The sequence below is a fragment of the Alicyclobacillus sacchari genome (assembly GCF_004366795.1).
Classification (GTDB): Bacteria; Bacillota; Bacilli; order Alicyclobacillales; family Alicyclobacillaceae; genus Alicyclobacillus; species Alicyclobacillus sacchari.
In genome coordinates this window covers 1-57,671 of the sequence record NZ_SORF01000012.1, presented here as the reverse complement: position 1 = coordinate 57,671, position 57,671 = coordinate 1, and the positions used below count along the sequence as shown (strand labels likewise).

The window sequence follows — 57,671 nt, the reverse complement described above, 5'->3', positions numbered from 1 at the left end:
TGCACAACAAACGTCGGCGTCGCCACAACCATGCGATTGATCGCACTGAACAGTGCTTTGATAGAAGCGTTCATAATGTCCGTATCAATCCCGCATCCCCAGTGTGTTCGGCCCTCGGCATCATCAATGCTAATATATGCCACGGCCCTGGAGCCAGAGCCCACTTCCAGGGCGTGTTCCTTGTAGGTCAGATTGGTGTACTGTAAGCCGAGACTGGCTTGTAAGGCGTTGCTCACGGCATCCAAGCGCCCGTTCCCGGATCCCTTGATCGTACGCGTCTGCCCATGGGTATGAATGGTCACCGTTGTCGGATGCCCTGCCCCTTCATCAGCTTTGAGTTCCGAAAAGGCGATGGGTTCCGCCAGGTTGACAAACTCCTCTGTGAAAATATCCGCGATCTCGTCAACCGACAGCTCCTTTTGCAGGCGATCCGAGACGCCCTTCACCGCATAACCCAAATCTTCACGCATGCGCGGCGGCAGATCAAAACCATACTTTTGCTCGAGCAAGTAACCGATACCGCCCTTGCCTGACTGGCTGTTGATGCGGATGATGTCCCCCTCGTACTCGCGCCCAATATCCTTCGGATCGATGGGCAAATATGGAACGGTCCAATGCTCGCGCTCCTCCTCCTCACGCCATTTCATCCCTTTCGCGATAGCGTCTTGATGGGAGCCCGAAAAGGCAGTGAACACAAGCTCTCCAGCGTACGGATGGCGCTTGCCCACCTGCATCTTGGTCAAACGCTCGACCACCGATTGAATGTCGGGTAGATTTTCAAAATCGAGTCCCGGCTCGACGCCATGCGAGTACAGATTCAGTGCAAGCGTGACAATATCGACGTTACCTGTGCGCTCGCCGTTGCCAAACAAGGTACCTTCGACCCGATCCGCCCCCGCCAGCATCGCCAGTTCTGCATCAGCCACACCCGTGCCACGATCATTGTGCGGATGTACGGAAACAATGACAGGGTGACGATCGCGAAGATGGTTGCTCATATATTCGATCTGACTTGCGTAGACATGCGGCAGCGAGAGCTGAACGGTCGATGGTAGATTGATGATAACCGGGCGCTCGGCGGTCGGCTTCCAAACATCGAGGACTGCATGACAGACTTCGAGCGCAAAATCGACCTCCGTGCCGGTAAAGCTTTCTGGGGAATATTGGAACATGAAATTTCCAGGCGTCTCTAAGGCTAGCTGCTTGCAAAGTTGCGCACCTGAAACAGCAATCTCAACAATTTCAGACTTTGGTTTGCGAAATACCTGTTCTCGCTGTGCAATTGACGTCGAATTATACAGATGGACAATGGCACGCTTCGCTCCCATCAGGGATTCGAAGGTGCGCCGGATAATGTGATCGCGAGATTGCGTGAGCACCTGAATGGTGACGTCATCCGGAATCAAATCGCGTTCGATCAACGTCCGCAAGAAGACAAATTCGGTATCGGATGCCGCAGGAAAGCCCACCTCGATTTCCTTGAAACCGATGTCCACGAGCAGTTGGAAGTACTCGAGCTTTTCTTCAAGATTCATCGGTACAACAAGCGCCTGGTTTCCATCGCGCAGATCTACGCTACACCAGATCGGGGCCTTATCGACATACTCCTTTTTCACCCAATTCCAACTTGACTCCGGAGGCATGCTGTATTGCCGGGTATACTTGTTTGCATTTTTCATCACAATCCACTCCCTCTTTCGTGTTTTTCGCAACAACAGACCAATAAAAAGCCCCGTCTCCGGTTAGAGACGAGGCAAGGTTAGCTCGCGGTACCACTCTAATTGACTTCCAAAGGCGAAAGTCCTCTCTGCTTGATGGCAAGCACCATCTATCCCTGTAACGTGAGAACCACGGCACACCCTACATGTCGGGCTGCAGTTCATGGGTGAGTTCAAAATGCACCTTCTGCCGATTCGCACCAACCATCGGCTCTCTGTCATCCGGCCACATCTTTACTACTCCCAATCTCCACTTTTCGCACAATTCTGTTGAATCCACTGTAGCGTGATAAAGCTTGGATTGTCAAGGGGCGATTGACCAGTGCTTGCATCCCAACGAGCGAAGTATGTCAAAAAGCGATCCACTGCCGCTTCGCGTTACTTTCCCAAGCGGCTTCCGTAAGCCGTGCAACCTGATAGCCACTTTCCGCTGCCGCAGCGGGCGTATCAATCCGCCCAAGCACGAGATCGACAAAATTCTCATCTGGATTGGTGGTCGCCGGCAATTCCTCCACGGTGACCGGCCGGAGTTCCGAGTGTAACCCCCTTGCGACCCAAAGTTCGCCATTGCGATACAAGGCAGTTCCGTTGGTTCCATGGATTGCGACGTCCTCCCACCACCCGATGGAGGCACTCCCTACCACATTTAGCGTGCAAATCACATCATGCTCAAAGCGGATAGTCAGTGCTGAGTCAATATCCACCTCGGTTCCTCGATTGTCGATATGTCCAAATACAGCTTTTGGTTTGGAGCCAATGAGCCACAACATGACGTCCACAAGATGCGATCCCGAATCATTTAACTGTCCCCCGCAGGAAAGTTCGCGGTTTTGTCGCCAAGTGCCACGTTGCGATTCCAACCAGGACTGCGCCTGATATGCCGTTGCGTAGCGAATCTCGCCAAGCTCTCCGCTCTCGATCAAATCTTTCAGATATACATATGGCCCCTGTAACCGTCGCTGGTAGCTCACCGCCAGGTGGCGCCCCACCTGTTGCGCCAGTTCAATAAGCGCCCGTGCGTTTGATGAACCGGATACAAACGGTTTCTCCATCAACACGTGCAGACCGCGTTGCAAACAGAGTTGACCTTGCTGAAAATGTTGTGCATGGGGCGTAACAATGACGGCCGCATCTGCTTCAATGGTCTCCAATGCGGATTCTAGTGTTGCAAAACCAGGGGTCGACTGCAGTTCCTGTGACAATTGCCTCGTTGCCGCGATGGCCTCCGAAGAAGGATCGACAATGCCTACGATCACTGCGTCTCGAAGGGCCAGCAGATTGCGCAGATGTGCCCTCCCCATCCCGCCAGCTCCAACCAGCAATACCCGGACCGAAACCATGTCCATCTCTCCCTAATTAGGCAAAATAGCTTGCCAGATGTAGATACGCCTGCTGAATACCGAGTAATTCGGCCTCAGCGCTGCCCCAAAAACGTGCGTCCTCCAATTCGATACTGACAGCCGCTTCGTATCCGATGCGACGTAATTTCGACGCAACTTTCCCCCAATTCACTTCACCCGTTCCCGGAATGCAATAACGCCACGAACCTCCAGAAAAGCGCTCTGCAAGGGAAAGTTGCGGTGGTAGAGTTCCGTACACATATTGTCCATCCGTGAGAATTTCGGTGTCTTTCCCATGACAGTGAAAGATCCGATCTTGAAACTCATCGAGCACCCTCAGATAGTCGATGCCTAAACGCACCAGGTGCGATGGGTCGTAGCACAAACCGATATATGGCGAAGGCACCCTGCGGAACATCTCTCTCCACACTTCTGGTGTATAACCTAAGGTCGGGTAATCAGGGGCAGGCCCAGGCCATCCCTCAATGGCCACACGGACGCCGTGTCGTTCACACGCGTTTGCGACATGAGGGAATGTGGCTGTAAAGTATTCGAGAGATTCCGCGATGGGCTGGCGTCCCGCTTGCGGAACAAGACACACAAAGGCCGTCTTTGCACCGAATGCCGCCAGTTCTTCAATCTGCTTGCACACGCTCGCCACAGCCTGTTCCCGCTCCCGCGCATCAGGCGAAAGCAATCCGGACACGCCCGCCAGATCAACAGTTCCTATTTCTAGACCGGAAAGCACTTCTTCCGCGGCTGATTGCGCGTATGGCAATGAAGGGAGATCGATAGCCGTGAGCCCAATCGCGCGAAATCTATCTGCGACGAACTTGATGCCATTTGCCTGTATTTGAGGCGACAACCTCGCACCAATACAATTTCGCATACCTCATGCTCCTCCTTCGTGCATGTGTGATTGTGGGTTCTGCCTGCCCCACGTCAACTCCTCACCTCCTTCAATCTTGAACATTCACCCTTTCGTTGCCCCGCCGAACTGAAATCCTGTGGACATATAACGTTGCCCTAACACGTACAAGACGACAGCCGGTATTGTGTATAGGATGGAGAACGCAGCTAATTTTCCGTATTCCACGCTGCCATACTGGCCGAAGAACTGAAAAATGGTCACCGAGGCAGGTAGCTTCGACGGCGTTTGAATCAGAATGAATGGGACAAAAAAGTTACCCCAGCTTCCTGCGAACGTGAAAATGCCAACCGTCGATATACCGGGCAACATGAGGGGTGCGACAATCTTGCGGAGACTGGAAAACGCGGATGCCCCGTCTGTCCAAGCGGCTTCCTCAAGCTCAATGGGAACGGAATCCATAAAGTTTTTCATAATCCAAATCGCATAGGGCAATCCGGAGGCGGCCAAAAACAGCGTGGTCCAAAAGATTGAGTCGGTTATGTGAAGAAACACGAACAATTCATACACAGGCACCATGACCGCCGTGATCGGCAGACTCGTGGAAAAAAGTATGGTGTACATAAACGGTCGCTTATATTTCAATTGATAGCGAGATAATGGATAAGCTGCGAGTCCGGCCACAATAACTACGAGAACAGACTGACCAAGCGAAATGATAACGCCATTGACAAATGACCGCTGATTCGCGGGGTCCGATAAAATGGCCCAAAAGTTGCCGAGCGTCCAGTGCTGAGGCACCTGTAATGCCAAAGTGGCATTGCCGTCGAAAGCAGCAAAAATCATCCACAAAAGTGGAATGACAAAGACGACGCCGATGAGTACTAGCACCAGATGAACGAGGATCGTATCAGCCTTGGCACGACTCCACTTCATTCTCTCGCCTCCCTCGTAGAGTGGTGTCTGCGGTGAAACCTACAACTTGACTTTCAACATGCGTAGATATACGAAACTTGCCACAATGCCAATAATAAGGAGGATCAGAGAAATCGCGGTGCCGTACCCCAATTGATAGTCACTGAATGCCTGCTGATACATGTAGATAGGCAATGTCATAGTGCGATTGCCCGGACCGCCGCCGGTCAAAGAATAAATGAGTGTGAATACACCGAGCGTCTGCAGCGTGATTAACATCATATTGGTCGCGATCGAACCTTTAATCATGGGCAGTGTCACCCGGACAAAGCGCTGAAATCGTCCGGCACCATCGATGGCTGCGGATTCAAGAATCTCCTTCGGTACGTCACCCAGAGCAGCTTGATAGACCATCATGGAAAACGCAGTACCGTGCCATATGTTCGCGATAATCACGGATACCATGGGAAATGCGTATAGCCACGCGATGGGTTGGACGTGGAACACCGAAAGAAAGGTGTCGAGCGTTCCCCCGTCGCTAAAAAATGCATAGAAAATAAATGCTACCACAATTTCAGGAGTAACCCATCCGGCAATAACCAAGACGCCGATGGCGCTTCGAAACACTCGATGTCGTTCATTCATCAGAACGGCAAGCAACAACCCCAGTACCTGCTGACCAATCACGGCCGAAAATACGAGGAATACAATGGTCTTGATCACGCTGATGCGAAACGTCGGATCCTGAAACATCGAAACGAAATTTTGAAAACCGATGAACTTGGTTGCAAGACTTGACGTACCTGTCAACGACAAATTTGTGAAGGCAAAGTAGAAGGTGAGCAGGATGGGTACAAAGAAAAACACGGCAAGTAAAAGCCAAGATGGAAGTAGGAACATGATAGCTCGCCACCCAGAATGATTGCTTGCACCACCTGGGAGAGGCTTTCGACGTCCCGAAGACTTGGCGAAGGCGTGCACAGCCATGACGCAACCCCCTATGTGACGCAGTCAGGGCGTGGCTTGGGCCGCGCCCCGCTGCCGTCGTGACGTCATTTCGACACGATTTCCGTGTTACTTGCGCCGACAATTCGTTGTACGTTGCTGGCGTATTGTTGCATCGCCTGTTCCGGTGTAAGTGCCCCGGTCGCAACGGCTTCAACTGCCGCTTGAATTTGTGTGGAAACACTGGGATATTGTGCATTGGCTGGCCGGAAGTGCGTGAACTTTTCAAAGCTTGTCGCTACTTTAAAGAACTGCCCAGGGGCGTTTTCGTACGACGGATCGTCAGCAACATCCTTTCTCGGCGCTAGATTACCTTGGTGCACATCGTACCATTCCATGTTGTTCTTATCTGTGGCAATCTTAATGAAATCCCAGGCCAGTTGCTTATTTTGTGAGAGACGCGAGATGGAAAGCGCCCATCCGCCCGACATCGAAGTATACCCGGGTGCCTGCCCGTATTCGGTTGGCATCGCTGTTAACTGATATGCCTTGGTTCCGTCCGGCCAAGGTGCAGGGCCGTTTTTCTGCCAAGAACCGGGTAGCCAATTTCCGTCTAGTGCAATTCCGATTTTTTGCTGAGGCATGAGCTGCTGTGACTCGATATTCCCGGCTTGCGCATTCAAAATTTGGGACAAACTCGGTCCTAGGCCACCCGCATATACCGTTTGAATCCACTTCAACGAGTTCAAAAAGCCTGGGCTTTGAACAATCCACTTATGCTTGGCCGCATCGTACAACGTATCAGGTGTCCCATATAAGAGCATTTCAAACGTCTGCATCGTGGTCGCTTCCCCGGTGGCCTTGCCAACTTGCATCCACAAGGGTACAACACCTGGGACTTTCTCTTTAATTTTCTTCGCTGCATTCAGTACGTCATTCCAGTTTTTAGGGTGCCATGGTACCGGCAGGCCAGCATCCTTGAATATTTTTACATCATAGTATAGCCCACGAGTGTCAGTACTGTATGGAACCCCATAAACCACTCCACCATTTGAGGTCGAGCCAGACTTCATCGCCGCGCTGAACTGTGACCAATCCGGCCAACTTTTCACCTCGGTATTCAGCGGCTGCAAGTAGCCGGCGGATCCATCGGCGTTGATGAGAAACGTGTCTTCCGTCACCACGTCGGGTGCTGTGCTGGCTGATTTCATCATGAGGTCAATCTTCGTGTAGAAGTCATTTTCAGAAGCCTCTATTGGTTCCAACTTCACCGTGACTCCGCGATACTTCTTTTCGAACTGCTGAGCCGCTTGCTGGAGCCATTCCTGATTAAAATACGGGGGATTGCCAAACTGCTGGTACGCCACGGTAATGATCCGCTGTTTTACCGTGCTCGCTTCGCCTTGTTGGTGGGATGACGTTTGGGGAGCAACATGCTGACTGTTTGTGGCACACCCAGAAAGGCCGACACAGGCAAGCGCTATGGACGAACCGATGCAAACTGCACGTCTTTTCATCTTCCATTCCTCCCTTTGTAAAGTGTGCTGTAAATGTTCACTTTGCAGCTTCTACCCACATTGTTCAGTTCACGCGGTCCCTGCAGAACTAACAGAAACCGTTTACATGACCGCAGCCCTAGGTGCCTTCCGCTTCTGTGTTACGAATGTATTACGAAGATTCGGCGTTCATACCAAGTGTATGATGTACTTAGCATCATGGTGTGAGACGAAAGCGATAAACATAAAAATGTATCTGAACGGCATACAAATGTGACAGCCATTGTCACTTCGGCTCCAACAAGACCGTTTGGACACATCGCACCATGATGGAATTGTGTGTTCCGGGTGGCGAATCGTTCTAAGACGAGGTATGTGATGTGAGGATGAATGCAGGTAGCCCACTTCAAGATGAAATCGTTCATTGGTTGCGTGATCGGATTCTGGGTCACGAGTTTACACCCGGCGACCAACTTCCAACTGAAAAACAGTTGTCAGAGCAACTTCATGTCAGCCGAATCACCGTCCACCGAGCATTGAAGCGACTGGCAGATGAGGGCCTTATCCACCGTTACCCTGGAAAGGGAACCTTTGTGGCCCAGTTACCATCAACCTTCAAGGAAGAAATCATCCGGGATGATATTCAATCTTCGAATACGGGTTCGATCGCTTATATTCTGCCTGGTATCTCTGCGGCGTTCGGAACCCAGTTGTTGAAAAGCGTCATGTCCACGCTTGAAGAGGCGGGGTTCAATGTCGTAGTCAGCTTTACCAATAACTCACAGGAGGCGGAACGAGCTGCTATTCAACGAGTGTTGCGATTGGGGGTGAAAGGCATTCTGGTTTCTCCGGTCAACGGGGAATATTATAATGACATCATTTTACGGCTGCACCTGGATCACTTTCCAATAGTTCTCGTCGATAAACGTCTGGATAAGATTCCTGTTCCCTTTGTAACGACGAACAATCGTGCGGCGGCCTATGAATTGACCAAACACCTGCTGTCCCTGGGCCACAAGAACATTGGCTTCCTCTCGCCGCCTGATGAAGTCACCACGTCACTACAGGATCGGTTCGCAGGTTTTTTAGCGGCACTGGCGTCCGAACATGTCTCTTTCGATCCGGACTTACGATTATGCAACCTACCAACTGGAGGGGCCATTGACAAACCGGATGGAAAAGCGGTCTACGAGAACATGGAGCAGTTTGTTCTAGAGCACCCGAGTATGACCGCCGTGATCGCGACAGAGCACGTCTTTGCGACGATGCTGGAGGATATCTGTACAAAGCACGCAATTCGAGTCCCAAAGGAATTGTCCATTGCGTGTTTTGACAGTCCAGCATCGTGGATTGAAAGACCCAGATTCACGCACATCGTTCAACAAGAGGAGCAAATCGGCAGAATCGCAGCCGAACTGTTGCTGCAGTTCATCCAGTGCGGGCCGAGGGATGTTCCTGTCGCCGTTGAACTTCCCGGTCAGCTCTCCCTCGGCCGCTCGTCAGGACCACCATCGATGCGCCCGCATACAAATGCTTGACAAAACATGTGGCCAACCCACAAAGAGCTGGCCACAGTCTGTTACCCGACTATCATCTTCCGAGTTTCTGCCTCCGCATCCGCGTAAAGGTATCAAATGTGACAGCCAACAACAGGATGGCGCCTTCCACAAGATATTTCGTACTCGTACCTGCATCCAACAGCGCCATACCGTTTTCTATGCTGCCGATGACCAAGGCGCCAGCCAGCGCATTCCAAATGCTTCCGCGACCACCAAACAAACTGGTGCCGCCGATGACCGCTGCAGCGATGGAGTCCATCAGCAAATCGCTACCTCCGGCCGCTGTCGATGCGGCCCCCAAGCGCGATGCACCGACGATACCGCCCACTGCTGCCAGCAAACCAGCCAATGTAAAAACGGCGATTTTCACGCCCTTCACGTTAATACCAGCTCGCCGCGCGGCTTCTTCATTGCCACCTAAGGCGTAAATATGCCTGCCAAACGTCGTACTCTGTGACATCCAAGCGAAGCCTGCGACGAAAACGATTAAAATCAAGCCGGCAATGGGGACCCCTTGGTATGCGTTGAGAACCACCGTCACCAAAATCATGACGATCACGCTGGCCATCACGCGAACCCACATCGTCGACGACGACTTTACAGGCAACCCCATACTTCGCCTGGCCGCTTTATTTCGCCAAACGCTCCATGCGACAAGAGCGATCGAAATCACAACGAACAGCCAACTCAACCAAGCGGGCAAGTAGTTGCCTGCAATGGCATTGATGGTGTTGCTCATGATGGGAACCGTGCCTTCCTGTCCAATCAACACAAATAGCAGTCCCAGATAACCAAGTGATCCTGCCAAGGTCACGATAAAAGAAGGCACACGCAAAATCGTCACCCAAAACCCTTGAAAGAGACCGATGATGGCACCGCTCGCAGCCCCGGCGAGAATAGCCAAGTACGGATTGACGTTGTTTGCGGCCAGCTCGGCGAGGATAGCACCACCGACCGCGCTGACCGCCGCGATCGACAAATCGATCTCGCCAAGCAACAAGATCAGTGTTTCACCAATAGCCAATAGTCCGTATTCCGCCATTTGAAGAACAAGGTTGGAAAGGTTACGGCTAGTTATAAACTGAGGATTTAGGATTTCAAAAACAATCCAAATAAGAACTAGCGATAGGAATACAGGCAACTGCTGAAATTCACCGCCGAGCAGGCGGCTCATCAGGGATCGTTCACGCGCAGCTGTTGCCTGTGGATTTCCAGCCTGACCGATGTTTGCCGTCATATCAGGAAGTGACCTCCTCTACTGCCGATGCGCCTGTGATGGCGGCAACCACCTGCTCAGGCGTCACGTTTCCACGCTCAAACGCAGCAACTGTCCGACCCAAGCGCAACACGACGATCCGATCCGCAATTTTAAACACGTCGTTCATGTTGTGGGAGATGACCAGCACAGCCTTTCCACTCTGCGCGAGGCGCTGGATTAACTCCAAAACCGCGCGCTGCTGAACGACGCCAAGAGCAGCCGTCGGTTCGTCTAGCATAACCAGCTTGGAGCCCCAGAGGACGGATCTGGCGACGGCGACCGTCTGCCGCTGCCCGCCTGAGAGCGAAGCCACTTGCGTATCGAGTGGCGGCAGCCGAATGCCCAATTCGTTGAGAACCGGCATGGCTCGACGCTCCATCTCATTCCGATCTAAGACGCGCACCACCCCCGGTATGATCGTGCGGCGCAGTTCCCGGCCGAGAAAGAGATTAGACACAATGTCTAGGTTGTCACAAAGTGCCAAATCCTGGTAAACAGTCTGAATGCCCAGCTTCTCCGCAATAGCCGGGCTGCTCAGGCGCACGGATTCACCCTCAAATACAATATCGCCTTCGTCGGGTTGCTCAACGCCTGCAATCATCTTGATGGTTGTCGACTTTCCGGCCCCGTTGTCACCAACTAGGGCGACGATTTCTCCAGCCGCGACGGAAAACGTCACGCCGTCCAGAGCTTGGACAGCGCCAAATCGCTTGCGCAACCCACGCACCTCGAGAACGTGTTTGCTCGTCTGACCCAGCTCGGTCACAAATCATCCCTCACTTCATCTCACCAGGACGACCGGGGAGCCCTCGCTCCCCAAGTCCCTGCGATTAGACACTATCCTTACTGCTGTGCTGGATTTTTAATATGGGCCCACGTGGTATAGCCATCCTTGATGACCGTGCTCGCCACATTCGCTTTCGTCACCATGATCGGCGTCAACAGAACGGACGGAATCTTCGCAGCCCCATTCGAGGTCGATCCGTTCACGAGGCCAGTTGGCTTCTTGCCCGTAAGGATGTCGTAAGCAAGATCAGCTGCGGCCTGCGCCTCCTCCTTAATCGGTTTGTAAACTGTCATTGACTGGGTACCTTCGTAATAGATGCGATGCAGGCCCGCGTCCGTCGCGTCCTGGCCAGTCACGGGTATCCCCTTAATATGCTGTTGGGTGAGAGCCTGAATCGCCGCGCCCGCGAGGTTGTCGTTCGCCGCCAAGACGCCGTTTACCTTGTTGTTCAACTTGGTCAAAGCTTGTTCCATTTCGGTCTGTGCGGTTGCCGAATCCCAATTTTGGGTGTATTGCTCGTAACCGAGCTTAAGCTTGCCTGACTTAAACAACGGGTCGAGCACTTGGTGAGCTCCCTGTGCAAACTGCTTGGCGTTTGGGTCTGTCGGCGCACCATCCAGCATGACAACCGTGCCGCCCTTCTTCGTGTGCTGCGCGATGTACTCGCCCTGCAGACGTCCAACTTCAACGTTGTTGAACGACACATAATATTGCACATTCGCGTTCATAATCAGGCGATCGTACGAAATGACCGGAATCTTCGCACGACTTGCTTCCGTAACGATGGTCGATGCCGCATAGCCGTTAACCGGCGCTACAACAAGCAATTGCGCACCGTTTGTGATAGCGCTTTCGACTTGTTGCAACTGTGTCGATTCAGACCCTTGGGCATTGTTGTAGATGATCTGTGCGTTTGGGTCTAGCTTTTTCATTTCCGCGATGAAGTCGGGTCTATCGTCGTACTCCCAACGCGGTGAGCTTGCCGTTTCTGGCATCAAAAATGCAATTTTTACTTTCGGTGCAGCACTGCTCGCCGCTTGCGCCGACGTCGACAAAGCGATCCCGACTCCGCAGCTGCTGGCCGCCAAAACGGCGCTGGCAATGCTTGCGCGAATACTCCACGTTTTCTTCCCCATTCTCGATATCCCCCTCATCAGATTCAGAACTGCCCATGAATATTTGAGAAAGCGCTTTCCTGTAGCCCTCGAGAAAACCGCGGCTCACGTCACCATGCGTCGCCGCAACCGACTTCTCCCTCCCGTCCGGAAAATTCACTAAGTTGTCGAATCTATGAGGTCTTGAGATATGCTTACCAAACGCCTGATTGTTTGTCAACAAGAAAAACTAAGAGCATCCATTTGATAAGCAATCATGTTGTATGCTAAAACGGTTCTCCTTTATGCACTTGAATCGCCCCAACCGCTCACACCTCTTGCCACATTCTTTTCCACACACCGAAAAAGCCCGTTCCAAGGCATGGGATCGGGCTTTTCCAAGATGATATAGACAACGTGGTCAACGCTTGACGACCTTGAAGCGGTTGCCCAACAGTGCGGGAACCTGAGGGAAGTCGGTCGGGTACGACCAGAAGCTGATGCCCCTCAAGTTGTATTCACCAACCAAGTCGAGTTTGGCTTGAAAACTGCGTGGGTCCTCAAACCATACGATGTGCTGTGTTTGGTCTGGTGCGGTGTACATATAATAGGGTGCTTGCGCGTTTGCATCGTACAAAATTGAAACGTTGTGGGCAGCCGCCCGTTCGACCGCTTGCATGGGGGTCAACGTCTCCGCGCGCGATCCGCTGACGTAGGGAAGTCTCCAATCATACCCGTACACCGAAACGCCCATCAGAATTTTCGCCGGTGGGATTGCCGTGATCGCGTAATTGAGCACTTGCCGAATTTGATCAATCGGGGATACCGCCATCGGCGGGCCGCCAATCCACCCCCACTCGTATGTCATCAGCACGACGAAGTCACACAGACGTCCATGCACCGGGTAATCATGCGCTTCGTATAATAGCCCCTGTTGTGCAGCGGATGTTTTGGGTGCCAGGGCACTCGACACGAAAAGTCCTTCGCGATGCATTCGGTCAACCACCATCTGCAAAAATTGGTTGTATAACGTCCGATCCTGCGGATACACGTACTCAAAGTCGATATTCAATCCCCGGTAGCCCTTCGTCCCCATGATTTGCAACACGTTCTCAATGAGGGTGTTTTGCAGCACTTCCGAGGTGAGAATGGTGTGTGCGACGTCAGAGCTGAACATGTTGCCGTGCCAGTTCGTCAAGACGAGAAGTGGTGCAACACCTTGCGATCGCGCTGCTTCGATGAGGCTCGTATCGTCTAGTTGCATCGAGATGGAGCCGTCAGTCTGCGCCTGATAACTGAACGGTGACAAATACGTCAGCGCCGGTGCCAAGGTTGATACTTGTTGTACCGCAGCTGCGCCGGACTGAACGAAATACGCATTCGCTTCCAAACTGCGCCTTACTGAAGAAGTACTGCTTCCTGCATTCGTTGGGATGACGAGAGACTGACCGACAACGAGTCGATCAGGATTGGAAATTCCATTGAGTGTAACGATCGTTTGTGGTGCAACGCCATACATGCGCGCGAGCTGCCAAAGGGTGTCACCCCGTTCCACGACGTGAATCAACACGGTACAGGCCTCCTGTTCTCATTCCTCGACATCAGCCTATTCCTTGCAGGCACATGTGGGCTGGGCAGACGCCCATATCTTTTTTGAATCCATCCGTTTCCCATGTATGATGAAGTCTGTCGTGAATATTGAGGTTTACGAGTTGGAGGGGAGTCGCCTAATGCAACCAGAATCAACAGCTGCGCTGAGCAAACCCGTGCTTTCAAAGCGTTTGATCCTTGTCATGTCCATCGCCGCAGGCCTGGCCGTTGCAAATTTATATTACGGTCAGCCCCTTCTCAACGATATGCGCATGTCGTTTCATACCGCGTCGTGGAGAGTGGGAGTTGCCGCCACGCTGACACAGGTGGGTTACGCGTGCGGTTTGTTCCTGTTTGTCCCGCTCGGCGACAGCCACGAGCGACGGCGCCTCATCGTTCGCATGTCGATCGCGGCGGCCTGCGCACTCGTATTCCTCGCTGCAACACAGAATATAGGGTGGCTGTACACAGCGAGTCTCGCGGTAGGCGTTACGACCGTCGTACCCCAGATGATTGTGCCGTTTGCGGCACACCTAGCGGCGCCAGCGGAACGTGGGAAAGTGGTCGGTACCGTCATGAGCGGTCTGCTCATTGGCATCCTGCTGGCACGGACGTTATCTGGTTTCGTCGGATCGCAACTTGGCTGGCGAGCCATGTATTTCATCGCAGCCGCCATCATGATATTGCTCGCGATCATTCTACAATGGCTGCTGCCAGCGTTGCCTTCTGAAGCAGAAACGCCCTATGGTCAACTGTTGCGATCTCTGTTCACGCTCATCCGGCAGCTGCCCGATTTACGCGACGCTTCGCTGCTTGGTGCAATGTCCTTCGCCGCCTTCAGCGTATTCTGGACGGTACTTTCGCTCTATCTAGCTGGTCCACCATTTCACCTGGGGGCCGATGTGGCAGGTTTGCTTGGCCTTGCAGGTGTGGCTGGCGCCATGATTGCCCCCGCCGCCGGATCCATCACGTCACGCATTCCCGCTCCATACGCGTCCCGCTTAGCCACATGCGTGACATTGCTGTCATTCCTCATTCTTTGGCTGTTCCGCCAACATCTCATAGGCCTGATTGTTGGCGCCGTCGTGATGGATCTCGGTGTCCAGGCGACACAGGTCTCGAATCAAGCGCGCATTTACGGTCTATCAGAAGCGGCACGCAGCCGTTTAAATACGGTTTACATGGTTACGTACTTTCTTGGCGGTGCGCTCGGGTCGTTCGTTGGATCGTTTGTCTTTGACCGTTGGCACTGGGCGGGTGTGTGTGCTGCTGCAAGCATCCTGCTTCTCATTGGTATCCTGGGCTTTCTCGCAGTCGCACCCAAGTCCCTCATGCCATCGCAGAATCGCCACAACGCAATCAATTGACATACTGCCACGTATGACCGCCGTCAGCGGTCGCGAGCAACCCGTTCGCTGTGAGCAAGTACCCGTCCGCGGCGTTGACAAACGACAAATCATAAACGGCCCCGGACGGGTACTCATTGAGCGGCTGTGGTACGGATCTATCCCCACTTCGCGTTTGCCAATGGCTCCACGTCCGGCCGCCATTGTCCGTGACAAACATCGCCATCCCCTGATTCACGTCAAATGGCGATCTCGCCGCCAATACCCAGCCGTGCTCCCCCAACCAGTCCATCCCGAGTGCGGCATACCCCTGCGGCAGCAATACACGCCGTTCGATCTGCGATCCCGCCGTCAGAGTAAGTGTCGTCTGATAGATCCCAGGCTGCGATTTGGTCGGCCGCCGCAACTGCCCAACCGAAGAGGTCCATAAATCAAGCGGACTCTCGTAGGCAGCGGCGGCAATCCCAAGCGGGCTGCTCAGCGAACTGACCTGCTTCCACGCGATGCCGTTTGTCGATTGCAGCGACACCGATGGATATGCGGTCACAAGCGTCAACGCAAAGCGGTCTCCTGAGGCAGCAAGGGCCGTTTGCACGTTCGCGACGGTGAGTTGTGCAGAAGCGCTTGGCGGTAATTGTCCACGACCCAAATCTGTCCACGTCTTGCCGCCGTCATGGCTGACCAAGATATGCAATTGCCCTTGCTCGCTCCCATGATTCGGTAGCTCCACCGCGGCCACATAAACAGTGTCGGCATTGGCGTACGCAATCGCAGTCGGAAACATACCGTTCATCATGCGAACGGTATGCCAGGTGTGACCGCCATCAGCGGTCGTATAGATATAACCAGCGAGATCATCCGATCCGATGCCCACACCATCCTTGGGAGTCACAAATTGCACAGCGACGTTGGGCTCGCCGGCTGGATACACCACATGCCACGTCTTACCGCCGTCGGCGCTGCGATACAGATCCATGCCGCCGTTGGTCAAGGATACAGCCGCGAACACGGCATTATCCGGGCCGCTCGTCAGCGTCGCCTCGCGCCAGTCAGGAAGTTGTACCACTTGCGAAATGGCGCCCGTGTGCGTGTTGAACGCTGTTAATCCACCAGGGAACGGCGCTGCTCCTGGCTCCAGGGCCACAAGGGCAACGCCACCAGCAGCCTTTGTAAACGTGGGATCCGATTGCAGGATGCGCCCCATGTACGCATTTGGCTGATCGTCCTTCCACACCTTACCTCCATCCGTCGTCCAATACGCGGTGGTTGTCCACGAGTCGAGATCTTTGACGAGAAACACCCCTTGGGTTGCCGTGCTCGGATTCAATTGCACAACAGCCTCCCAAACGCGCATTGGTGCTGTCCGCACTGCGACAGTCCAGTGCGCCCCGCCATCAATTGAGTGGAGCAGTTCGATCTCGCCTTTGCTGATATCGCCATCTGCCGATGCAGGTTTCGTCGTGATCGACAGCCACAACTGATCCGCACGCGGCGCACTCAAGTCGATCGGCTGACCAGGAACCGTGACTTGCCTCCAGGTCGCTCCGCCGTCCGCCGTGTGCAAGAGCACCCCATCGATCAGGGCATAGCCGTTTTGGTCAAACAGCGCGACTTGGCATCCCTGGGGAAACATAGACTGTACCGTCACCCGTGTGGCCGTCCATGTGCGTATCCACTGCCGACCGCCATCGGTTGTGCGATAGATGGCGTCGATCACACGCTGGCGTCCGTCGTTCGCTGGCGCGATCGGCACCACGGTGCGCGTGAGTGCAACACCGTCGCCAGCATTCGCAAATGCCAAGGACTGCACCTGCCCGTCGACGGTGCCGACCCTTGCCCATGTCGATCCACCGTTTTTCGTCATGATGATTTGCCCATTGACGGCCGCGTAACCGACACCGCCCCCTGTAAACACAGGTACTGCAACGGAAGTTGCAGACGTACTTGTGACATCCGGGCTGCCCGAAAATACAAGATTATCGTGGTCCGTTGTTGAAACCGCTTCCTGTTTTGCGGTTTGCGCGGTATGCTTGGTGGAAACGACGCTCGCCATGGCCGTGGCAGTGCCGTCAGTACGTGTATCACACCCACCAGTCAAGGCGATGGTAGCAGCTACGGCAAGAGCCCACATCCATGTCCGTCTCATCATTTGTCATTCTCCTCACTCTACCGTGTTGTCATTTCAGTGGACGGAGCGAGCAGCCCCCATGTGACAGCGAGGAATGAAAAAACAGCATTTGCCGGAAGGGCGACGCGACCATCCTTCAGGGAGGAACGAGTACATGAACAACAATACCCGCGAACAAACACCTGCCCGGGTTGGCCACCTGATCATCACGTTCGACGACGGGCCGGACGGTGAGTATACACCTCAGATTCTCGAAACACTCCGACATTATGGTGTGCCCGCCGTCTTTTTCTGCATTGGTGAACAAGTGGCGCGCTACCCCGGCGTGCTGCGAGCCATCGACGCCGCTGGGCATACGATTGGCAACCACACCATGACGCATCCACATCTGACCGAGTTGTCAGACGGCGAAATCCGCAAGCAGCTGACCGATGCGGCCAATCAAATCGAAGCCGCAATTGGCAAACGACCACACTTGTTCCGCCCACCATACGGAGATATGGACGATCGCGTCAAGCGGATCGCCCGGGAACTAGGTTATGAACCTGTTCTATGGGACATCGACTCGGTCGACTGGTCTGGCATTCCTGGGCCCACCGTTGCAGCGAATGTGCTTGCGCACCTAAAGCCCGGCGCCATCATCCTCCAACATGCAGGCGGCCACGCACAAGGCACACCTGCCGCCCTGCCGTACATCATCGAAGTGGCGGTAGCCATGGGCTACGATTGGGCACCGCTATCATTCAAATAAATCAAGGCCCTTTCACCGGCCTGGCCAACAAATAGGGGATACGTTTTCACGATGCGTCACAGGGTGGAAGCCGCCGATCCTGTACGCAAAGAAGGGAATCCCTCTATCATCTCGAAACGTTCGGACGGGGCGGCTCTGATCTGGGAATGGCAACCACAAAAAGCCCCGGGGAGCGTCGATCATCCCCAGGGCGTTTGCCTGAACACCGTCCAATTGTCGTGCATCCGCCGCCTGTCTTTCCGTCTTCACGGCAATTGGCGTATCTTAGTCATCTTCTACTTCGGTAAACTCTTTGACAATATGAGTATAATCATAGCCGTGTTCACAGTGTGTGCAATGCACGCGTACCACGTGTTCGCCCTCTGGCACCTGAACGATGTTGACCTTCTCACAGCGCGGGCAAATGGATTCTACTTCCCAATGTTTATGCAAACTCACGAACCTCGCCTCCCTGCCTGATTTTGATACGATACTATGCAGATTAACTCAAAATCAGCTTGAAGCGGTAATACCTCAGCCATTTAGGCCATGAACAAAGTAGTACGCGTCGATAGATCCCCAGCCTGTTGGGTTATCATACCCAACCCCCGCCGTGTATGCGCCATTGTTGCCGGATGTGATATCGTGATAGGCAAGATTTCTGTACGACGCATTACGCGCCATGGCATAGATGCCGACATCCGCAAGACCCACTGGTGATTTGCCTTTGAGAGCACGAGACTGATCGATCAGGGCAAACGTCGCAGCCATTTCTGGAGCGACAAAGCTGGTACCTCCTGCGATTTCCCAGGAGCCTTCATAGTAAAAATCATACCCCGTCGCCGGGTTCGCATTGAGTGCAATATCAGCTGTTTGCCGTGCACCTGTCGATGGTACACCTGGGCCATACTGCCATGAGGGCTGTCCAAACAGGTCACTTTGTCCACCGCCGCCATCCGTCCAGGCGGTCTCACTGACTCGGACACCATTGCTGTTGATATCCAGAGTCGTGCCACCGCACGCCGTCACATATGGATCAGATGATGGATAATCGACATGGGTACCCGCAAGTCCGTCACCGCTTCCGCTGTCTCCCGCCGCCGCAAACACACTCTGTCCTTGTGCAGCCATCTCTTCAAATATATTGTGCTCCGCATCGATGGTGGAACTCGGTGTCTGGGACTCGGGTGCCCCCCAACTCGTCGTCACGACGTGGGCCCCATCGTCGGTTGCAACCTGGTCGAACGCATCGATGAACGCGGCCGCGTCGGGTGTCGCGGCTTCATACACCGCGAGCGAAGCCGTAGGTGCGATCGCATGCGACCACTCGCAATCAAGCGTCGTTTCGTCGTTCGGCGCTGTGCTTGTACCGTCGATCACGCGCTGGCGAATGATTGGGTTTGGCAACCCAAAGGCGCTGTCAAACGCATCGACGTCCGACTCGTTGACAGACCCCGAGGTCACGATGGCAATCGTTTGTCCTCGCCCGGCCCACGACGAATAGAGCCGCTTGTAATCGTACGCGCTTTGAATCTGTGCCGGCGTGTAGCCTCCTGATGCCGCGGCCGACCGCTTGGTCACAGTCAGGTGCCCCGTCATGGGCTCCTCATCAAGTCCGACGACGCCAGACACATATCCGGCAATTGGGGCTGGCAACGTCGCAGCTTGCGAAGATGCAAAAAAGTCGCGGCTTCCCTCCTGATACTTGTGTTCATGCACCGCAAAGGCCCGTTCCATCTGTGTAGCCGTTCCTTTTACGTCTAGCACCATGTTGTTGCCGGCCGCAGGTTGCACCTGCAATCCGTACTGACGCAAGTAGTCGCGAACAGCCTCCACCTCGTACGCGGTGGGTGCGAACTCCTGTTGGAATTGTCCCGGCGTTACGTAATGGCCAAACTGTGAGGATGATGGGTTATATAAATTGGCAATCAACTGCTCTAAAGCCGCTTGGTTTCGCAACTTTAAACCAACCGCGACATGCATTGGCGCATTGGCGGCGAGTTGCCCCACATCCATCGCGCCGCGTGTCGCCTCTGGCTCCGCGCCGGCCACAACAACGCGCTTGCTCATCGGCGAGATCGCTGCCATCGCACCAAGTGGCAGCCCGCTGGTGAGCAAACATGCCGCAACAGCCGAAAGTACCCGCACCGGAATTTGCATACAGCCCCCCGCCCCCAAATCTTATGTTAACTTCTATACAACGAAGTATAGGGGCGAGATTGGACTGTACGATAGGAACAAAATGCGGATACCAAAGCCATCATTGGCGTTGCCGGCCGACTCTGGTGGGGCTGGATTTGGGTTCCGAGTCTATGCTGTAAAGTTGAGACTACACGTTTTGAATCGTGGCTAAATCCATGATCACAAAGGTTCACCTAACGCCTGGGCAAGCCGTTCAGCCACGTTCCGGAAATACGCAAACACGAATCCATGAAAACGTTTGGCTGCTGCTGAGAAGTAGCGTCGCTCTGACCAAGCCATTCCCAACTGTCGCTGACACGCAGGCTCTTTGATGCGCAACCGATGAGAGGAGCGTTGCGGCCGCTCCAGCCAAGTGAGCGCCGGGACGAACGCAATACCGAGCCCCTGTTGGACAAGCCCGGCGATCACGTCCGGTTCGTCGCCAGCAAAATGTATTTTCGGAACAAACCCAGCCTCGCGACACAGCCGGTCCGTTAGGCTGCGAAACTCGTAACCGGCGTTCATGCTGATAAAGGGCTCATCCCTGACTTCCTCAAGATAGATGGAATCACGTGCAGACAATGGATGATTGGGCGGAACAATCAAAAAGATCTCTTCCGTGAATAATGGTTTCCACTCTATGTCGATTCCGTCGATGTATGCGGATGAAATGCAAAAGTCAACTTCACCATGCTCAATCTGCCGCTTCATCTCCGACGCCGATTCAAAAAACTGGCGAAAACGGACGTCTGGATGACTGGCAAGAAATGCACCAAGCAGACCCGGCAGGATTCTTGGCGTCGAGACAGCAAGGGTTACAATGTCTTCGTTGAGCCGAGCGAGATCGCGAATTTCACGTTTGCCCTCGTTCAGTTCCACGAATGCACGTTGCACTCGTGCCAAAAACGCCTCACCATACGCGTTTAAGCGAATTTGCCGGCCGGTTCGATCAAACAATGGAACGCCCAAGTCCTCCTCAAGCCGGGAAATTGTCTTACTGAGAGATGGTTGTGCAATTTGCAGTTCTTCAGCCGCTTTTGTCATGTGCTGTAGGCGAGCGACCGTTTGAAAATACTCCAATTGCAAAAGTTCCATCAAAATCCCTCTGATCCATGTCATGTACTTAAATCTATGAATCAATAGTCCACCATGTATTTTACTCTATATAAGAGAGGGTATACAATAAACTCTGCATCTGACACCTGATCCGCACCGCTATTTCCCACTTTTTCGATGGTAACAATTTGATTTGATCGAGAGGAGGTTTGGCATGAACCATTCCCCAGCAAGCGGTCCCGGCGGCATTCATGGTTGGCGTCTTGTGGCGATTTGTTCACTGACCATGTTCGCCTTCGGCCCGCAGTATGTACTCAACGTATCGTTTATTTTCAACCAAGGTCTCATCCAAAATACATTTGCCTCTGGCACCAATGCGCTGACCATTCCATCGACCTTGTCCAATTTGGCGTTTGCCGCGTGCGTTCCAATCGGTCCCGTGCTGACGAGGAAATTCGGTCTGCGCCATACCTATTTGTCACTGGTGCTCATGTTCTTGCTTGGCAGCATCGTCGCCGCCGTTTCGCCCACGATGCCGGCGCTGGTCATAGGCCGACTGCTGCAGGGATTGAGTGCCGGTTCACTGTTTTTAACCATTTTGCCGGTAAGCCTGACGTCGTTCCCGAACGCCATTCGCAATTGGTTCCTATTGCTCGCCATTGGCGGCCTATTCGGGGCTTCCGCGTTCGGCACATTCTTTGGGGCACTGACCATCAGTTGGGACGCATGGCGCTGGCTGTTCGTGCTGTGCGGTATTGCTCCGATTTTCTGTTTCGTCGTAGGCCTCATTGCCCTGCCGCGCGAACACGTGCATGAACATCATCAACCGTTTGATATCTGGGGGGCCATCGTGCTTGCTGCAACCATCCTAGTGGCCTTGTTCCCGCTCATTCATCTCAAGAGCATGGGCATCGGATCGCTTTGGGTGTGGCCGTTCTTCCTTCTCGCAGCGGTGCTGTTCGCGTTGTTTGTGTTCATCGAGCTGCACACAGCGGCCCCGCTCGTCCACTATCGAGCAGTGCGCATGCCAAAGCAGATTTTTGGCTTCTTGATGGCGGTCATGAGTCATATCGGCCTGATTCTTGCCCTGATCGGCGGCATCGAGTTTTTGCGCGCCATCAAAGGTGCTTCCTTCGCAGACATCGTTCATTTTTCCATCTGGTTTGTCTGCGGCGTCGTGATCGTCGCCTTGCTCGCGGTGTTGTTGTACGATCTCGCCGGCGCTGGCACCCTCGGCATCGCCGGTTCCTTGGTGGTCCTGTTAATCGCCTGGAAATGGCACGCCGCATCGGGTCACGTGTCCTACGGCGTCCTTGGTTTTGAGTTTGCATCTGCGGCGACGTGCATTGGTCTCGTTCTGATCGCTGGGGCACTGGGTACGGCGCTCGCAGGCGATATTCACGAGGCGCGTTGGCGTTCCGGGTTTCTGCACTTTCACCGCAACCTGCTTGGCGCGTTCATCGCCCCGTTTGCCGCGTGGTTCCTGACCAAGGAAAGCACGATCCAATATGAACAACTGCGTTCACACATCAGTCTTGCGGATCCGCTCGTCAATGCGCAGTTGATATCCATCGCGCAACACCTGATGGCAAACGGCACACCTGAAGCGCAGGCACAACAACTTGCGGTTGCTTTCGTGTTGTCCAACGCGCAGCAGGCATCGCTGCTCAGCGCGCTGCACGGTCTTTTCATCATCCTGTTCATCGTCGGCTGCCTGATGCTGCTCTCATCCATCGGGATGGCCATAACAGGTAAAGGCCGTGCACTTGTGCAACGGCAGAAGCCGCTGACCGCACCGCAACACCTAGGAGAATCTCTGCCGGCACCGGTATTGCATCACGCTGCCATTTCAAATGAAGGGAGTACACACGCATGAACATGAGACGAATGGTCGTTCTACAAGTTGTCATCTTACTTGTTCTCGTGATTGCAGGTTTTGTTTGCTACTATTTCTACAACCAGTCCTCAACCTATATCAAAACGGACGACGCCCAAGTGAGTGGGCAACAAATCGTGATCGCCGCGCCTGCTGCAGGACAACTCACCGCATGGCACGGTAGTGTCGGCTCCGCATTCAGCACCGGATCCACTGTCGGCACGTTGGCTGTGCCCTCCGGTAAAGGCGAAGTCGACATGAACATTCCGGATCCAAGTTCGTCGACGATTGTCGATAACTTGGCCGTTCAAAACGAATACGTCTCCGCTGGTGAACCCCTTGCGTATGCTTACAATTTAAACGATTTGTATGTGGTCGCTAACATCAAGGAGACAGACATCCGGCATGTCGAGGTTGGCCAAAATGTCGATGTCTATGTGGACGCATACCCAGGAACGACGTACAACGGCGTCGTGAAACAAATCGGGTACACCACCGCATCCACCCTATCGCCGTTGCCATCTTCGAATACCGACGCGGACTATACGAAAGTAACGCAGGTGATTCCGGTGGAAATACAATTGCAGTCGGGCACGCAAGGCCTCGCACCAGGCATGGACGTGCGTGTACGCATCCACCGCTGATCGGATGTCAACAACCCTATAACCGTTACCGAGGTCGCTTCGCACACAAGGCTGGGCGGCCCTTTTCGCATTGTTTGTGATACGATGCTCATAGTGGAGTCAAGGCCTTTCGGCAAACGCTCCGCCATCACAACCGGACAAGCTGGGTCCAATTAAAGGATGATGAATGTGCAAGGAACGAATCTGCCAGGGCGTGAACGCCCACCTTTCCGCGCCGATCAGGTCGGCAGCCTGTTGCGCCCGGAGCGCGTAAAAGAGGCGCGTCAAAAGCGCTTGCAGGGCGAGATCGACGAAGCGGCGCTGCGCGCGATTGAGGATGAAGAAATCACTCGCCTGGTGGCCAAGCAAAAGGAAGTTGGGCTGGCCGCCGTGACGGATGGCGAGCTGCGCCGTTCCTGGTGGCATTTCGACTTTCTGGAACACCTGGATGGCGTGCAAGGATATGAACCGCAAGCGGGCGGCATTCAGTTTCACCAAGTCACCACTCGCCCGCGCGCCATTCGCGTCGTCGGCAAGCTTGGCTTTAGCCAGCATCCTATGCTGGATCACTTCCGCTTTTTGCGCTCCGTCGCCGGCGACCACCCTGCCAAAATGACGATCCCGAGCCCGAGCATGCTCCATTTTCGCGGCGAGATCGATCCCAACGCATATCCGGACGAAGACCAATTTTTCACGGATCTCGGCCTCGCCTACAAGCAGGCGATCCAAAGCTTCTACGACGCCGGTTGTCGCTATCTACAGCTCGACGACACCGCGTGGGCATATCTGTGTTCCGAGGAGCAACGGGCACAAATCGTCGCCAAGGGCTGGGATCCGAAGCGCCTGGAGGACAAATACGCAGAGACGATCAACGCTGCAGTTCAGGGCCGGCCATCCGACTTGGCGATCACGATGCATATTTGCCGCGGCAATTTCCGCTCCACCTGGATTTCCTCCGGCGGCTATGAACCGGTGGCGGAAACGCTGTTCCAACGTCTCGACATCGACGGCTTCTTCCTTGAGTACGACAGTGATCGCGCCGGTGGTTTCGAACCGCTCCGTTTTGTCAATCGCAAATCGTTGCAAATCGTGCTCGGCCTGATCACGAGCAAAACGGGCCAACTGGAGAACAAAGACGAGGTCAAACGGCGGATCGAAGAAGCGACGAAGTTTGTCCCGCTGGAACAATTGTGCCTGAGCCCACAATGCGGCTTCGCTTCCACAGAGGAGGGCAACTTGCTCACCGAAGACGAGCAGTGGACAAAGCTTGCGCATGTGGTCGAGATTTCGCGCGAAGTTTGGGGTTAAAGACAACGCCAACTACATGGACGCTAGCGCGCAACTGTTCAACTTGTGATGGTTGCGCGTTGTACATAAATTTTCCTCATATGCAGTATCCTGTAGGCATGCTTGCACACGATCTCGGACGCAGACGCATTGCCTTTCTTGGGCCATTACACCTCAACCTCATTCATCGCACCAAACCCTGGGTGGCCATCGCATGGTCTTGGTTCATGCCGGGGTTTGGGCACCTGTTACTCGGCCAATACCTGCTTGGGTGGATCCTGTTTGGCTGGGAAGTGGCTGTGAACGTCGAAACACACTTCAACGTCGCAATTCTCGAGACGTTCACGGGACACTTCACCGCCGCCAAACAGGTGTTAAGTCATGAACAAATCGGCTTTCTGCTGTTCACATATGGCCCCATTTTCGTGTTTGCGATGCATCACAGCTATCTGATTGCCCGGGACGGCAACCTTCTTACGGACATCGGACAAGGTGCCGCCCCCCCGCTTGCCATGTCCATTCGGCAAATCGAGTGGAACTACTTGTCCAAGAAAAATCCGGTCGTCGGCTGGCTGTGGTCACTTTTGGCTCCTGGCGTTGGTGCCATTTACACCCACCGCGTCCTGACAGCGTTTTTTGAGATTAGCTGGTGGACAACCATCATCGTCAAGTCGCACGTTCTGACCAGCATTGCCTATTTGACGAGCGGACAACAACAGATGGCCATGCAAATTCTCAACCCTGAGTGGACACTCTTTATACCCTCGATGTTCAGCTTCCCAGCGTACTATGCATACGTGATCACGGTGGAACGAAACAAGCTTTTTGATCGCGAACAAGCCGTGTTTCTCACTTCGCACTACCAGCGCAATTGGTCGTTTCCACTTCACAGAAAAGGTGATACGAGGCCTATGCGATTTGTCGCTTCGTTTGATCATTCCCTGCAACTTGAAGCGGCTCTGTCCAAGCTGCAACAGCTCAATCTGGGTCCCGAGTCTGTGTTGGCCGTCCCGCTGGTCCGCCGTTCCAATGGACCGAGCGCCGACACGGCAAATCATTCAGACCAACGGGCATATTTTGACTTGGCATCGCTCGCTGCCGCGTTGGGGTGTTTCCTTGGCACCGTCTATGGCTTCATACTGCCGCTCGGACCCGTCGTGTGGGGGCTGGGTGGTTTCGCCGGCGGCTTTGCGATTGGCCTTCTGATCAAGTGGGTACAAAACCGCCGAAAACGCCGTGCACAGACGTTGCCGACCGAAATTGTGGTCGTTGTCGAATGTGAGGACGATATGGCCCGACAAGTGGAACACGTGCTTTGGTCTCACGGCGCCTTTGGTCTGGCGTGCATCGGCAAATTGCCACAAACAAATATGTGAGCGTTTACCTTTACAAACCAACATGCCGACGACGTGCAATCCATATATACTGTACACAGACAGACCGCGAACGTCGCGGATGATAGGGGTCAGAGTCTGTGCACAAACTGCGTGTTCTTCGCCGCTATGTACGGCGCTACTGCAAATTTCTGCTTGTCGGCTTGATGAACGCGGCTGTCGATCTCGGCGCTTTGAACATCCTGCTAATCTTCTTTCCGACGCGCTCTTCATGGTGGCTCACTGTCTACAATACCATTGGCGTTGTGGCCGCGATTGTAAACAGTTATATCTGGAACCGCTTTTGGACGTTCGCCGATGTTGCAAAGGGGACGTTTCGGGAAAAGCTGAAGTTCATCTTACAGTCCTTACTGAATATCGGCATGAATGATGGCATTCTGGTGTTTGCCAACGACTATCTGGTCACGCACCGCAACCTTCCGTATATTGTGAGCAGCAATATGGCAAAGGGAGGCGCGATGTTTATTTCATCGTCTCTTTCCTATTTCCTTATGCACATGTTTGTGTTCCGGCGCCATCGTCCGTTACCTGTGAAATCGACAAGGAATGATTGAACCTTCGGTGCATAAGCTAGTACCACAATACGTTGGTGATGGAGCTCACCAGAACCGTCCACCTGCGTGGACTGATAGCCCCTGCCCCGTGTTTGCGCACGTGGGTAGGGGCTTCTTGCTTGTCAATCAATTGGGACGGGAGAAACATCATGGCGCCTTTGTTCAAAATCTTGCTCGTGGTCATCATGACAGCTGTCGACAACGCCTTACTCGCAGGGATTCTGATGCCAGCCTCCCTGAATCGCGTAAGAAAGCGAGTGATTGTGGCCGTAGGTTGCCTGCTCGCTATGGCCCAAATCATGGCCGCCGCCAGCGTCGATAGGTTGCTGCACCATCTGGGGTTTCAAATTCTCTCATCACTACTTCTCGCATGGATGGCTCTGCGGCTGCTCGCTTCGGATACACATGACGACCCCGGGCGTTCGCCAAGCCTGTACATCTGGCCTATCTGCCGCCTCTTTCTCTTAACGTTTATAGGAAACTTGGATAACATCATTTGGTTGGGATCCACGTTGCAGGGCAATCGCTTGTGGCTGATCGCATGGTCCTTGGCAAGTATCCCCGTGTTCGTCGCCGCGTCGCTTTATCTAGCCAAGCAAGCGGAGCGCCAAGTATGGATCCTTCCCCTTGGCGCCGTCATGATGGCTTGGGCTGCCGCCTCGATCGTCGTCGAATTGCCTACCGTCAAAAGCATGATCGACAGCTTGGACGATATACCGCCAACGACGTTACAGTGTATCGTCACGCTCGTCATTTTTGGAATTGGGTTGTTGTTGCGGGCGATTGCGGGTAAAGGTAAACCGCGAGCGTGATACGATACACATTCCGGATAACGCCGCGAAGACGGTGGTCGCAACGATATGGAGATGGCTCAATCCGGCCCCGAGGCCTATACAAAAACTGGCTAGACATTGCGCCAGCCATAAGGCCATGCGACCGCCAAAGAGGCCATCTTCTTCCGCATGTTGTTCGCGTGATGTCGATGCTAACAAACGATGCCCAATCGTCCAGCCTCCCATGACAAACAACATGCCGATTCCAATCCTATGCGCGAGAGCGGAGGGCAAGGGCTGGCCGGCTCGCAGTGCGCTCACGCCACCAAACCAGAGACAGCCAGCAGACATCACGGCCAACACCATGTCCACCCAGTTGCGCCGTGGCCACCCAAATGCTATCTCCGCGTTGGAGCCTGCTCCAATCAAAGCGCTCGCCAGCCAAATCCCCCATTGCATCGCTGCCCCTCCATTTCTCACATAGTTAAACTATGGTGAGAGTCATGCGATCGCGATGGACAGGCGACCAGGCGGGCTACAGCCAAAGTTGCACAAGCCAGGCTACGACTAGGCCTATCCCGAGCGAACTGACCAGATACGCAAGGGACAGCAGGCGGTTTGCACGAAATAGCGTAGCCGTTTCAAGCGAAAGTGCGGAAAACGTTGTAAAACCTCCACAAAAACCCGCCCCTAACAATAGAAACAAAGAAGGCGCGTTCTGCGCAAATGCGATTGCAAAGATGCCGAATAACGCAGTGCCAAACCCATTGATCAGCCAGGTACCCCATGGAAAGGCGGATCGATTGCAGCGCCCCACGAACCTCCCCACACCGTAACGGGCAAGAGCTCCGATGGCCGAACCTCCGGTGGTCAGCCAAATCGTTGTGCCGATCACGCCGACACCTCCTCGGCCGAACGCTCGAACCGTTGGCTCCATGCGACAATCAACCACTGTCCAGACCAGGCTGCAACCGGGCCGCCGAGTCCACTGGCCAGGATGTAAACGAAACCAAGGATTGGAACATCCACAAACAGGTGCATCGTTCCTTCGACAAAGGTGGAGAATGTCGTGAATCCGCCCATGACACCTGTACCCAGGCCGGCAATCAGCCAGTCCGGCCACGTGCGTCGGAGAGCTGTTTGTTGAATCACACCTAGCAGAAAGGAACCCACGATGTTGATCAGGGAATAGTCGATGGGAAACTTACCCCAGCTCCCAACAGCCAAACTGACAAGCGCACGCAACAGACCGCCGATGGCCCCGCCTAGCGAGATGGCGGCAATTCGCTTCCACTCCTGCATGTGAATCTCCTCCCCATTTTCCCCGCACGCAAAAAAGGCCCCTGCAAACCTGCCAATTGCAGTGCAATCGGCAGGTTGCAGGAGCCATCAGCCCTCGCGGGCGGTTTTGGTGAGCCCCATCACCACTTGACTAGGCTCATTATACTGGGGAACGGTCGAGTTTGCCAGGATTTTAATGGCACCCCGATCTCGCCACACTCGACATGCAGAGACCATTTTGTTTGTGCGGTGTTGATATATCCTATGCAGTTGCGTACATTTTGCGAAGACGATTGTCTTCTTCGTCAGTCATAAACGATATTGAATCGTTCCTCAGGACAATATGGAAAAGCCCGACCGACATGAACACTACGAAAACGGATGGCAATCCGGATTCAAATCGCCTTCTGTCAATATGCGATTCGCATAGCCCAGGCGATAGGGCAACTCGAACAATCTCGACAGCCCCCTGACTCTTTGCAGGCCATATCCCCATGTCACTGGGGTCATGCCTGGAATGAGAACTTTGACAGCACAGAGGCCTGCCGAGGACACTTCCGGACTCGTTTGTTGAACCACAACAACATCAAACCCTCGTGCATGTAAATCGCAAAGAAGAGACTCGAGGATGGATTGCATGTCTCTTGAAGCATGTTGGTCATGGCCGGATGCATGTAGGTACGTTTGTTCGACGGACTGGATACGTCGTTGCTCTTTTCGTTCTAATAGAAACGTCCAACGCGGATATGCTGCGGGCAAAGCTGCCACAGCATTGTGATCAAGGATATCTTTGATCTTGGTCGGATCCTCAAGCATCTTCACGATTTGTTCACGCCTCGCCTCCGGCGATCGCCGGAGATTACATACTTGTACCGTCAGCTCACGAAGCGCATTGTAAACGGCTTCATCTGGATTTAGGTGACACGCCGTTCCGCTCACCACTTTCGGGTAATGATTCAGTCGATGGATAGCGACCGCACAAACGACAGGTATGTCGAGATCGGGTGACAACTGAAACAGGCGCACCTCGTAGTCGATGCCATCCAAGATTCGGAGCAGATTTGCCGTTCTCGTAGGACAACCAGCGACAAGTGTCAGCTCGGGAACCGGCAGTTTCGCGTACCACATGTTCAGGAAGCCGTCCCGCTCAAGGACTTCAAAGATCCCGTACAGGACCGCCTCTTCCAGGGTTCCTCCGATTGCGCAGCCATTCGACGACTCTGTGACGAATCGCTTGTGATCGGCAGTTGGCCCATAATAAGCGATTTGTTCCGGAATGAGGACGGGTTTTGCCTTCTTCGTCGAATATGCCCATACCCACGAATACTTTGTATTCTCGTCGAAAGGCTCTATAAACGAATAAGCTGATGACAGCAATTCGTAACGATGTAGTCCAAAATGCGACGGATGAATGGCGGCTTCAGCAAGCTCCTTGTAGCTGCCAAAGACAACAGGCTTGCGATTGATCGCTTGAAATCCACAACTGCGCTCAAGCGCTTCGAGCATAGCAGATTGCTTTGCGGCGGTGAGTGTTGGACCAGCACCATAACCGGCAATCTCCGCACCGGAAGGCGTATATATGAACGCCGCGGCCTGCGCGAACGCCATGTCGTCCCAATGTTCATTGACAACAGAAATATACCCCACTTCTGGATGGAAGAACATCCGCTTCAGTTGTTCAAAGTCGATCCTCCGAACCCGCAGCGACTCTGCGTCCGCAACCGCACATGGCGTGAAATTCATGTGCGCGAGCGTGGGATCGTCATCTGGCACAAGTCCGCAACGAGAGCAATCGTGGCTCGGAAGAATGGGCACCCACTCGACGTCATCGTCGCTACAGATACCAACCTTGCCTTTCGAGTTGGGTACACTCCGAGGCTGCAGGATGGACTGTATCTCTTTCGCAACCATGTCGCCTACCCGCTCAACCGCGTCCGCGGACATCTCGAAAGGCTCGGCTAGTTGCTCGTGTGTAGTGCTGCCACCTTGTTGGCCAAAGAACTGACGAAGAACACTGCGCTCAAAACTGCTTTCCCAACGCAATTGTAAGCAGGTCGCACATCCTTTGGTCCCAGGGGCTTCGAGAGGACCAACGAAAACCGTCATGCCGCGACCAAGGACAGGCAATACACGGAGTTGTAACAGCCTGCACTTGTCCAACACGGATTGTTCAAATTCCGAGAGCACATCCGACGCAAGGATGACAAGTTGAGCGTCAATCTGCTCCAATTCATCGAGCGAGCAACTGTCAATCATAGGGTTTTCGCTAGCTCGGTCATATTTTTGCTGCCAACTCGCAATCAACTGCCGACCTAATACCGATCTGTTGTGAAATACTACAATAGTCATGCTATTCTCCCTCATACCATCCTGCCATCGACCATCAGAAACCCATCTCGATACGTCAGGATGCACTGTATGCCGTTAAGCATCACAAGGTTCCCATCAGGTCATCTTCTCTGTTTCGTGGAAATGTGCTCCTTACCCCCTTCATCCGCCCTGCTCTGTCACTTGTTCGGCGACATAACCTGCACCATGTCGAGTTCGAGGGGAGGGATTGCGATGTACGGAACGTTTGGCGGATACACACGGTGGGCTGTCGTATTTCTGATTATCTTCGTGCTGTTCTTCCTGCTGGTACCAGGCTATGTGGGCGGCGGTTCCTGCGCTGGCGGTGCAGCAGTCGGCTATTGAGGAAAGGGAGGAAACCTGAGTGTACGATGGGGGCGCCTTTGGGGGATATACCCGTTGGGCTGTTGTGTTCCTGATTATCTTTGTCCTGTTCATTCTGCTGGTACCGGGCTATGCCGGCGGCGGTTCCTGCGCTGGCGGCGCTGCATATTAAGGAATGTCGAGGCGGTAGGAGTCGCTTCCTGCCGCCTTTTGCTGTGCCGATGGGTACATAATGTGAATGATACATCGCAACGCGAGCATCGCGAAAACGGCAGGCCATTTGGTTTGCTTTGCAACTGGCGCTATCATAAATGGGTATGTCACGCTCGAGGAGTGATCACCCATGCGCACTGGCAGTGCTCGAACGGCGTTGATGGTTGCGTTTCTCGTGACCGCGTGGGGCGTTAACTGGCCGTTGTCGAAAATGGCGTTGGCTTTCACGCCGCCCATTCTGTTCTCGGGGATGCGCACGCTTGCTGGAGGCATCATCTTACTCATCGTGGCCAGTATCACCCGTTCTGGTCGGCTAAACTTTCGAAAGACCTGGTCTATCTATCTCATTTCAAGCTTGCTCAACATCGTCCTCTACTACGCACTACAGACGATTGGCCTGGCCTATCTCCCTTCCGGCCTCTTTTCTGCCATTGTTTTCTTGCAGCCGATGCTCGTAGGCATCCTGTCATGGCTATGGCTGGGCGATCCGATGCACTCATGGAAAGTGATTGGTCTCGTGCTCGGATTCGTCGGCGTAGGCGTCATCAGCCTCGGCAGTCTCAATGGTATGCACAGTTCTCCCACCGGCGTGATCTTGGCTTTGGCAACTTCTGTGTCCTGGGCGTTTGGCACCGTCTACGTCAAAAAGACGTCGGGCCTCGTCGACCCGGTATGGCTCGTCGCCATCCAACTCCTTATCGGTGGCGTGTTGATGAGCGCCATCGGCAGTGCCACAGAACCGATGCAATCCATTCACTGGACCGGCGAATTCATCCTGCTGTTCTGCATCATTTCCGTGATCGTCATCGCTATCGGCTGGCTCGTCTACTTCACGCTTATCGGAACCGGTGAGGCCACAAAAATCGCTTCGTACACATTTCTCATCCCACTGATCTCTGCCTTTGCGAGCGCCGCGCTCATGCACGAAGCAATCACATTTTCGCTCATCGCCGGCTTGGTACTCGTGCTCGTCAGCATCTACTTCGTCAACCGCCCCCTGCCCTCCGTGCACGAAAAACCTACGACGCCATAATCCGGCAGGGGCCGCTCTCCGCCTAACCATCGCCCATGCAGGCGCACAAACGCAAAGACCTGGCTCACCGCCAGGTCTCTCGCATCATCCGTTTGATTGCACAAAGCGCTCGCCGCCAATCATGCGTTCTGTCGGGTAGATACGACGCACGCGCTGCACGATGATGGCAGAAATCACTGCCTTGACGAAGTCCCCAGGCAAGAATGGCCACATGCCGCCTGCGAGTGCAGACCCCCAGGGCTTGAGCGACGGTACCGCGTGTCGCAGCCAAAGGACGCCTGGGATGTAACAGATGCAGTCGCCGAGAAAGAATAATACGAGGATCAGCTTCCACCACTCCCCGCGCGATCCGACGGGAATCCGCTGTGCGACCCATCCTGCGAAAAACGCGCAGAACGGCCATCCCCATATGTATCCGGCTGTGGGTCCTAGCAACAGGCTTGGCCCAGCATGTCCCCCAATCAACGGCAGACCCGCGAGATCGAGCAGTATCAGCAAAACGAAGGTGAGACCTCCATACCACGGACCAAGCAAGGCACCACAGACCATGACCACGAGCGTCTCCAAGGTGATAGGAACGGAACCAATCGGAAGCTGGACAAGACTTAGGACGGCAAACAGTGCAACAAACAAGGCACAGAAAATCAATCCACGAAACTTCATGCATCGCTCCCCTTTGCAAAAAATCAATTGTTAACCTAATATATATCACAGGTTAACGATTGGTGCTAGATCCAACATTCCTACACATACGAGGTGCGAACGATGCATCCTGTCTGCATGGCATGGAACCAGGTCTTTGTTCGACGTGTCGGCATCGAAGAACCTGTATTACAAGACGTGTCCTTCACCGTTGAGGAGCCACAGGTGATCGCGATTGTTGGCCACAACGGTGCTGGCAAGACGACATTCGCGAGGGTGATGGTCGGCTTGGTGCCTATTGCCTCAGGTCAAATCACGATTTTGGGTGAGCCTTTCACCGCCGAACGGCGACAGGTACAGATGGGATTCCAGCCGCTGAGCGCACAGATTCTCGGTGGCACCGTGGAAGAAGAACTGGCCATCGCGCTCGCGTCACGCGATTTCCAGGGACTGGCGATGGATTGGATCTCGATGCGCAACGAAATACAATCCCTGTGTCGGCAATTCGGCCTAGCCGTCCGCCTTTCCACGCCAGTACACCATCTCTCGGGCGGTCAGCTGGCTCGCCTTTGCATCGCTAGCGCCATTGCATCCGGGGCTGATTTTCTTGTCATGGATGAAACGCAAGCCGAGCTCGATCCGGTTACCCGCGATACCATGCGCCGTCTGTTTCGCAGGCTTGCTGCCAAAGGCAAGACCATCTTCCTCGTCACGCATGACATGGAAGATGTATTGACGGCAGATCGTGTCCTTGTTCTTGATGCAGGCAAGCTCGTGGCAGACATGCCGGTCACATCCTTCTTCTACGCGGAAAACCATGGAACCACCCCGTGTGAACAATATCGATTCGATCCGCCCGTACTCGTACATGCAGCGCGATCGAGCAACCGACGTCTAGGACTGAACTTGACGCCACTGACGGAAACAGAATGGACGGAGGGACTCTTGCATGCAGTTGCGAGTCGATGGAATTTCGGTTGAACGCGAAAGCGCACGAGTGCTCCACGATATTTCGTTTACAGCAGAAGCTGGGGAGTGGATTGCCATTGTTGGTGCCAATGGCGCTGGCAAATCGACCTTGCTCGATGTGCTAACTGGCATGCTGGTTCCCACGAATGGCCAGGTTTTCTGTAATGGCTTGCCAGTGAGCCAGGCACAGATTCATGCAAGCTATTTGTATCAGTCGCCCGAAACGGGGTTATTCGCGGCAACGGCGGCGGAAGAGTTTGCATTCAACTTGCAGAAGACGCGAGTGGAAGTCGAGCGGTCCTGGCCAGATTTCCAGAGGCAGCACTTGGAGCACCTCGGCCTCGACCGCCTGCGAGCAACGGACGTACCCGTGCGCTTGAGCACAGGAATGCAGCGCAAGTTTGCGTTTGCGCTTGCTATGGCAAACGATACACCCTGGCTTTACGTCGACGAACCGACCGCAGGACTGGATCGCGATGCGCGTAAAGCCCTACTCGAAGCACTCGGCCGACACGTCAAAAACGGTGGCTCCGTCGTCGCCACAACGCACGATCTCGACGATATGCTTACCTTTGCAACGCGCGTGATCGTCCTTGCACATGGCCGCATCCGGTTTGACGGCTGCCCTCGTGATCTCATTCAGCAGCCAGAGATTCTCCTGGAAAACGGCGTTGGTTTGTCTCCGCTGTTGCGTGTCGTATCACACCTGCGCGAGACCGGATTGATTAAGGAAGCAAGCCTCTCTTCCGCGGATGCAATCGCTGAGGAGATCTGCCAAACGGTGCTTTCAGGCGAAGTCAATCCCGTTGATCCTATGCCATCGGGATCTGACTGTTCAGCCAATCTGCATACAGCCACCGCAGCAGTAAGTGACACAGCGCCAGAAGCAGCGCTAGGTACTTGCCACCCGAATCTTTTTGTGCGCTGGATATCGATAAGCAGCATGACGGTTGCCATTGCGTTCGTTCACACATGGCCAGCCAGTCTATCGGGAACCGTCGCAACGATTCTGATGTTGGCACTCCTTGGCGCCAAGTGGCGAACGACACTGCGGCTAAGTTGGGTGTGGCTGAGTTTCGCCATACTCACGAGTACCATCGCAGGCTTGCAGCTTGGCCCACCGTTTCATGCCAATTGGGCATTTCATACGGCGGCTTGTTTGCGAACGATCCGCGAAATCATTCCCTATTGGTGCTTTCTGCAGCTTGGTCAGCTGTTTGTAAGCGACTTTTCGCCGATTCAATTTGGATCAGCCATCCACCGCGGGCTCCGCGCTTTGCGTCTGCCTGATTCCTGGTGTCAGGTGAGTGGTTGGACGGCAGCCCTCGTCTGTCGTTTCATCCCAGCGATTGAGCAAATGTATCGTACACAAATGAGGGCATACAGAGCCCGCACACTCGCCTGGCAGAAGCGACGCCAGACGTTGCGCTTGGAGATCTGGCGAACCGCGAACATTCTAGCGCCGTTCTTCATTCGCTTACTGCGTGTTGGTGATACCACGGCGGACGCGATGACAGCACGTAACGTCTTCCGAACGTCTTTCCCACCAACGTGTGGCGTGCGTGAAAAATTACGCCCAACCGATGTGTTCCTCCTGGGCGGGGTTCTCGTCATATGCATCGTCATCACGACGTTTAACTCCATGTAAATTTCAGATTGACCCGCGAAAAGGAAGCAAGAGCGGTCTGAACACCGCTCATGCTTCCCTCTCTGTGAAATTACCCAGCTTATTTCGACGGTTACATGATATCGAGTGTCGATCCAGCCCATTGGAAAGATACACCCAGGTCCTGAAGCACCTTAGCAACGTCACTCATCGTCATGAATGCGGTCGGTTTATGGGAATACGGGTCGGTGAGAACGACGTCATTCGCCATTCCTACCGTGTGACCATTGACCGAAAGGGCCACGTTCCCTCCAGCGAAACTGGAATTCCAGTTGGTTTTCGCACTGGTCGTTAGCGCCCACGTATGTCCGTTCCAGTGACTTTGAACCCCAATATGACGAAGCACTTGCATCACATACCAAATGGGTACACAGAGCTCACTTTGACCAGTGCTTGGATTGATGCCCCAAACACCCAATGGCATACTCGACGCCATTTGATTCACTTCAAGCGACAAGGCTGACCATGTCCACGTATCCCCCGCACTTTCAAACTTCGTTGGGAACTGCTTAACAATTGCGGCGGCCAAACCGTCTCCCGTCATAAACATGTGGTTGTATGATTCTTGAAACATCGATTCCGAATCGGTGTAGTCCTTGTTCACATAGTCATTGAACGTGCCAAGCAGCTCGTTGACATGCGCCTGCAGTCCATCTGCCAACTGCGTTGCATCCAAATTCGGATTCGCACTGGCAAGAAATTGTGCAAACTGTGTTTTATATTCAGCTAAATTGTCGAGCGCCTGTTGTTTCGCCGCGGAATCACCCTGAACGACCGCATGCACATAGTCGACGAAGAATCCAATATGTGCACTCCACATCTGATTGAACTTCGCCCCCGCTTGGGCACCATACACAGATGCAATCGCGTTTGCGAGATCCGTCGTGTTTTGGTTGAGCACGTTCGCAATGGCATCGAAATCCGGTGAGCCAGTGTACCCTTCTTCCATTGCGAGATTCGCCAAATCTGCATGAAGCGCAAGTAATTGATCAAGTGTCACGCGTAGATTGGCTGCGGCCGTATCCGTTGCCATCTCGCCAAACTTCTGAGGAAACTGTTTGACAATCGCGGCGGATAACGCATCACCAACCATGAACATGTGATTGTAGGCCGTGACCATTTCCTCAGCTGCAGCATTGTAATCCTTATTGACGTAGTCCGTAAACGCCGTCAGTAACTCATTGACATGTTCCTGCAATCCCTCCGCCAACGCCGAGGCGCTCAAGTTCGGATTTGCACTGGCCAAGAAGTGCGCGAATTGCGTTTTATACTGCTCAAGATTGTTCAAGGCCTGCTGTTGTAGAGCGGCATCTCCTTTTGCCGTAGCCTCCACATAGTCAACAAAAAAGCCAATATGTGCACTCCACATTTTGTTAAACTCTGCGCCCGCTGACGTACCGTACACAGATGCAATCGCTTGCGTCAGTCCCTGTGTGTTTTGATCAAGTGCAGCAACCACTGCGTTGTAGTCCGGGGCATTTGCATAACCCTTTTCCATAGCTTCGATGGCAAGCACCGCGTGCTGCGCCAGGAGATTATCCAGGCTGACGCGCAAATCTACCGCTGCGTTCGAAGTTACTGGCGACGGTTTGATAACCGCAGAAGTGTTGGTACTGGCAAACGCCGTACCTGTAACCGTGCCTAACGTTAAAGCAGCAACCGTGGAAGCGGCAATCATCGTGGCTTTTTTCATTGATTCGTCTCCTCCGTATACTCATTTTTTTGATGTTCGCATCGATATACGGATGGATTGGTGTTTTGGATCACTCGACAAGAACGAAATGCGTTCCAGGTGTCCACAGCGAGTACCAACTGTAACAGCAGCATCAGGAGATCCACCGGAATACCCTCGTCGAACGGATCGGACGGATGAAAGAAATACGCCCCTCCTTGCAACAGGAAAAAGTTAGCAACCATGAAACTCGCCACGCCACACGCGACGACCCCAACGAGAGCTACAAGTTGACTTGGCTTGCCATAAAGACAGGCGAACCCGCAGAAAGCGAAAGCCAAGGCGACAGCTAGTTCCCCAACCATCACGCAGTAGGCGCACATATGTGCACACCTAACCAGAACATGCTGTAGAACCCACCCATACCAGTGATATGGAGTCGATTGCACAGCCATCGCCATCTGTTTTTGTAAACCGTCAATAAACTTGCTCCCTAGAGCCTTATTAACACCCGAAACCAGCCACTCGTAACCCAAAACCCACCATGTGGATACCAACAACAGACGGCCAGCAGATCCCATACAAAATCACCCCGCACTCTGGATACAAAGAGATACGGGGTGACGAGTATGTTGAGATCACATTCACGGGTCAGTTGTGATTCACGTGGAGATCTGTGTTTGAAACATCATGGTTCCCAGGGGTTTTTGATCGACAGCTTTTGGCTCCAAGGTCACAGCAATGACGTTTACATTCTGTTTCGGGAACCATGCCGCAAACAACGCATTGCCTGTAGCATCAGGCGTAAAGATACCGGCCGATTGAGGCGCATGGCCCTTTTGAATCGTCCAAACCTGGTACACCTCTGTCCCTACGGTTCGCTTCAGCCCTTTGAAACGAATCAGTAGTTCCTTGCCCTGCGTGGTCGTCGTGATCCACATATGCGCACTACCAACTCCGGACGTCGACTGCATCTGTTTCTCCGACTGGACTCGTCCGACTGGACTCGTGCCCGAACCTAGATTACGCCATGTCAACCCCCCAGCTATGGCAACGAGACTTGCCCACGATACTGCCCACCATATCAAGGATTGTCGCCGACGTCTTGATGACGCATTTGCCGTGGGTGCAAGCTGCTTAGGTGCTGACAATGGCTCCTGGTCTCGAGGAAGTGTAGATACGTCGACGTCGATCCGCTGCGTTTCACCCGTTACTTCCGAGCGGCTCCGGGATTCGGGTTGATGGGCAAAGACAGCCGTTAGTACACGTTCACGCATACCCGGAGGTGGCGAAACGAAATCAAAGTCGAGAGACAAGACATCTGTGACGGCGCGCAGCGAGGCCAACTCCTCTTGACAGTCGGGGCACGTAGCGAGATGTCGCTCAAACGGTATAACTTCTTCTTCGGCCAGACCGCCTAGTGCATACAAAGAGCACAGTTCACAGAACCGATTCGCCATGCTGTTCCACCTCCAATCCCAATGACCTGAGCCGTTCGCGCAGCTTCGCCATGGCCAAACGTGCCCGACTTTTCACAGTGCCCAGCGAAATACCGAGGCGTTCGGAAATTTCCTGTTGCGTATAACCCCGAAAATACATCAGTTCAACAACCTGCCTCTGGTCCAAAGGCAGTTGGTTCAAAGCTTGCCGCAAGCGTTGGCGTATATCGGCCTGTTCTGCGACCCATTCTGGGGTGGGAGCATCATCAGCAACCTCTGGCAGCACCCCGTCCTCCCTTTCAACCAACTGATACCGACGATGGCGACGATGATGATCGATAGCCGCATTCCGTGCAATCGACAGCAACCACGTTGAAACTTTGCCAAGCGACGCGTTGTAGCGATCCGCCATACGCCAGACTTTCACGAACACGTCCTGTACAATCTCCTCTGCAGCAGACGCGTTCCCCACGGCCCGATAGGCGAAACTGTATACAAATCCTGCAAATCGATCGTACAGTTCCTCCATTGCATCGCGCCTGCCCTCAGCGATGGCGGAAAGCAACATGTCGTCCGATAGTTCGCTCATGTCAACTCTCCCTGTAGAGACGATGGCTATATCTCTATTCTCTCATGTATCATAGTTGACATGCATCGTGTGAACAATGGGCCATCCAATCGCAAAAAGCGGCCGGTGCGCCGATACGCCCAGCCGCTTCATGTCTCTGACTCTTGATTGAGGCGATTACGCCCAGGTTTGCACTTTCCTCAACACATCTTCCTGACTATCCAACTCCAAAACCTCAGTGGCCAATACCTGTGCCTCGTCCATCCGTAAGCTGCGAATTCGTTCGCGGACCTTGAGAATGGAACCGGCACTCATGCTGAACTCATCGAGCCCGAGGCCTAAAAGCACGGGTACCGCATTCAGTTCTCCTGCCAATTCACCACACATGCCAACCCACTTGCCATGCCGATGCGCTCCATCAATCACGATCTTCACAAGACGCAAAACGCTCGGATGCAGGGGCTGGTATAAGTGCGAAATGCGTTCGTTCATGCGGTCACAAGCCATCGTATATTGGACGAGATCGTTCGTGCCAATCGAGAAAAAGTCGACCTCCTTCGCCAGCAGATCTGCCGCCACCGCCGCCGCAGGAATCTCAATCATGATCCCGATCTCGATATTCTCATCGAAAGGTGTGCCCGCGGCTCGCAACTCCGCTTTCACCGCTTCAACGCGCGCTTTTGCCTGCCGAATCTCTGAAATGGTCGAAATCATTGGGAACATAATACGCAACTTGCCATAATGCGAAGCCCGTAAAATGGCCCGCAATTGCGTATCAAACAGCTCGGTGCGATCCAGGCACACGCGGATTGCGCGGTAGCCAAGGAACGGATTTGCCTCCTTTGGCAGGTCGAGGTACGGTATCTCTTTGTCCCCGCCGACATCGAGCGTGCGTACAATGACGGGCTTGCCGCCCATCCGCTCGGCAACTTCGCGATACGCCGCAAATTGCTCTTGCTCGGAAGGCGCATCCGGCCGATTCATATACAGGAACTCGGAGCGGAACAGACCGACACCCTCGCCGCCGTTTGCAAGCACTGCGTCGACATCCGCCGGCGTGCCGATGTTTCCAGCCAACTCGACCCGGCGACCGTCAAGCGTCTGCGACGGCTCGTCTTTCAAGGTGAGCAGCCGCGCCTTCGCCTCGGCTTCTCCCGCGGCACGGTTGCTGAACGATGCCTGTTCTTCCGAATCTGGATTGACAACGACAACTCCTGCCGTACCATCGACGGCAATCATCTGCCCGGCCTGCACGTTGGCCGTAATCTCGCCAAGTCCCACCACAGCAGGAATGCCAAGCGATCTCGCCATAATCGCGGAATGCGACGTGCGCCCGCCAATATCGGTGACAAATGCGCGCACCAACGACGCATCCAGCTGAATGGTGTCCGATGGAGCCAAATCGTTGGCGACCAACACGACCGGCTCGCGGATATCGGCCAGCGAGCTTTGCGAACCACCTTGCAGCCTGGCCAGCAGACGCTGGCTGACGTCCTTAATATCGGCAGCGCGCTGACGCATATATTCGTTGTCCATTTGTTCAAACAGCGCAATCAACTGCTTCGCGACCTGATCAAGCGCAAACTCGGCGTTTACCTGCTCCCCTTCGATCACGCCGCGGATGGCACCGGCAAACTCCGGATCCTCGAGGATTTGGATATGCGCCGTGAAAATCTGCGCATGCTCTGCACCAAGCTTCGCATCCGCCGTTTCGCGGAGCGATTCGAGATCCGCTTTGGCAGCCCCGATGGCAACTTCTAAGCGCTCGATTTCCGAAGCGATCTCAACGCCTCGCCGCTCCTCAACCACCTTCACCGATGCCGAGAGCACAAAGGCGGGTGCAATGGCGACGCCGTCTGACGCCGCAATACCGATCAAACGAGTTCCCACGTCCGACACCCGCCTTATTCGCCAAAACCGCTGGCAACCAAGTTGTACAGCGCTTCGACAGCCTGCTCGGCGTCGGACCCTTCAGCGATGATGTTGATGGTCGTGCCCTGGCTGATGGCCAGCGTGAGCAGCCCTAAAATACTTTTTGCGTTTACGCGCTTACCCTTCGCCTCGACGAAAATCTCCGCTGCAAACTTGTTTGCTTCCGCGACGAACAACGATGCAGGCCGAGCGTGCAGCCCCGACGGATTTTTCAGTTCAACTTGCCGTTCCATCCCAAATGCCTCCTTGAATTCGTTCATATTCCCTAACTATCGAGGCTACCACAGTTTTATCCGTGCAACCAGCCACTTGCGCAATCGTCTGACTGAGCCCGTGCTCTTCAATCATTTGCTGTACCTTTTGCGCAGATTCATCCTGCCCGTTGTCGTAGCTGAGTGCAAACGCAATTGCGCTCGTGAGGGCACGGGCCTTGTGCCCCATGGCCAGAGTCTGGCGCAACGGGCCAAACAGCCGATCCGAAGCCGCCAGTTTGCGCAATGGATCGCGCCCGACGCGATCGACGTGATCGACCACATGAGGATTCAAAAAGCGCGTACGCACTGTACTCGCGTACTGACGCAAATCCTCGATCGACAAATCAGCGTGGGCGCTTGCCAGCCCTTGAGCCGCCTCTTCCTGGACGTCCGCGACCAGTTTCGCAATCACAGGATCCTGCATCGCCTCTAGTACGGTCTGATGTCCGCGGCGATAGCCTGCATAGGCCGCCGCCGCGTGTGCGCCGTTGACCAAATACAGCTTGCGTTCCAAATACGGTCCCAAGTCCCGGACAAGTGTCGCCCCTGACAACGTCAGCTCTCCGCGCACCGCCGGCTGCTCAATATCCCACTCGAAATAACGCTCGACAACCGCATCGAGTGGTTCTGCCGCATATCCGTCGCGATTGGGCGCAATTCGGTCAACTGCCGCGTCGGGAAAGCCAACGTGCTCATCCAACCACGACCGCAAACGATCATCCGCGCGCTCGTACACCAGTTCGCGCAACGTCGACGTCGCCCGGATGGCATTTTCACATGCGATCACGTTGAGCAACGCGTCGGGATTTCGCTCCATCCTGCGCTGCAAACCGTCCGCGAGCACACCAGCCACGTGCACCAAGTTGCCAAGACCGACCGCCGTCGTGACAAGATCGGCGTCAACCAACTCTTCCCGGCATGCTTCTGAGCCTAATAGAACGGCACGTACACCTGTGACTTCCTTCGTTTCAACATCTGTATCTAATGTGATCACGCGGTACGAACCTTTAGCCGCCAGTTGTTCGACAAGCGACGGCACGACGTCCGCAAAGACCACTTGGTATCCATTTTCACACAACAGCAAGCCAATGAACCCTCGGCCAATATTGCCTGCGCCAAAGTGCACCGCCTTCTTCATAGCGCACCACCAAGCACAGCCATCACTTCGTCGGCTGTCCGCGCCTGGACCAACTTTTCGACGTTCTCCTCTTCCATGCAAACGGTCGCAATCTGCGACAACACTTCCATGTGCTCCTCGCCGCGGCCAGCAATGCCGATCACCAATTTTGCAATATTTCCGCCGCCGAAATCGACCCCGTTAGGGTACTGAGCGACGACAATGCCTGACTGTTGAATATACTGAACATACTCTGGCATACTGTGCGGAATCGCCACGTGATTGCCGATATAGGTTGTCATCGATTGCTCGCGCAGAAGCATGCCTTCGATATACGGTGCCGCAACGTAGCCGTTCTCCACCAGCTTGTTGCCGACCCGCGCAATCGCGTCCTCTTTACTTTCGGACGGCACGTTGAGCAATACATTCGATACTTGAAGGACTTGCATGTGTCTGTTCACTCCTCATCATTGTACATCGACGCCAACATTTGGCCTTGCACGCCGTCGATGTCCGAAGTTCGCAGCGCGTCGACGAGTTGATCGTCCGTGACGAGCGCTGCACTCAATCTCCCCAGCAGTTCTATGACATCTAAGTCTTCGTCTATCTTTGCCAACAAGACAAGCACTGTATCAACCCGTTCCTTCTGAGCGCCCACCCCCTTGATGTCAATCGCCTGCCGCAATCGGTAGACGGCAATGTGGCAATTCGTCAATGCATTTGAGCGGGCGTGCAAGACGGCGAGACCTTTACCGGGCAACACGATGCTTCCCAGCCGTTCGCGTTGCAAAATCGCCCGTTTGACGCCATCGGCGTCACATGCGTGACCCACGTGCACAGCGTCGTCCGCGGCCTGCTGAATGACATCCGCAAGTCGTCCTGCCCCTATCTCGCGTAACGTGATCTGGCTGCAGACCTGTTCGGCCAACGAACGTGCGCGTGCAAACGACTGTGCTTCCCGTTCACTCGCCAGAGCGCGCTGTCGCGTTCCTGCCTCACGCTCAAGGCGCGTGATCAACTGCTCGATTTGTTTGACATCGTTTGGTGGCAGAAACGGAGACACGACAGCCACCGGCAACTCCATGTTGTCAATGGCGGTCGTCGCAACGACAAAGTCGCAACCCGTTTCCTGAAGCGAATGCAGCGATTCTACACCCACGACAAGGACATTCGGAAATTCTTTTTTCAAACGGCTGGCTAGCAATTGCGCCGAACTAATGCCATTCGGGCAGACGATCCGCACATGCCATACGCGCTCGGCCAATTGACGTTCGTACGCCGCCGCCAAATGCATGGTCAGGTACCCAATCTCCTCGTCCGGCGCAACGATGCCATACCGTCCCAACACCTTGCCACATGCTCGGCGTACAGCCTCGAAAAACCCCGGGTATTGGCGCTTGACTTCAGGTAAAAGTGGATTTCGAATGCCAAGACCTGACGTCATGCGGTGAATGGCAGGCTCCAGATGCTGTGCAATCCCAGCGAGAAGTTCGCGATCGCCGCTGAGTGAAATCTGCAATTCCGCCTCCAACTCACGGGTCAACTGAAACGCCAAATCCATTGCCGTCAGGTTCATCGGCAGCAAACGTACATCTTCGGCAATCCGTACCTTAGCACCACGCAAATGCTTGGCCAAGTAGCGTACTTCGGCCGGCGCTGGGGCCACATGCGGCAATACGCGACGCAAAATGGCTTGGCAGATGGCCTCATCTTGGGATTCATCCATTTTCTCGAACGACGGCTCCGACAAAGCGGCGCCTTGCTCGATGCGCGCACATGCGAGCAAAACATGCAGCAAGAAACTGTAAAACGCCGCTTCATCAAGCGGCGGCGAAACAGCTTGCAGTTCTTCCTGCAGCACCGACTCGACGGTGGCAAGGCCCTCTGGCTTAAACCAGCGCTCGAGCCAGGGATAAAACGGATGCCGCATTCGCTTCGATGCATCCGCGTGCATGAGCTTCATGAAATCGATCGGCGAGATTTGTGCATGCACCAGCTCCGCGAGTGCTTCCCGACGGCGCTCTTCATCCCCTGTCACTTCGACGCCGTATCCTTGGCGGCGGGTAATGTGTAGCCCGCGATCGCGCAACCATGCTGCGACATCGTTCAATTGATGGCTCAGGCTCGCAGCCGTGACCCGCAGTTGTTTTCCCAAGTAAGCGAGCTTCATCGGCCCTTGCTCCATGAGTAAGTCGAGCGCAACAAACACCTCGCGGCTTTTCGGCGTGATGGCAAGCACAGTCGGCAACTCGCCGACAGCCGCACGCATGCGCTCGACATCGCCGGCTGCTCCGGTGAGTACCATCTTGCTGTCTTCGCTTTCGAGATGAAGTCCAAATGTGCCAATCCAACCTTGGATGGCTTGTAGGTCGCGATGCACGGTGCGCCGACTCACGTCGAGTCGGCGCGCCAGTCCATCTATATCCATGCCGTGTTCGTTGTCAAGGATCAGATAGAGTATGTGCTTTTGTCGATCGGTCAGTGTGCTGGCCATCGGCACCTCGCATCACTTCTTCAGTTGATCAAGTTCGTTGACAAACGCATCGTACGTATTCTTGTCTAAGAAGTTATTCACGATGTAGATCTTCGCGTTCGGCGCCACTTGGCTTGCCCGCGTCGCGAGACTACTTTGCGTAAACACCACGTTCACGTCAGCTGGAAGCTGATTGACTGGAACGTGATCGACCGGAATGTCATAACCGGCTTCGCGCAACCGCTTCTTCAGGATGGATGCCCCCATTGCGCTCGAGCCCATGCCGGCCTCGCAGGCAAAGATGACGCGGCTCGGAACGCCCGTCAGCGTCGTTTCGACGGAGGCGGGTGCTGCCGTAGCAACGGTCTTACCCGCTGTTGCAGCCTGTCCCTTACTTTGCGACTTCATGTCGCGGACGATATCCTGTGCCATCGCCAATGCGTCGTCGCTGAACTCATCCTTCGAGCGGCTGAGGAAGAACGACGCGACGAGAAGAGAAATTACGGCGCCGACAAAAATGCCCGCAAGCACCGGGAAGTAGCCGCCTTTTGGCGTCATCGCGATCTCGGCCAAGATGCTGCCCGGAGATGGCGTTGCAACCAAGCCAGCATGCAACAGCATGAACGTCGCGTCTGCGCCCATACCACCGAGGATGACGGCAAGAACCAGTACCGGCTTCATCAGGATGTACGGGAAGTATACTTCGTGAATGCCGCCAAAGAATTGAATCAGAATTGCACCAGGTGCAGATTGCTTAATGGTCCCTTTACCGAAAATCCAATATGCGAGCAGGACGCCAAGTCCCGGTCCCGGGTCTGTTTCGAGCAAGAAGAAGATCGACTTGCCCGTTTCTTTCGCCTGCTGTACGCCAATCGGCTCCAGAATGCCATGGTTGATGGCGTTGTTCAGGAAGAGCACCTTGCCTGGTTCAATAAAGAGAGCAATCAACGGCAGCAGATGGATGTGCGTAATCCAAAGTGCCGCAGCCCCCAATGCTGTCGAGACAGCATCCATGACCGGCTGTACAACCAAAAAGCCGAGAATCGCAAGCCCGCCGCCGATAATGCCCGCCGAAAACGTGTTGACGAGCATCTCGAAGCCCGCTTTAATGCGATCGCCAAGCATGCGGTCAAACTGTTTGATCAAATAGCCACCAAGCGGCCCCATGATCATAGCGCCGATAAACATCGGTTGGGTGGCACCGACGGCCACGCCCGCCGTAGCAATGGCGCCGACAACCGCACCACGGTTGCCATGTACGAGTCGACCACCAGTAAAACCAATCAATACTGGAATTAAAAAAGATACGAATGGAGATACGAGTTCATCGAGCTTCGCATTCGGCGTCCATCCAGTAGGAATGAAGAATGCCGTAATCAAGCCCCATGCAATAAACGCCGGAATGTTTGGCATAACCATACCGGCGAGAAAGCCGCCAAACTTCTGCATGCCCGCGCGAGCTTTGCCAGCTTGAGCGACGTTCTGAACCACTGCCTGACTTGCCATGAGTGACCCTCCTTTAAGCTGAAATCGCTTTCCGGTTAGAACTATACGAGCCTCTTGGCTCGCGGGCAATCAAAAGAAATTCAACGCTGACACGCCGTCTCGTGACAGATGTTAATATCGCGTTTGTTTCGGGAAAGTTTCGAAGGATGTCATGCAGAAATTTGTCGAAAACGGACACAGTTTCGTCTCACGGATGCGGGCTTGTCCACTACGGAGGGCCACACCGAAAGTGTGGCCTCCCGTTCAATACGCAGCTGCTCCACCATATGGGACCAACAGGACGAACAACACAAAGATAATGAGGAACACCACTGCCCAGCGAGTGTATGTTCCAAAGCATTCACCATACATTGCGATTGCACCTCCTCGCCGCTGATGTTGTATCGTATTCGCGTTGTGCGGTCGATTTGGTGGACAGGTAACGGGCGGTAGATATCTAAATTGACACCATTCCAATTTGGCGATACTGTGATCCTGTTGTGCCTGTCATCCTAGAAGAGATCAAGATGGTTTCGATGTATGGGGAGGAATTCCGATTGACGAGCGTTTGGCTCGCATTGCTCTTGTCGGCACTTGCGGCGATGGCGGATACAGTTGGCGGAGCGCTCACCGTCATACGACAATTCGAGGGGCGGACACTCGCTGCGTTTACGTCGATCGGCGCCGGTTTTTTGCTTGGCGCGACACTGCTCGATCGGCTCCCTGACACGTTGCACACCATGCCCAAACTCGGCGTTACCTATATGCTGCTTGGCTACCTGCTCGTCCTTACACTCGAGGTCATACGCCAGAACCATAGCCGCAGCCACGAAAACGCACACAGCCATCATACGGGACACGTACACGCGACTGCGTTTCAGGGCGGTACCGTTGCACTGATCAGCATGATGGTCCACACGTTCATGGATGGCGTCGTGATCGCAGGAGCGCTCACGGCCAATCGCGCCGAAGGCATTCTCATGTTCGTGGCGATCACGCTGCATAAAGTGCCAGAAGGCCTCACCATCAGCGCCATCAGCCTGAATTCATCGAACTCGCGCCGACGGGCGTTTCTCTGGGCCTTCCTGCTCACGTGCTCGACCATCGTCGGCGCCATTTCGGCAGTCGCGCTGGGCAGCGTGGGCGGCCCCGGCGTCAACATCATCATGGCCCTAGCCACCGGAACGTTCCTTTTTATCTCGACGTCCGATCTCGTCCCCTTCGTGCGATCTCAGGAGCAACCGCGCAACATGTTGCTCCTGTTGTTTGGCTGCGGCGTCTTTTATCTCAGCCTGACGCTGCTGCAGTCGATTGGGCTCAGCTGACGTTTAGCACAATCTTACCCGTGTTCCGATTGGACTCCATATACTTATGTGCTTCCTGTACATCGCGCCAGTCGAACACCGAATCGACCACCGGCACGATGTCTCCCCTGGCCAAGGCGTCCCCTGCGAACGCCTGAAATGCGCTCGTCAGGGCGATTTTATCCGCAAGTGAGCGCGATCGCAAAGCTGTTCCGATGACTTGCAGACGGCGTCCCAACAGTTGGCCGAGATCGAGCGCATCCACCTTGCTGCCACCCATCGTGCCGATGACAATCAGACGTCCATCCGTCGCAAGCGAAGCGATGTTATCTGCAAAATACGGCGCACCAATAAAGTCGAAGATGATATCGGCACCGCGTCCATCCGTGTGTTGCTGAACGAAATCGACAAATGAGCCCTCGTGATAGTTCCAACCGGCTTTGGCACCAAGGCTCAGACAACGTTGGATTTTCGCCTCCGTACCTGCGGTGACGATGGACTCCGCCCCGGCCAAGCGGACCAGTTGAATCGCTGATGTACCCACGCCGCTTGCTCCCGCATGTACGAGCACCGTTTCCCCAGGAGCTAGACGTCCGAGCACAAACAGGTTGAGGTAGGCAGTGAGAAACGTCTCCGGAATCGCTGCGCCTTGGGCAAATGTCAAAGTGTTCGGCAAGCGCATCAACATTCCGGCGGGAACGCAGGCGTACTGCGCGTAACCACCGCCAGGCAACAAGGCGCAAACGCGATCGCCAACGTTTACGGACGTGACACCTTTCCCAAGTTCGGCCACTTCTCCGGCCATTTCGAGCCCCAAAATATCCGAAGCGCCCGGCGGTGGCGGGTAAAGGCCGCGCCGCTGCAACAAATCCGCTCGATTCAAGGCTGTTGCACGCACGCGCACCAAGACCTCCCCTGGTCCAGGCTGCGGTGTCTCTACTTCCGCAATGTGCAAGACTTCCGGCTCTCCAAACGACGACATGGTGACTGCTAGCACCACGCACACCCCCAGGTTCACTGTTGACCAGATCAGGGTATCACACTTACACTCACTATCCAAATCAATCCAAGTTTAATTGTCCTCGTGCGATCCGCTGCAAAACTTGCACATACAGTGGCCCCTCCTGCTCGGCCACGCGCTGGCGCAACGTTTCGGCAGTGTCCCCAGGTAACACAGGGACGCGCGCTTGGGCCAGAATACGGCCGTGATCGTACTCGTCGTCGACGACATGCACGGTGGCACCCGATTCCTGTGCACCTGCTGCGATCACCGCTTCATGCACGCGCATGCCATACATCCCCTGACCGCCAAACTGCGGCAATAGGCTGGGGTGAATATTGAGGATACGATTGGAGAATGCGGTAAGCGTCCTGGGTCCAATCCGCCTCATATACCCAGACAGGACAACGAGATCTGCCTTGGCCTCCAGCAGCGTTTGCGCTATGTCAGCGTCCGCCGCGTCCTCGCCACCCGCCCGCCGGGCGTTGATGCAGGCGTGTGGCAACCGCCGATCCCGCGCAAACAACAGTGCCTGACTGTCACGATTGTTGCTGATGACGATGGCCGGTGCGGCATCGAGATCGCCCGCGTCGATAGCACTCACCACCGCGCGCATGCCGGAGCCGTTATAGGATGCCAGAAATCCAATTCGCAACGTCACGTCTATGCCACTCCTCAAGATCCTTGTATGCTGAAAAAGAGGGGCGAAATCTATCTGGCCCCGCTGTCACAATACCACGAGCGAGGTGCAAGTCCTATGATCACTCCGTCACATCGCCTTCAACGCCTGCCTGAAGGCGTATTTCAAGACCTCGCCATAGCCAAAGGTCAGCGCCTGGCGGCTGGCGACGATGTCATCGACCTCAGCGTCGGCAGCCCGGACTTCGCGCCACCTGTGCACGCCATGGCTGAACTCGCCAAATACGCCGCCGATCCGAGTCAATATGGCTACGCCATCACGGCCTTGCCCGCGTTTCAGCAAGCAGTGGCTGAGTTTTACCAGCGTTACGATGTCAGCCTCGATCCGCAGCGCGAAGTGTTGCAGTTGGCCGGATCGCAGGAAGGGCTGAGCCACCTCGCGCTCACCTTCATCAATCCGGGCGATCTCGTGCTCATTCCCGACCCAGGCTACCCGATTTACGAAGCGGGCGTGCGCCTGGCAGGCGGCGACATCATGGCCATCCCGGTCGATCCCGTAACGCTTCATCCTCGCCTTGACGATCTGTCGGTACAAGACTTGCAACGAGCAAAATTGATGATTCTCAATTACCCGAGCAACCCAACGGCAGGGTTGGCAACCCGTGCGATGTTTGAACATGTGGTTCGCTTGGCACAAGAGTACGACATCTTTATCGTCCACGACTTTGCTTACTCCGAACTTATATACGACGGGAACGAAGCGATTAGCATCCTCTCCATACCCGGTGCCAAAGACGTGGCTATCGAGTTTAACTCCTTGTCAAAGACCTACAATCTCGCTGGCGCGCGCATCGCCTATGCCGTGGGCAATCCGACCGCGCTTGATTGCCTGCGAAAACTGAAGTCACATATGGACTTTGGCGTCTTCCTGCCGATTCAACGCGCGGCGATCACAGCCTTGCACGAACCCTGGGACGGCTATGAACGCCAGCGGATCGCTTATGCAAAGCGGCGTGATGCCTTCTGCCATGCACTCGCTGACATGGGCTGGGAGGTCAGAAAACCGGCAGCGACGATGTTTGTTTGGGCAAAGACGCCTGACGACGAACAATCTTATCCGTTTGCCCTGGATTTGTTGCGTGCAACCGGTGTCGGTGTGACGCCAGGCATCGCCTTTGGGCCGCACGGCGAAGGCTACGTGCGAATGGCGTTTGTGCACGAAACCGATGTTCTGCTGGAGGCAGCTCGGCGCATCGGAGAATGGTTGAAGCGACGCTGAAGAACTATCCACCTGTCCATCGCAGCTCAACCACAGGTCGCATACAGCGCGCTAGCGGAGGCACTCCGCAAAGATAGAATCGGCAAGTCCTCGGTGGGGCCTTGACTTGGCCCCGTCCGGACAGCCTCTCACAGCGCTGGCGCCAACCCGCCGTCGATATTCAAAGCTGTGCCTGTGATGTACGAAGCCGCATCCGACGCCAGGAAGGCGATGACGCGGGCAGCCTCGTCCGTGTCGCCGATACGGCCCAGGGGAATTCCATGCTGCGGCAGGCGCGCGAACTCGTCCCAGGTCAGGTCCGGATGCGCCTGTTGCCACATCCTTTCGATTTGATCACTGCGAATTTGCCCGATGCAAACTGCGTTCACGCGAATGCCCAGTGGCCCTAAGTCCTTGCTCATCGCCTTCGTCAATGCGAGACCTGCAGCCCGGCTGACGGAGGATGGCATGGAGGAAGCCCCTGGGGTCTTGCCGCCCACAGCGGCTACATGGACAATCGAACCGCCACCCTGCTGTTGCATGTATGGCACCGCTGCACGCGAGCAGTGAATGGCGGCGAACAGCTTTAAATCCAAATCACCACGCCAGTTGTCGTCATCGACCTCCAGAAACGGGCGGGCATTCGCCGTTCCCGCATTGTTGATCAGAATGTCGATCCGCCCGAAATGGCGATGTACCTCTTCAATCATGCCGCGACACGCAGCGGGATCGCGCACGTCTGTCGGAATCGCCAGCACTTCGACGCCGGACTCCTGTTCAATGGATGCGGCGGCCGTCTGCAAAACGGATTCTGTACGAGCGCAAATCGCGACCCTCGCCCCTTCCAAGGCCAGCAGTCTAGCGGTTTGCAGTCCGATTCCCTTGCTGCCTCCGGTTACGATGGCCACTTTCCCGTGAATACAGAGATCCATGCCAATCATCCTTTCTACCGTACATTGCCTGAAACACGTTACGCCGGTAAAGCTCCACATCCAGTGTAACGGAAGCCTATCACAGAGATAAAGGACATGTGGAATTCGAGTCGCACTCAGACACGGGGGTTTGGCAAGAACAGGATCCATCGATCTACACGTTCAAAGATGAAAACTGAAATCTCATGTTGAAAGCGCTTCCTTACGAGCGTAAGATCAGACTTGTGAACGGATCGTTTACATATGGGGGCAACTAGCCGGTAACCAGTTCGTTCACGCCGAGAGAGATCGAAAGGACAAAAGGGGGATTTGAGCTATGCAGAAAACACTGCGTTCTTTCCTCACCATCCTGTCTGCTGTCACCTATTGCGAGTATGGCATAGGCGTTGCCGATGCATGTCGAGAAGGGGGCTGCCTCGAATGAAAAGAAAATCCGTGGCTGGTATCGCCGTAGCAGCTGCTGTCGTGGTCGCAGGCGGAACATACGCTGGTGTGGCAAACGGCGGGTCAGCAAAGACAAGTGGTTCTCCACCTGCCCAAGCAAGCATCGCTTCGACCGCCACCCTCACTGTCTGCAGCAATCCGACACCATCCTGGCAAGACAACTTCAATCCATTTGACTCATCCGTGCTTGGCGGAACGCTAGGGAACGTTTATCAACCCCTTTTCTACTTCGATTCGGTCACAGGCAAGCAGTTTAACCTGCTCGGTACGAATTTCAAATTCAGCAACGACAACAAGACCCTCACGGTAAATCTCCGTCCGAATGCCAAATGGCAAAACGGCAAAGCATTCACCTCCACAGACGTCGTCTTTACGTTTATGGAACTGAAACAATATCCAGACGCCGATACCAATGGCATATGGCAACAATTGACGAGCGTGAAGGCCATAGGCCCGCACACCGTCGTGTTCCAGTTTAAGACCGCCAATATTCCCTTTGCAGAAACGTACGTCCTGGGTTCTACGTATATCGTTCCCGAAGCACAGTGGAAATCGCTTGGCGATCCGACGAAGGCAAAAATCACATCCCAGAACGCCATCGGTACCGGTCCATTCAAGGTCTCCTACTTCTCGCCGCAAGATTATAAATTTACCGCAAATCCACTGTACTACGGCGGGGTACCCAAGGTTCAGACGCTGAGCTACCCTGCTTATGGCGGCAACCAAGGCGCAGACCTGGCACTCGCCAGTGGCCAGATTCAATACGGCGGGATTGATATTCCCAATATCGAAACGACCTTCGTGAAGGCCGACCCAGCACACAATCACTACGATTTCCCACCAAGCGAGCCCGTCGAATTGTATCCAAACCTACACAATCCGTTGCTCGCCCAGCTACCTGTGCGTGAAGCCATCAACGATGCCATCAATCGCAATGTCCTCTCGACGAAAGGAGAAACCGGATACGAAAAGCCGGGTACGCCGACCAGCCTGGTTCTTCCAAATGACCAAGCTTGGGAAGCACCTGACCTCACTCCATCCGAAAAGTCTTTTACAGTCAATGACCAGTTAGCCATCCAAACGTTAGAGAAGGCAGGATTTAAGCGCGGCTCCGACGGCATCTTCGAGAAGAACGGTCAGAAGCTTTCTTTCGACCTGCTCACAGTTTCCGGTTGGAGCGATTGGGACGAAGATGCGCTGTTGATCAAACAACAGTTGCAACAAATCGGCATTGCCGTACAGGTCGATCAAAAAGATTATGCAGCCTATTACAATTTGATCGATCCCGGTAAGGGCCAAGTTCCAAAATACGAGCTCGCGATATCTTGGACGAACGCCGGCCCTACACCATACACGACGTACTACGATATGCTCGATTCCAATGGCGACTTTAATCTTGAGGGTTACCACAACGCGGCGATCGATGCCGCCCTGAGCAACTATTCGGCGACCACAAACGTGGCTCAGCAAAAGAAGGACTTATACAAGGTTGAGCACATCGTCGCACAGCAATTACCGGTCATCTGCCTGCTCGACGGCGCCCTGTGGTACGAATATAACGACTCCCAATTTACGGGCTTTCCGACGAAGCAAAACCTCTGGATTTATCCCTCGCCGGACAACCCGCTGCCCGCTTCGATCGTACTCTCGCAATTGAAACCGCGCTCATGACAACAAGGGCTGCCTCATCGCCATTTGCTCACGGCGATGGACGCAGCCCCTGTTGTATCGACGACCAATTGGCCAACGCACCGCGTTCTCCGCGCGGTGCGTGATGCTATGCGATACCGGCCCTTCTTTTGTGGTCGTTTGGTAAACATGCGGACAAGATAGCGCCGACGACTGGAACAAACATGAGAATGTAGAACACCGCCGACAAGCCGACGTGATCGGCGAGAATACCAAAGAACGTTGCCCCAATACCACCCGCCCCGACGCCGAATCCAATCGTCAGTCCAGAAGCGAGCGAAATGTTTCGGGGTAGCAAGTGTTGCATATATACGACTGTGACGGCGAATGAAGAAAGAATGAAAAAGCCGAACGGAATCAGCACAACAAGAGCCCAGAGTCCGCTGAAAAACGGAAGGCCAAGCCCGAACGGGATGGAACACAACATGGAATACAGCAGGATGCGCTGTTTCGACATTTTATCGGCCAGCGCGCCACCGATGAACGTTCCGATGGCCCCGGCACCTAAAAACACGAATGTAAAGGTGTCCGACAGGTGATAGCCCATGCCGTACTTGTGAGCGTAGTAAAACGGCATAAACTGCGCAATGCCGATTTGACACCAAGACCGCAGGACGATCACGATGACAAGCAAAATAACCGCCCCAATCTGATTGTCCCCGTCCACTTCACGCAATTTCTTGCCAGCGTCCCGAAGCCCATCTCGATACCAAGGATACAAGCGCAAGGTCAGGACAAGGCCCAAGGCAACCGCCACAAACATCCATAAAACGCCACGAATGCCCGCGGACAACAAAAAGAGCGACACAATCAAGGGGCCTATGGCCTGCCCGCCGTTACCGCCGACCTGGAAGATAGCTTGCGCGAGTCCCTTCACGCGGCCCGCTGCAAGGTGTGTCGCGCGCGACGCTTCAGGGTGAAATGCGCCCGATCCCAAACCACTGATGGCCACAAAGATAAGCAAAACACTGTAACTGGGCGCGATCCCCGTGAGTGCAATGCCAATGGTCGAAAGAAAGAGACCAAGCGGCAACATCCATGCACGCGGGTGCCGATCCGCCCACGCACCAAACAACGGCTGCGAAATTGAGGATGCGAGATATGAGACGAGCACAATCAAGCTGATCTGTGTATAGTTGAGATGATAAATTGGTTTATACATTTGGGTCAGCGCGGGTACAAGCCCTGTGGTGGATACGTCGTTCAGTACGTGAGTTCCGCATATACTCCATACCGCATCCCGATTCATCCTACCTTGCTCGCGTACAGCTTGCACAACAGCCATGAAAACCACCCCATTTCGGCACATCACTCTTTATCTTTCGTGTCTCGAATCACTCGACACAACGCAGGCGGGCAACTTGTACCCGCCCTTTACATTGCATCACATTAAAAGTGGAGATTTGCCATCGACATGACGGCGACGACAATTCCTACAACAATACAATACCAGCCAAACGGTCGAAGTGCACGCACCTCACTGCTCTGAAAATAACGCATGAGAAACGCTGTGCTCAACAATGCGAGGACCCCGGCAAACAAACCACCAAGCAGTCCGTAATGTAACATTTGATGATTGTGATCGTGCAGCATCTTTGGCACTTCCAGGATACCAGCTCCCAAAATGACAGGGGTCGCCAGCAAAAAGCTGAAGCGCGCCGCTTCATCGTAGGAAAGACCACTGCCAAGACCAGCCGTCATGGTAATGCCGCTGCGCGAGAATCCCGGAATGAGGGCGAATGCCTGCACGACGCCAATCAGAAAACTACGGCCGTAGGACATATCGGCGATCCCGCTCGTACGACGTCGACGCCTGCGCATCGCGTCGGCCCAAAAGAGTATGAGTCCGTTGATGATGAGAAAAATGGCTGCCGACAAGGCTGAGGGAAACAGTGCCTGCAGTTTGTGTTCAAACAGTTTCCCCAGAATTGCAGCTGGAATCGTGGCCACGACAATCAAGAGCAATGTCTTTCGTTCTTCCCGCCGATCGCGAATGAACAAGGACGCGATTAACCGAATCCACTCAGGCAGGAAATAGATGAGTAAAGCGAGACCTGTACCAAGGTGCAACATCACGACAAACGGCAAAAAGACCTTGGAATCTGAAAACTGCGTCCAATGGAATAAGTAAGGGAGGATGACGGCATGTCCAACGCTTGAGATAGGAAACAATTCGGTAATACCTTGCACGATACCGTAAATGATGACCTGTAAAAGATGCATCCAATGGCCTACCTTTCAGGGAAAGTTGACATCGTTCACAATTGTACAGGAAGACAAGCCTTTGACAACTTGTTTTTTGTAAGAACAGCGGATCGTGTTAGACTGAAAGCGCATGATAAAGCGAAGGGAGCTTAACAAATGACAAAGGCTGAATCTTATTTGCAACATTGGCACGCCCACCGCGACGTACTCTTCGATTTGCTCAAGGCGGTAGATGAACAGCATGTCAACTTTCAACCGTGGGCGGGCGCGATGAGCTTTGCCGATCTTATTTGGCACATTGTCTCCACAGGCTATTTCTTCGCTGACTCCGCCGCCCTGGGCCATGCGAGTACGCGGCCTCAGAAACCTGACCTCGCAACCATTGGCGCGATCGAATCGTCCATATCGGAATGGACACAAAAGACCCACGACCGAATTGCATCCATCACCGACGAACAGTTCGCAAATCTCGTGGACCTGACACAGTTGTTTGGCGCAAAGCTCCCGGTCGCTGCGTTGCTCCAGACAAATCTCGACCACGAAATTCATCACAAGGGACAACTTTTTGTCTATGCGCGACTGTGTGGTGCAGATCCCCTTCCTTTCTTTGTGCAACGCGGTTAAAGCATAGCGGCGGGATTCCTCCCGCCGCCAACCTTGCATCCTCATGTCATTTCAATGAGTGTCCATCCGGCTCTGCGCATCCAGAAGATCACGAATCAAAGTGACGGCCTGTGATAGTGCAGCGCCACCGCCAAATGCCCCACAGACACCTAGCGTTTCGAGGATCTGTCGCTCCGTGGCACCTAATCGAAGCGCATTTTGGCCATGATACAAAATGCAGTACTCGTCCTGAATTTGTACTGCAATACCAAGACCAATCAAGTGCTTCGTCAACTCGGACAATTCCCCATCTTGAAAACAGGCGTTTGCATATGAAATAAATTGTCTCCCGACCTCGGGCAAGCGCTCCGCAAACCAACCTAAGCCGTCTTTAAATTCAGCCACAGCCAGTTCCACATAGTCGAGTCCTTCTTCCACACAACCCCTCCTTAACCTGCAGTATCTTATCGTGAGCGTTTCTGGAGAGGTTATACGTGCGGCTGCCCTTCGCCCACGCCTGTCGTGCGACGCTTCGGTTTGCAAGGAATTTGGGAGATCTGCGCATAGAACAAAACAGAGCCAGGCCTTCTGGCCTGACTCTGTTCTCTCTTGCCTGGCAACGACCTACCTTCCCAGTCCCTCTCGAGACAAGTATTCTCGGC

The 57,671-nt window shown here is 54.3% G+C and carries 53 protein-coding genes, 2 riboswitches and 1 other annotated feature (1 of these 56 running past the window's edge); of the genes, 18 read left to right on the top strand and 35 right to left on the bottom strand.

Annotated features, from left to right (window positions below):
* The 6 genes from C7445_RS11565 to C7445_RS11540 form a co-directional block, all read right to left on the bottom strand.
* Positions 1–1,679 carry the 5' portion of a 2-isopropylmalate synthase gene (locus C7445_RS11565; protein WP_134160516.1) on the bottom strand. The gene continues 7 nt to the left of window position 1, outside the view, so only the first 1,679 of its 1,686 coding nucleotides appear in the window; its start codon is at positions 1,677–1,679; its stop codon lies beyond the left edge, outside the window.
* 62 nt (positions 1,680–1,741) lie between these two features.
* Positions 1,742–1,978, bottom strand: a binding site (T-box leader).
* Between the two features lie 90 nt (positions 1,979–2,068).
* Positions 2,069–3,058 carry a Gfo/Idh/MocA family protein gene (locus C7445_RS11560; protein ID WP_243835161.1) on the bottom strand — a complete coding sequence of 330 codons (990 nt, stop codon included), beginning with the start codon at positions 3,056–3,058 and terminating at the stop codon, positions 2,069–2,071.
* A 16-nt stretch (positions 3,059–3,074) separates the two neighbouring features.
* Entirely contained in the window at positions 3,075–3,947 is an 873-nt protein-coding gene (locus C7445_RS11555) for a sugar phosphate isomerase/epimerase family protein (RefSeq protein ID WP_134160512.1), read from the bottom strand.
* 84 nt (positions 3,948–4,031) lie between these two features.
* Entirely contained in the window at positions 4,032–4,862 is an 831-nt protein-coding gene (locus C7445_RS11550) for a carbohydrate ABC transporter permease (protein ID WP_134160510.1), read from the bottom strand.
* A 39-nt stretch (positions 4,863–4,901) separates the two neighbouring features.
* Positions 4,902–5,741, bottom strand: coding sequence for a carbohydrate ABC transporter permease (locus C7445_RS11545; RefSeq protein ID WP_166669129.1), 840 nt, complete (start codon positions 5,739–5,741; stop codon positions 4,902–4,904).
* A 152-nt stretch (positions 5,742–5,893) separates the two neighbouring features.
* The gene (locus C7445_RS11540) at positions 5,894–7,303 is read right to left on the bottom strand and encodes an extracellular solute-binding protein (RefSeq protein WP_243835160.1); all 1,410 of its coding nucleotides are present in this window, start codon (positions 7,301–7,303) and stop codon (positions 5,894–5,896) included.
* A gap of 365 nt (positions 7,304–7,668) precedes the next feature.
* Between C7445_RS11540 and C7445_RS11535 the strand changes: the two genes are divergently transcribed.
* Positions 7,669–8,820 carry a GntR family transcriptional regulator gene (locus C7445_RS11535; protein WP_243835163.1) on the top strand — a complete coding sequence of 384 codons (1,152 nt, stop codon included), beginning with the start codon at positions 7,669–7,671 and terminating at the stop codon, positions 8,818–8,820.
* A 52-nt stretch (positions 8,821–8,872) separates the two neighbouring features.
* On the opposite strand, the gene C7445_RS11530 is transcribed toward C7445_RS11535, so the two are convergent.
* From C7445_RS11530 to C7445_RS11515, 4 genes are all read right to left on the bottom strand, one after another.
* A complete protein-coding gene (locus C7445_RS11530; RefSeq protein ID WP_134160507.1) occupies positions 8,873–10,078 on the bottom strand; it encodes a sugar ABC transporter permease in 1,206 nt (401 codons plus the stop codon).
* A gap of 1 nt (position 10,079) precedes the next feature.
* Positions 10,080–10,865, bottom strand: coding sequence for an ATP-binding cassette domain-containing protein (locus C7445_RS11525; protein WP_134160505.1), 786 nt, complete (start codon positions 10,863–10,865; stop codon positions 10,080–10,082).
* Between the two features lie 77 nt (positions 10,866–10,942).
* Complete coding sequence (locus tag C7445_RS11520) at positions 10,943–12,022, bottom strand: sugar ABC transporter substrate-binding protein (RefSeq protein WP_134160503.1); 1,080 nt, start codon at positions 12,020–12,022, stop codon at positions 10,943–10,945.
* A gap of 379 nt (positions 12,023–12,401) precedes the next feature.
* Positions 12,402–13,550: a glycosyl hydrolase family 18 protein gene (locus tag C7445_RS11515; protein ID WP_134160501.1), complete on the bottom strand. Its 1,149-nt coding sequence runs from the start codon at positions 13,548–13,550 to the stop codon at positions 12,402–12,404.
* Between the two features lie 160 nt (positions 13,551–13,710).
* Here C7445_RS11515 and C7445_RS11510 point away from each other — a divergent pair, with 160 nt between their 5' ends.
* Positions 13,711–14,937 (top strand): MFS transporter, encoded by a 1,227-nt coding sequence (locus C7445_RS11510; RefSeq protein WP_134160499.1) that lies wholly within the window; start codon positions 13,711–13,713, stop codon positions 14,935–14,937.
* Here the strand turns inward: C7445_RS11510 and C7445_RS11505 are convergent.
* Positions 14,930–17,065 (bottom strand): beta propeller repeat protein, encoded by a 2,136-nt coding sequence (locus C7445_RS11505; RefSeq protein ID WP_134160497.1) that lies wholly within the window; start codon positions 17,063–17,065, stop codon positions 14,930–14,932. The genes C7445_RS11510 and C7445_RS11505 overlap by 8 nt on opposite strands.
* Positions 17,066–17,198: 133 nt before the next feature.
* On the opposite strand from C7445_RS11505, the gene C7445_RS11500 reads away from it, so the two are divergent.
* Positions 17,199–17,795, top strand: coding sequence for a polysaccharide deacetylase family protein (locus C7445_RS11500; protein ID WP_166669123.1), 597 nt, complete (start codon positions 17,199–17,201; stop codon positions 17,793–17,795).
* A gap of 264 nt (positions 17,796–18,059) precedes the next feature.
* Here C7445_RS11500 and C7445_RS14665 read toward each other — a convergent pair whose 3' ends face one another.
* The 3 genes from C7445_RS14665 to C7445_RS11490 form a co-directional block, all read right to left on the bottom strand.
* Positions 18,060–18,233, bottom strand: coding sequence for a hypothetical protein (locus C7445_RS14665; RefSeq protein ID WP_166669122.1), 174 nt, complete (start codon positions 18,231–18,233; stop codon positions 18,060–18,062).
* A 75-nt stretch (positions 18,234–18,308) separates the two neighbouring features.
* Positions 18,309–19,934, bottom strand: a complete 1,626-nt coding sequence (locus tag C7445_RS11495) for a S53 family peptidase (RefSeq protein ID WP_243835159.1) — start codon at positions 19,932–19,934, stop codon at positions 18,309–18,311.
* Positions 19,935–20,135: 201 nt separating this feature from the next.
* Positions 20,136–21,050, bottom strand: coding sequence for a LysR family transcriptional regulator (locus C7445_RS11490; RefSeq protein WP_134160495.1), 915 nt, complete (start codon positions 21,048–21,050; stop codon positions 20,136–20,138).
* Between the two features lie 175 nt (positions 21,051–21,225).
* On the opposite strand from C7445_RS11490, the gene C7445_RS11485 reads away from it, so the two are divergent.
* The 6 genes from C7445_RS11485 (at position 21,226) to C7445_RS11460 (ending at position 27,557) form a co-directional block, all read left to right on the top strand.
* Complete coding sequence (locus C7445_RS11485) at positions 21,226–22,887, top strand: MFS transporter (protein WP_134160493.1); 1,662 nt, start codon at positions 21,226–21,228, stop codon at positions 22,885–22,887.
* Positions 22,884–23,531 carry an HlyD family secretion protein gene (locus C7445_RS11480; RefSeq protein ID WP_134160491.1) on the top strand — a complete coding sequence of 216 codons (648 nt, stop codon included), beginning with the start codon at positions 22,884–22,886 and terminating at the stop codon, positions 23,529–23,531. The genes C7445_RS11485 and C7445_RS11480 overlap by 4 nt, the downstream gene beginning before the upstream one ends.
* Before the next feature lie 159 nt (positions 23,532–23,690).
* Positions 23,691–24,818 carry a 5-methyltetrahydropteroyltriglutamate--homocysteine S-methyltransferase gene (locus C7445_RS11475; RefSeq protein ID WP_134160489.1) on the top strand — a complete coding sequence of 376 codons (1,128 nt, stop codon included), beginning with the start codon at positions 23,691–23,693 and terminating at the stop codon, positions 24,816–24,818.
* Between the two features lie 59 nt (positions 24,819–24,877).
* Complete coding sequence (locus C7445_RS11470) at positions 24,878–26,173, top strand: hypothetical protein (protein WP_134160487.1); 1,296 nt, start codon at positions 24,878–24,880, stop codon at positions 26,171–26,173.
* Positions 26,174–26,271: 98 nt separating this feature from the next.
* On the top strand, positions 26,272–26,745 hold the full coding sequence (locus C7445_RS11465) for a GtrA family protein (RefSeq protein WP_134160485.1): 474 nt from the start codon (positions 26,272–26,274) through the stop codon (positions 26,743–26,745).
* A 25-nt stretch (positions 26,746–26,770) separates the two neighbouring features.
* A riboswitch (Fluoride riboswitch) is annotated at positions 26,771–26,836 on the top strand.
* 58 nt (positions 26,837–26,894) lie between these two features.
* On the top strand, positions 26,895–27,557 hold the full coding sequence (locus C7445_RS11460; protein WP_134160482.1) for a TerC family protein: 663 nt from the start codon (positions 26,895–26,897) through the stop codon (positions 27,555–27,557).
* Here C7445_RS11460 and C7445_RS11455 read toward each other — a convergent pair.
* The 4 genes from C7445_RS11455 to C7445_RS11440 form a co-directional block, all read right to left on the bottom strand.
* Positions 27,474–27,977 carry an MntP/YtaF family protein gene (locus tag C7445_RS11455; RefSeq protein ID WP_134160480.1) on the bottom strand — a complete coding sequence of 168 codons (504 nt, stop codon included), beginning with the start codon at positions 27,975–27,977 and terminating at the stop codon, positions 27,474–27,476. The genes C7445_RS11460 and C7445_RS11455 overlap by 84 nt on opposite strands.
* Positions 27,978–28,053: 76 nt before the next feature.
* Entirely contained in the window at positions 28,054–28,413 is a 360-nt protein-coding gene (locus tag C7445_RS11450; RefSeq protein WP_243835158.1) for a fluoride efflux transporter FluC, read from the bottom strand.
* Positions 28,410–28,820: a fluoride efflux transporter FluC gene (locus tag C7445_RS11445; RefSeq protein ID WP_134160476.1), complete on the bottom strand. Its 411-nt coding sequence runs from the start codon at positions 28,818–28,820 to the stop codon at positions 28,410–28,412. Before C7445_RS11445 ends, C7445_RS11450 begins: the two co-directional genes overlap by 4 nt.
* 71 nt (positions 28,821–28,891) lie before the next feature.
* Positions 28,892–28,953, bottom strand: a riboswitch (Fluoride riboswitch).
* 215 nt (positions 28,954–29,168) lie between these two features.
* Positions 29,169–31,148, bottom strand: a complete 1,980-nt coding sequence (locus C7445_RS11440; protein ID WP_208320910.1) for a TOMM precursor leader peptide-binding protein — start codon at positions 31,146–31,148, stop codon at positions 29,169–29,171.
* Positions 31,149–31,361: 213 nt separating this feature from the next.
* Between C7445_RS11440 and C7445_RS14900 the strand changes: the two genes are divergently transcribed.
* The 3 genes from C7445_RS14900 to C7445_RS11435 all read left to right on the top strand — a co-directional run bounded on the left by C7445_RS14900 (position 31,362) and on the right by C7445_RS11435 (position 32,718).
* Entirely contained in the window at positions 31,362–31,493 is a 132-nt protein-coding gene (locus C7445_RS14900; RefSeq protein WP_279586216.1) for a hypothetical protein, read from the top strand.
* A 19-nt stretch (positions 31,494–31,512) separates the two neighbouring features.
* The gene (locus tag C7445_RS14895) at positions 31,513–31,644 is read left to right on the top strand and encodes a hypothetical protein (RefSeq protein WP_279586215.1); all 132 of its coding nucleotides are present in this window, start codon (positions 31,513–31,515) and stop codon (positions 31,642–31,644) included.
* A gap of 171 nt (positions 31,645–31,815) precedes the next feature.
* Positions 31,816–32,718 carry a DMT family transporter gene (locus C7445_RS11435; protein WP_243835157.1) on the top strand — a complete coding sequence of 301 codons (903 nt, stop codon included), beginning with the start codon at positions 31,816–31,818 and terminating at the stop codon, positions 32,716–32,718.
* Between the two features lie 84 nt (positions 32,719–32,802).
* Here C7445_RS11435 and C7445_RS11430 read toward each other — a convergent pair whose 3' ends face one another.
* Positions 32,803–33,381: a biotin transporter BioY gene (locus tag C7445_RS11430; RefSeq protein WP_134160472.1), complete on the bottom strand. Its 579-nt coding sequence runs from the start codon at positions 33,379–33,381 to the stop codon at positions 32,803–32,805.
* A gap of 102 nt (positions 33,382–33,483) precedes the next feature.
* Here C7445_RS11430 and C7445_RS11425 point away from each other — a divergent pair, with 102 nt between their 5' ends.
* Both C7445_RS11425 and C7445_RS11420 read left to right on the top strand, forming a co-directional pair.
* Positions 33,484–34,341: an energy-coupling factor ABC transporter ATP-binding protein gene (locus C7445_RS11425; protein WP_134160470.1), complete on the top strand. Its 858-nt coding sequence runs from the start codon at positions 33,484–33,486 to the stop codon at positions 34,339–34,341.
* Complete coding sequence (locus C7445_RS11420) at positions 34,310–35,977, top strand: ATP-binding cassette domain-containing protein (protein WP_134160468.1); 1,668 nt, start codon at positions 34,310–34,312, stop codon at positions 35,975–35,977. The genes C7445_RS11425 and C7445_RS11420 overlap by 32 nt, the downstream gene beginning before the upstream one ends.
* A 91-nt stretch (positions 35,978–36,068) precedes the next feature.
* Here the strand turns inward: C7445_RS11420 and C7445_RS11415 are convergent, their stop codons facing one another.
* From C7445_RS11415 to C7445_RS11370, 10 genes are all read right to left on the bottom strand, one after another.
* Positions 36,069–37,688 carry a hypothetical protein gene (locus tag C7445_RS11415; RefSeq protein ID WP_134160466.1) on the bottom strand — a complete coding sequence of 540 codons (1,620 nt, stop codon included), beginning with the start codon at positions 37,686–37,688 and terminating at the stop codon, positions 36,069–36,071.
* Positions 37,685–38,248, bottom strand: a complete 564-nt coding sequence (locus C7445_RS11410) for a hypothetical protein (RefSeq protein ID WP_134160464.1) — start codon at positions 38,246–38,248, stop codon at positions 37,685–37,687. The genes C7445_RS11415 and C7445_RS11410 overlap by 4 nt, the downstream gene beginning before the upstream one ends.
* An 81-nt stretch (positions 38,249–38,329) precedes the next feature.
* Positions 38,330–39,127: an anti-sigma factor gene (locus tag C7445_RS11405; RefSeq protein ID WP_134160462.1), complete on the bottom strand. Its 798-nt coding sequence runs from the start codon at positions 39,125–39,127 to the stop codon at positions 38,330–38,332.
* Positions 39,108–39,695: an RNA polymerase sigma factor gene (locus C7445_RS11400; protein ID WP_134160460.1), complete on the bottom strand. Its 588-nt coding sequence runs from the start codon at positions 39,693–39,695 to the stop codon at positions 39,108–39,110. The genes C7445_RS11405 and C7445_RS11400 overlap by 20 nt, the downstream gene beginning before the upstream one ends.
* A gap of 156 nt (positions 39,696–39,851) precedes the next feature.
* Positions 39,852–41,564 (bottom strand): phosphoenolpyruvate--protein phosphotransferase, encoded by a 1,713-nt coding sequence (gene ptsP / locus C7445_RS11395; RefSeq protein WP_134160458.1) that lies wholly within the window; start codon positions 41,562–41,564, stop codon positions 39,852–39,854.
* A gap of 14 nt (positions 41,565–41,578) precedes the next feature.
* Positions 41,579–41,839, bottom strand: coding sequence for an HPr family phosphocarrier protein (locus C7445_RS11390; protein ID WP_134160456.1), 261 nt, complete (start codon positions 41,837–41,839; stop codon positions 41,579–41,581).
* Positions 41,823–42,998: a mannitol-1-phosphate 5-dehydrogenase gene (locus tag C7445_RS11385; RefSeq protein WP_134160454.1), complete on the bottom strand. Its 1,176-nt coding sequence runs from the start codon at positions 42,996–42,998 to the stop codon at positions 41,823–41,825. The genes C7445_RS11390 and C7445_RS11385 overlap by 17 nt, the downstream gene beginning before the upstream one ends.
* Positions 42,995–43,426: a PTS mannitol transporter subunit IIA gene (locus C7445_RS11380; RefSeq protein WP_134160452.1), complete on the bottom strand. Its 432-nt coding sequence runs from the start codon at positions 43,424–43,426 to the stop codon at positions 42,995–42,997. The genes C7445_RS11385 and C7445_RS11380 overlap by 4 nt, the downstream gene beginning before the upstream one ends.
* Positions 43,427–43,434: 8 nt before the next feature.
* Positions 43,435–45,471 carry a BglG family transcription antiterminator gene (locus C7445_RS11375; protein ID WP_166669118.1) on the bottom strand — a complete coding sequence of 679 codons (2,037 nt, stop codon included), beginning with the start codon at positions 45,469–45,471 and terminating at the stop codon, positions 43,435–43,437.
* A gap of 12 nt (positions 45,472–45,483) precedes the next feature.
* Positions 45,484–46,956 carry a PTS mannitol transporter subunit IIBC gene (locus C7445_RS11370; protein ID WP_134160448.1) on the bottom strand — a complete coding sequence of 491 codons (1,473 nt, stop codon included), beginning with the start codon at positions 46,954–46,956 and terminating at the stop codon, positions 45,484–45,486.
* A 536-nt stretch (positions 46,957–47,492) separates the two neighbouring features.
* Here C7445_RS11370 and C7445_RS11365 point away from each other — a divergent pair.
* On the top strand, positions 47,493–48,260 hold the full coding sequence (locus tag C7445_RS11365) for a ZIP family metal transporter (RefSeq protein ID WP_166669117.1): 768 nt from the start codon (positions 47,493–47,495) through the stop codon (positions 48,258–48,260).
* On the opposite strand, the gene C7445_RS11360 is transcribed toward C7445_RS11365, so the two are convergent.
* Positions 48,253–49,236, bottom strand: coding sequence for an NAD(P)H-quinone oxidoreductase (locus C7445_RS11360; protein WP_134160444.1), 984 nt, complete (start codon positions 49,234–49,236; stop codon positions 48,253–48,255). The two genes, C7445_RS11365 and C7445_RS11360, sit on opposite strands and share 8 nt — an antisense overlap.
* Positions 49,237–49,300: 64 nt before the next feature.
* On the bottom strand, positions 49,301–49,900 hold the full coding sequence (purN, locus tag C7445_RS11355; RefSeq protein ID WP_134160441.1) for a phosphoribosylglycinamide formyltransferase: 600 nt from the start codon (positions 49,898–49,900) through the stop codon (positions 49,301–49,303).
* A gap of 96 nt (positions 49,901–49,996) precedes the next feature.
* Here purN and C7445_RS11350 point away from each other — a divergent pair, with 96 nt between their 5' ends.
* Entirely contained in the window at positions 49,997–51,157 is a 1,161-nt protein-coding gene (locus C7445_RS11350) for an aminotransferase class I/II-fold pyridoxal phosphate-dependent enzyme (protein ID WP_208320909.1), read from the top strand.
* Between the two features lie 128 nt (positions 51,158–51,285).
* Here C7445_RS11350 and C7445_RS11345 read toward each other — a convergent pair whose 3' ends face one another.
* Entirely contained in the window at positions 51,286–52,068 is a 783-nt protein-coding gene (locus C7445_RS11345; protein ID WP_134160439.1) for an SDR family NAD(P)-dependent oxidoreductase, read from the bottom strand.
* A 420-nt stretch (positions 52,069–52,488) separates the two neighbouring features.
* Here C7445_RS11345 and C7445_RS11340 point away from each other — a divergent pair, with 420 nt between their 5' ends.
* The gene (locus C7445_RS11340) at positions 52,489–54,183 is read left to right on the top strand and encodes an ABC transporter substrate-binding protein (protein WP_243835156.1); all 1,695 of its coding nucleotides are present in this window, start codon (positions 52,489–52,491) and stop codon (positions 54,181–54,183) included.
* A gap of 106 nt (positions 54,184–54,289) precedes the next feature.
* Here C7445_RS11340 and C7445_RS11335 read toward each other — a convergent pair whose 3' ends face one another.
* Both C7445_RS11335 and C7445_RS11330 read right to left on the bottom strand, forming a co-directional pair.
* Entirely contained in the window at positions 54,290–55,486 is a 1,197-nt protein-coding gene (locus C7445_RS11335; protein WP_134160435.1) for an MFS transporter, read from the bottom strand.
* Between the two features lie 104 nt (positions 55,487–55,590).
* Positions 55,591–56,424, bottom strand: a complete 834-nt coding sequence (locus tag C7445_RS11330) for an undecaprenyl-diphosphate phosphatase (RefSeq protein ID WP_134160433.1) — start codon at positions 56,422–56,424, stop codon at positions 55,591–55,593.
* 138 nt (positions 56,425–56,562) lie between these two features.
* Between C7445_RS11330 and C7445_RS11325 the strand changes: the two genes are divergently transcribed.
* A complete protein-coding gene (locus tag C7445_RS11325) occupies positions 56,563–57,030 on the top strand; it encodes a DinB family protein (RefSeq protein ID WP_134160431.1) in 468 nt (155 codons plus the stop codon).
* A 51-nt stretch (positions 57,031–57,081) separates the two neighbouring features.
* On the opposite strand, the gene C7445_RS11320 is transcribed toward C7445_RS11325, so the two are convergent.
* Positions 57,082–57,447: a carboxymuconolactone decarboxylase family protein gene (locus tag C7445_RS11320; RefSeq protein ID WP_134160429.1), complete on the bottom strand. Its 366-nt coding sequence runs from the start codon at positions 57,445–57,447 to the stop codon at positions 57,082–57,084.
* Between the last annotated feature and the right edge of the window lie 224 nt (positions 57,448–57,671).

Bases quoted from the DNA above. Each gene is read 5' to 3' on its own strand.
- C7445_RS11445 (WP_134160476.1), bottom strand. From the start codon at position 28,820: ATGCAGGAGTGGAAGCGAATTGCCGCCATCTCGCTAGGCGGGGCCATC.
- C7445_RS11475 (WP_134160489.1), top strand. From the start codon at position 23,691: ATGATGAATGTGCAAGGAACGAATCTGCCAGGGCGTGAACGCCCACCT.
- C7445_RS11455 (WP_134160480.1), bottom strand. From the start codon at position 27,977: ATGCAATGGGGGATTTGGCTGGCGAGCGCTTTGATTGGAGCAGGCTCC.
- C7445_RS11510 (WP_134160499.1), top strand. From the start codon at position 13,711: ATGCAACCAGAATCAACAGCTGCGCTGAGCAAACCCGTGCTTTCAAAG.
- C7445_RS11540 (WP_243835160.1), bottom strand. From the start codon at position 7,303: ATGAAAAGACGTGCAGTTTGCATCGGTTCGTCCATAGCGCTTGCCTGT.
- C7445_RS11435 (WP_243835157.1), top strand. From the start codon at position 31,816: ATGCGCACTGGCAGTGCTCGAACGGCGTTGATGGTTGCGTTTCTCGTG.
- C7445_RS11330 (WP_134160433.1), bottom strand. From the start codon at position 56,424: ATGCATCTTTTACAGGTCATCATTTACGGTATCGTGCAAGGTATTACC.
- C7445_RS11430 (WP_134160472.1), bottom strand. From the start codon at position 33,381: ATGAAGTTTCGTGGATTGATTTTCTGTGCCTTGTTTGTTGCACTGTTT.
- C7445_RS11400 (WP_134160460.1), bottom strand. From the start codon at position 39,695: ATGAGCGAACTATCGGACGACATGTTGCTTTCCGCCATCGCTGAGGGC.
- C7445_RS11340 (WP_243835156.1), top strand. From the start codon at position 52,489: ATGAAAAGAAAATCCGTGGCTGGTATCGCCGTAGCAGCTGCTGTCGTG.
- C7445_RS11440 (WP_208320910.1), bottom strand. From the start codon at position 31,148: ATGACTATTGTAGTATTTCACAACAGATCGGTATTAGGTCGGCAGTTG.
- C7445_RS11390 (WP_134160456.1), bottom strand. From the start codon at position 41,839: ATGGAACGGCAAGTTGAACTGAAAAATCCGTCGGGGCTGCACGCTCGG.
- C7445_RS11545 (WP_166669129.1), bottom strand. From the start codon at position 5,741: ATGTTCCTACTTCCATCTTGGCTTTTACTTGCCGTGTTTTTCTTTGTA.
- C7445_RS11520 (WP_134160503.1), bottom strand. From the start codon at position 12,022: ATGGGGAAGAAAACGTGGAGTATTCGCGCAAGCATTGCCAGCGCCGTT.
- C7445_RS11345 (WP_134160439.1), bottom strand. From the start codon at position 52,068: ATGGATCTCTGTATTCACGGGAAAGTGGCCATCGTAACCGGAGGCAGC.
- C7445_RS11420 (WP_134160468.1), top strand. From the start codon at position 34,310: ATGCAGTTGCGAGTCGATGGAATTTCGGTTGAACGCGAAAGCGCACGA.
- C7445_RS11380 (WP_134160452.1), bottom strand. From the start codon at position 43,426: ATGCAAGTCCTTCAAGTATCGAATGTATTGCTCAACGTGCCGTCCGAA.
- C7445_RS11505 (WP_134160497.1), bottom strand. From the start codon at position 17,065: ATGATGAGACGGACATGGATGTGGGCTCTTGCCGTAGCTGCTACCATC.
- C7445_RS11550 (WP_134160510.1), bottom strand. From the start codon at position 4,862: ATGAAGTGGAGTCGTGCCAAGGCTGATACGATCCTCGTTCATCTGGTG.
- C7445_RS11425 (WP_134160470.1), top strand. From the start codon at position 33,484: ATGCATCCTGTCTGCATGGCATGGAACCAGGTCTTTGTTCGACGTGTC.
- C7445_RS11375 (WP_166669118.1), bottom strand. From the start codon at position 45,471: ATGGCCAGCACACTGACCGATCGACAAAAGCACATACTCTATCTGATC.
- C7445_RS11480 (WP_134160491.1), top strand. From the start codon at position 22,884: ATGAACATGAGACGAATGGTCGTTCTACAAGTTGTCATCTTACTTGTT.
- C7445_RS11410 (WP_134160464.1), bottom strand. From the start codon at position 38,248: ATGGGATCTGCTGGCCGTCTGTTGTTGGTATCCACATGGTGGGTTTTG.
- C7445_RS11370 (WP_134160448.1), bottom strand. From the start codon at position 46,956: ATGGCAAGTCAGGCAGTGGTTCAGAACGTCGCTCAAGCTGGCAAAGCT.
- C7445_RS11415 (WP_134160466.1), bottom strand. From the start codon at position 37,688: ATGAAAAAAGCCACGATGATTGCCGCTTCCACGGTTGCTGCTTTAACG.
- C7445_RS11495 (WP_243835159.1), bottom strand. From the start codon at position 19,934: ATGCAAATTCCGGTGCGGGTACTTTCGGCTGTTGCGGCATGTTTGCTC.
- C7445_RS11460 (WP_134160482.1), top strand. From the start codon at position 26,895: ATGGCGCCTTTGTTCAAAATCTTGCTCGTGGTCATCATGACAGCTGTC.
- C7445_RS11385 (WP_134160454.1), bottom strand. From the start codon at position 42,998: ATGAAGAAGGCGGTGCACTTTGGCGCAGGCAATATTGGCCGAGGGTTC.
- C7445_RS11530 (WP_134160507.1), bottom strand. From the start codon at position 10,078: ATGACGGCAAACATCGGTCAGGCTGGAAATCCACAGGCAACAGCTGCG.
- C7445_RS11485 (WP_134160493.1), top strand. From the start codon at position 21,226: ATGAACCATTCCCCAGCAAGCGGTCCCGGCGGCATTCATGGTTGGCGT.
- C7445_RS11335 (WP_134160435.1), bottom strand. From the start codon at position 55,486: ATGGCTGTTGTGCAAGCTGTACGCGAGCAAGGTAGGATGAATCGGGAT.
- C7445_RS11555 (WP_134160512.1), bottom strand. From the start codon at position 3,947: ATGCGAAATTGTATTGGTGCGAGGTTGTCGCCTCAAATACAGGCAAAT.
- C7445_RS14900 (WP_279586216.1), top strand. From the start codon at position 31,362: ATGTACGGAACGTTTGGCGGATACACACGGTGGGCTGTCGTATTTCTG.
- C7445_RS11535 (WP_243835163.1), top strand. From the start codon at position 7,669: ATGAATGCAGGTAGCCCACTTCAAGATGAAATCGTTCATTGGTTGCGT.
- C7445_RS11560 (WP_243835161.1), bottom strand. From the start codon at position 3,058: ATGGTTTCGGTCCGGGTATTGCTGGTTGGAGCTGGCGGGATGGGGAGG.
- C7445_RS11325 (WP_134160431.1), top strand. From the start codon at position 56,563: ATGACAAAGGCTGAATCTTATTTGCAACATTGGCACGCCCACCGCGAC.
- C7445_RS11490 (WP_134160495.1), bottom strand. From the start codon at position 21,050: ATGGAACTTTTGCAATTGGAGTATTTTCAAACGGTCGCTCGCCTACAG.
- C7445_RS11500 (WP_166669123.1), top strand. From the start codon at position 17,199: ATGAACAACAATACCCGCGAACAAACACCTGCCCGGGTTGGCCACCTG.
- C7445_RS11350 (WP_208320909.1), top strand. From the start codon at position 49,997: ATGATCACTCCGTCACATCGCCTTCAACGCCTGCCTGAAGGCGTATTT.
- C7445_RS11405 (WP_134160462.1), bottom strand. From the start codon at position 39,127: ATGGCGAATCGGTTCTGTGAACTGTGCTCTTTGTATGCACTAGGCGGT.